The organism is Chryseobacterium sp. CS3K3.1, from assembly GCF_059515165.1.
The window spans coordinates 1-57671 of record NZ_JCAKRV010000017.1 but is presented as its reverse complement, the minus strand read 5'-3'; the positions used below and the strand labels follow the sequence as shown (position 1 = coordinate 57671).

Below are 57671 nucleotides of genomic sequence, written 5' to 3'. Positions count from 1 at the left end.
AAACCTAATTATAAAGGAAAATAAGAACTAATATAACAATGTACCAATGTAGCAGTTTATCAATGAGATGCTTCGACAAGCTCAGCATGACAATGATTGTTACATTGTTACATTGATACACTGTTACATTATGAAATATGTAGGAATTATCGGTGCCGGAACCATGGGAATCGGCATTGCACAAGTAGCCGCCACGAACGGATGCAAAGTATGGGTTTACGATGCCAATGCAAAACAAGTAGAAACGGCAACGGTAGGTTTGGAAAAGACCTTGACCAAATTGGTTGATAAACAAAAAATTTCGGCAGAGAAAATGACTGAAATTTTAGCTAATATTTCCATTGCTACAGAATTGAAAGATTTCAAAGATTGTGAGCTGATTATAGAAGCCATTATCGAAAACAAGGAAATCAAAACCAAGGTGTTTACAGAACTTGAAAATTATGTTTCAGAAAGCTGTATTCTTAGTTCCAATACCTCATCTATTTCTATCACCTCTCTTGGTGCAGAACTCAAGAAGCCGGAACGTTTCATCGGAATTCACTTTTTCAATCCGGCTCCATTGATGCCTTTAGTGGAAGTTATTCCATCCTTATTAACAGAAAAAACATTAGCAGAAAAAATCTACAACCTCATGAAAGAATGGGGGAAGACTCCTGTTATTGCCAAAGATATTCCCGGGTTTATCGTCAACAGAATTGCCAGACCTTACTATGGGGAAGCCCTTAGGATTGTTGAAGAAAATATCGCTACACCGGAACAGGTGGATGAGGCCATGAAAACGTTGGGGAATTTCAAAATGGGACCTTTCGAACTGATGGATCTTATCGGAGTTGATGTGAATTTTGCAGTAACAACTACTGTGTACAAAGATTATTTCTACGATCCGAAATACAAACCGTCTTTATTACAGCAAAGAATGTCTGAAGCCAAACTTCACGGCAGAAAAACAGGAAAAGGTTTCTACGATTACAGTGAAGGAGCAGAAAAACCTGTTGCTCAGAAAGACGATGCTTTATACCAGCAGATCTTTTTAAGAATCATTTCAATGCTGATCAATGAAGCTGTTGAAGCCAAAAGATTAGGAGTTGCCAATGACGAAGATATCGAACTGGCAATGCAAAAAGGCGTCAACTATCCGAAAGGTTTATTAAGCTGGGGTAAAGAAATCGGGTATGCAAAAATCTCCGAAACCCTTCAGAATCTTTACGAGGAATATCAGGAAGAAAGATACAGACAAAGCCCTTTACTTCGTAAATTATAAAATATACCAATGTATCAGTTTATCAATAGAACAATCATTTTATAAACATTGCTAAACTGATAGATTGTTAAATTGCTACATTTAAAAAAATAATGAATATAGATGAATTCAGGGCAGAGCTGGAAACCAGGCTTCTAATTGAGAAACAGTATTTAACTCAGGAAGCATCCTCTGTTGACGAGCAGGAAAGACTTGAGTTACTGGGAAAGTTTAATGAAAAATATAAAGAGCTGATCAAAAGATTAGCCAACGAAAATGGAATTGATTTAAACGCATCCTATCCCTCTGAAAATTCATCAGATTCAGAAAATCTTTCATACGGGCAGATCATTCTGGGTAAAACAATGAACGTTTATGACAGATTATCCGATGAGCTGTATGAGGAAATAACAAACATATAATTAATAGAAATGAATCCAAGACAAGTAGCAGATTATATGTTCAATCAGGATTATTTTTCCCAGTGGATGAATATCAAGATGATTGAAGTAAAAGAAAATTACTGTTTAATAGAAATGCCAATCAAGAAGGATATGCTGAACGGACTGAAAACAGTTCATGGGGGAGTTACCTTTGCTTTTGCAGACTCTGCGCTGGCATTTTCTTCCAACAATACCGGAGATGCTGCCGTAGCATTGAACTGTATCATCAATTTTACCAAAGCCGGAAAAGAAGGTGATGTTTTCAGAGCAGAAAGTATCTTGGTAAATGATACGAGAAAAACAGCTGTTTATGACATTCATATTACCAATCAAAACAAAGAACTGATTGCAAAATTTGTAGGAACAGTTTACAAAATAGGGAAAAAAGTAACAGAATTATAATAAGCAGTAAGCTTGGAGCAATAGGCAGTAAGCTTTTTTGAAGCTGACAGAGCCTACTGCATATAACTTAAAACCTAAAGCAAATAAAAATGAACAACGTATACATCATAGACTATGTCAGAACTCCCATCTCAAAACTACAGGGAGGATTATCAGAAGTAAGAGCCGATGACCTGGCTGCTATTGTTATTAAAGAAGTAGTAGCAAGAAACCCTGAAGTTCCTGTTGAGGAAATTGAAGATGTTATTTTCGGATGCGCCAATCAGGCGGGTGAGGATAATAGAAATGTTGCCAGAATGGGACTTTTACTGGCTGGCCTTCCTTATAAAATCGGTGGAGAAACTGTCAACAGACTATGTGCCTCAGGAATGTCTGCGGTAGCCAATGCATTCCGTTCCATTGCTGCTGGAGAAGGGGAAATTTATATTGCAGGAGGAGTAGAGCATATGACCCGTTCGCCTTACGTGATGTCAAAACCAAGTACTGCCTTCGGAAGAGACAGTCAGATGTTTGATACTACTTTCGGTTGGCGTTTCATCAATCCTAAAATGAAAGAAATGTACGGGGTTGACGGAATGGGGGAAACTGCAGAAAACTTAGCAGATATCCACAAGATCAACAGAGAAGATCAGGATAAATTTGCCCTTTGGTCTCAGCAGAAAGCGACAAAAGCTCAGGAAAGCGGAAGACTGGCAGAAGAAATTGTAAAAGTTGAAATTCCTCAGAGAAAAGGTGATCCAGTCGTTTTTGAAAAAGATGAATTTATTAAACCAACTTCATCGATGGAAGGATTGGCCAAACTTCGTCCCGCTTTCAGAAAAGAAGGAACGGTAACTGCCGGAAACGCCTCAGGAATGAATGACGGAGCCGCTGCTTTGATTTTAGCAAGTGAAGATGCGGTGAAAAAATATGGTTTAAAACCAAAGGCAAAAATTTTAGGATCTTCCGTAGCTGGTGTTGAGCCAAGAATTATGGGAATCGGACCTGTAGAAGCTACCCAAAAGTTATTGAAAAGATTAAACCTTTCCCTGGAAGATATGGATATCATCGAATTAAACGAAGCATTTGCAGCACAGGCATTGGCTGTAACCCGAAGCTTAGGGTTAAAAGATGATGATGCAAGAATAAACCCGAACGGAGGTGCTATTGCCCTCGGCCACCCACTTGGAGTTTCCGGGGCCAGAATCGTAGGTTCTGCAGCAATGGAACTTCAGAAGCAGGATAAAAAGTATGCATTGTGTACCCTTTGTATCGGTGTCGGACAAGGATATGCAATGGTCATTGAAAAAGTATAGCTTTTTAAATAATGTAACAATATAACAGTTATCAATGGTAACAATATTGAATCTATTGCTAGACTGTTATATTGCTAAATTGGTATATTAAATTAAAATTCTATGAACATCTACTCATACCACGGGATTCGTCCCATTATAAAGCCCTCTGCCTACATTCATCCGCAGGCAGTCATTATCGGGAATGTTGAAATAGGTGAGGAAGTATATATTGGTCCCAATGCGGTCATTCGCGGTGACTGGGGGAAAATTATTATTAAAGACGGAGCCAATGTACAGGAAAACTGTACCCTTCATGTTTTCCCGAATATAGAAACGATCCTGGAAGAATCAGCACATATCGGACATGGTGCAATTATTCACTCAGGACATATCGGAAAAAACTGTCTGATTGGAATGAATTCCGTTGTAATGGACAAAGCTTATATTGGTGATGAAAGTATTGTAGGAGCATTGGCTTTTGTACCGGCTAATTTCAGATGTGAACCAAGAAAACTGGTGGTAGGAAGTCCTGCAAAAATTATCCGTGATGTTTCTGATGAAATGATTCACTGGAAAACAGAAGGAACAAAATTATATCAGGAGCTGGCAAGAGAAGGAAAAGAAGCTATTCTTCCTTGCGAACCGTTTACAGAATATGTTCAGCAGATCCCAACCAAAGTTGTGGATTACAGTATCTGGGATGATATAAAATAAAAGTATAACTTATTTTGAATAATTGCTAATAATCAAACCTAACGGGTTTCTAAAACCCGTTAGGTTTAAAAATTTTAATACCAGATTTAAAAAGAATGATTAATACAGAAAATTTTGAATTTGAAGGCACCTATCACATTTTCTCTCATGTAAATGGGACTGAAGTTATTTTTCGTGAACCCTCAAATTATCAATTTTTTCTGGAAAAGATAGAAAAATATATTCTTCAGGTCGCTGATATTTATGCTTACTGTCTGTTACCTAATCATTTTCATTTGTTGTTAAGATTTAAGAATTTTGATGATGTGAATAGTGAAAATGAACATCAGTTTTTAATGAAGCATTTTGGTAATTTATTGAATGCTTATGCTAAAGCTTACAACAAAAAATATAATAGAAAAGGTGCTCTTTTTCTGAATGTGGTAAAACGAAAGAAAATATCTGATGAGAAATATTTATTGAAGGTTCTCCATTATATCCATAATAATCCGGTTAATCACGGATTTGTAAATAAAATTGATCAATGGAAGCATTCTTCGTATAATTCATATTTGAATCCTGAAAAAGAAAGTAAGTTGAATAGAAAGGAGATCATGCAGTATTTTGATTCGGTAGAAGTTTTTAGAGATTATCATAAGTCGACTATTGAATATAATTTTTTAAATTTTGAATAATTGCTAATAATCAAACCTAACGGGTTTCTAAAACCCGTTAGGTTTAACAAAAATAAATATGATTAAAAAAATTGCGTTTGCATGCAGCATAATGTTTGCGGTGGGGTGTACGTTATCAGCACAGACTGTTGCTACAAAACCGCTTACAATAGGAGAAGTAAGGACCATTAAGTCTAAAACCTTAAATGAAGACAGAACGCTGAATATTTATCTTCCACAGGGATATGATAAAACAAAATCATACCCGGTGATCTATTTATTGGATGGAAGTATGAACGAAGATTTTATTCACGTTACAGGACTAGTACAATTCTTTAATCAGATGTATTCCATGCCGGAAACCATTGTGGTGGGAGTTGCTAATGTAGACCGAAAAAGAGATTTTACCTTTCATACGGATTTAAAAGACTTACAGAAAGACTATCCTACAACAGGACATTCTGATAAGTTTATTGCATTCGTTGAAAAAGAATTAAAACCTTACGTGGAAAGCCAGTTCAAAACTACAGATAAATACCTTTTCGGTCAGTCTTTGGGAGGACTTTTGGCAACAGAAATCCTTTTAAAAAAGCCGGAAATGTTCAATAACTATTTTATCATCAGCCCAAGTTTGTGGTGGGATGACGAAAGTCTTTTAAAACAGGCTCCACAACTGCTTTCAAAATCTGCGGATACTAAAAAATTCGTTTATGTTTCTGTAGGGAAAGGTGAACATCCGGTGATGGTAAAAGACGCAGAAGCTTTCTATGATGTTTTGAAAAAAGCAGGAAAGAAAAACTGGACATTGGAATATAAAATGATGGAAACAGACAATCACGCAACCATTCTTCACAGAAGTTTATATGAAGGATTGGTGAAAATGTTTCCCTATCAGGAACCGAAATAAAAATAAATGTAACAATATACCACTGTAAAAATGTAACAATAAATCCACAGCAAACAATTATTGGTAAACTGTTACACTTCTACATTTATAAATTAAATATTTTATGGAAAAGTTAAAAAACTATATCTACGGACAATGGGTAGAAGGTACCGGAAACGGAATTCCTTTGTACAATGCCGTTACAGGAGAACAGGTAGCTGTTTCCGATACAGAAGGGCTTAATTTTGAACAGGCTCTTGACTACGGAAGAACCGTAGGATATAAAAACCTTTCTTCAATGACTTTCTACGACCGTGGAGAAATGTTGAAAAAAGTAGCACTTTACTTACTGGAAAGAAAGAAAAAATACTACGATTTATCATACAAAACAGGAGCTACCCACGTAGATTCCTGGGTAGATATTGAAGGAGGTTTCGGAACTTTCTTTACTTATTCCGGATTGGCAAAAAGAATGCTACCTAATACTTCATTTTGGGTAGATGGTGACACTCAGAAGATTTCTGCTAACGGAACTTTCTTAGGAACGCATATCTTAACACCAAGTGAAGGTGTTTCTGTACAGATAAATGCTTATAACTTTCCGGTGTGGGGTATGTTGGAAAAATTATCCACTTCCTTGCTGGCAGGTGTCCCTTCTATTGTAAAACCATCTTCTTTCGGATCTTACCTTACCAATGCAGTGTTCCAGGATATGATTGAAAGTGGAGTCTTGCCTGAAGGAGCTGTTCAGTTAGTATGTGGAGAGCCGGGAAATATTTTAGACTATGTTCAGGACGGAGATTCTGTATTGTTTACAGGTTCAGCAACTACAGGAAGAAAATTAAAATCACTTCCTTCTATCGCAGGAAATGCCGTTCGTTTCAACATGGAAGCAGATTCCCTGAACTGTTCAATTCTTGGATTGGAAGCAAAACCGGGAACACCTGAATTCGATCTGTTTATCAAAGAAGTTCGTAACGAAATGACGACAAAAGCAGGACAGAAATGTACTGCGATCAGAAGAATCATCGTTCCTGAGCATTTAATCGGTGATGTTCAGAATGCTTTGTCTAAAGCTTTAGATCAGACAAAAATCGGAAACCCATTAAGCAGAGAAACCAAAATGGGATCTTTGGTGGGAAGACAGCAGTATGAAGAAGTTCTGAGAAAAGTAAATCTATTAAAATCAGAAACAGAACTTGTCTATGACGGAAAACACGAACTGGTAGATGCTAATTATGAAAATGGAGCATTTATGAGTCCAAAACTATTCCTGAACGACAAACCTTTTGAAAAAAATATCTCTCACGATGTAGAAGCTTTCGGACCGGTATCTACATTAATGCCGTATAAAGATGCTGAAGAAGCTGCTGCACTGGCAAAAAGAGGAAAAGGAAGTCTGGTAGGATCTATCGTTTCTCATGACGAAAACTTTATCGCCGAAACTTCGTGGAAAATGGCCTCTCAGCACGGAAGAATCTTTGTATTGAACAGAGATAATGCTAAAGAAAGCACAGGTCATGGTTCTCCACTTCCGACACTGATGCACGGAGGTCCTGGTAGAGCGGGAGGTGGTGAAGAAATGGGCGGATTAAGTGGTCTTCATTTCTTCTTACAGAAAACAGCTATTCAGGGATCACCGGATGTTCTGAAAGCAATCACTAAGATTTATCAGCAGGGAGCAGAGAAAAAATTCTCAGACAAACATCCTTTCCAGAAATATTTTGAGGAAGTGGAAGTAGGAGACTCTTTGGAAACAGCAGGAAGAACTGTTACTGATGCCGATATCGTTAATTTCTCCAATGTTTCATGGGACCATTTCTATGCCCATACAGATGCAACAAGTTTAACAGGCACTATTTTCGATAAGACGGTTGCTCATGGATATTTTATCCTTTCAGCAGCAGCAGGATTATTTGTTTCAGGTAAAAAAGGACCTGTAATTGCTAATTACGGATTGGAAGACTGCAGCTTCTTCAAACCTGTATACGCCGGAGATACCATCACGGTTTATTTAACAGCAAAAGAAAAAATCAACAGAGGAGTAAAAGGAAGAAATATCCCTTCCGGTGTTGTAAAATGGCTGGTTGAGGTTGTAAACCAAAGAGATGAGATTGTATGTGTAGCAACGATCCTGACATTGGTAGCAAAACAATCTCCTTTCATCGATCTGAATGTAAAAAATATTCAGAAAATATTGAATGGATTAACGGAAAGTACTCCTGCGCTTTGGGGAAAAATGTCTCCGCAGCAGATGATTGAGCATTTAGAGCAAGCGGTATTGGTGAGTTTTGGAGAACCCGAAGCAGAAAAATGTTTCACTCCTGAAGAAAATCTTGAAAAATGGCAGGATTCTCTTTACAATCACAGAGCAATGCCGAAAGAATTCACAGCTCCATTCCTTCCTCAGGATGGCTCACTTCCGGAACCCAAACATAAAAATCTGGAAGCCGCAAAATTATCATTCATGGATAACCTGAAGAAATTTGTAATCTACTACAAGGAAAATCCACAGGCAGAGCACATGAATTACGTTTTCGGAAAACTGAATAAAGAAATGTGGGAACTGATGCACAAAAAGCATTTTACCCACCACTTCCAGCAATTTGGATTGATTTAATTCAGGAAAATATAAATTTGAAATCCCTTTCAGTAATTGAAAGGGATTTTTTAATGGACAATTACCCATGTCAACGTTTAAAACCTTGATAAGGATGTTGGTTGGCTGTAATGTATTTTATTTCAGTTGGTTATTTTGTTTTTGTTTGAAAAATTACTAATTTTAATAGGCGAAATCCGAAAAGCATACAGAGTAGGAGAGAACATCAAAACAAATCACTATGAAAAACTTAAAAAAACTTTCAAGACATGAGTTGAGATCTCTTAAAGGTTCCGGACCAAACTGGTCTTGTGTCCTTAATCCTTGTCCTCCCGGAAGCTGTTGTCTTCCTGGAAGATGGCCTGATATTGCTAGAGCATGTTATATATGTGCGGACTCTTAGACTTTTTTAACTTAAAACAATACACAAAGCTGCTACTCCTCGTGAATTGGCAGCTTTTTATATTTTTTTCTTAAGCTTAAAATATCCGTACATTAAAATGGGTAACGCGAATATCTGAAACAAAAAAACAAGCAGTGAGGGAATTCCTTCCAGATGATTTGCATTAACTTTTATAAGGAGCTGTTTGCCAAGCGGTCCGTTCGAGAATATCAGAATATTAAACAAATTCCAGCCCAGGTGAAGACCTATAGGAAGGTACAAAGATTTTGTCTTAGCAAAGGACACTGCGAGCATCCACCCAAAAATAGAGGTCATTACAAAAATAATTACCATTTGAAAAGGATTTCCGAATGCACTATAGGAAAACCAGTGGTAAACTCCAAAGCAGACGGCAGATAAAATGCAGGCTTTTGTTGTTCCCCATTTTTCAATAGCAAGATATAGCAAAGCCCCTCTGAAAAGTAATTCTTCAAACAATACAGACTTCAGAACCCACCATATACCCATCAATAAAACGGATAATGTAAGTTGCTTATTCAGAATCCAGCCATTATTGATGAATGCAGTTGTCATGATGTGATAAAGGCTGCAAATGGCAGCGGCCAAAAGAAGACCAATGCTCCAATGAACCAGCCTTGTTGGGGTAGGCTTAAATCCTAAAACAGAAAGATCCTTTTTTGCTATAAAATTAAGGAGAAGCCATGAAATGATAAGCTCAATGATAATTCCGATCATAGGTTAAAAGTTTTTGTTGGGTGAAGCTGCTATTTCATTGAAAACGAATTTAATAAAAAAAATAATATGAATTAAAACTTAGGAAGGGGATCATGAAATATGATAATTCAGTTTCTTTTTGATCGATAATTTATTTAAGTGAATGATTAAGTTTTAACATATTCTTAGTTTCAGCTTCTTCTTTCTCTTGTAAAAAAGTACTAATTTTAAAATTCAATCATAAAATCGAGAGCAATGAACGAAAGCTGGATGCAAAAATGGGAAGAAGTAAAAAATATTCTGGTTTGTCCTACAGATCTGGAAACATATTTTATTTCTGATGAAATTATGGGGCTGGAAATGGAGACCATGAAAATTGGAAATGTTTCTCTTCCTTCCGGAAAAGTGGTGGTAAGAGATCCGCTGGTGTCTCTGAATGCCAATCAATCGCCTTATTTTATTCAGGCTCCGAAAGGAAATTTTCCTGTAACTATTGCCGTAGTGAAATCTGAAGACTGGGGTAATAGATATGCTGTAGTAAAAGTTGAATTTACCAAAGAAAAGCCTGTTGTTTATAGAGAGGCCTTAGTTGGAATTGAAGAGTTAGAGGGAGTGACTGCAGACGATTTTTTTGGTTTCGGGGTTGATGCAGGTTTGGGTTGTATTACAGATAAAGAGGTGCTTCCTTTTGTAGACCAATTTGTAGATAAAATAGATGTCAATAATGTTTATGATGATTATTTCGCTGAGCTTTTCTCACAAAGCTATAAAGATTATCCCAACAATCAGAGAGAAGCAGGAGACTGGATCAACTGGACGGTTCCAGGTACCGACTATCAGATTCCGATGTTTGCAAGTGGTTTTGGCGATGGTACTTATCCTGTGTACTTTGCTTATGATACTAACGAGGAAGTTTGTGGTTTATACATTCAATTTATTGATATTGAATTGGCTTTAAGTGAAGAAGATGAAGATGAGGATATTGATGATGATGAGCCTGAAAATTTTATTTTTTCTAAAAACTAAATATGAATACAACTTTTGCAGAGCATGTTATTACGTTCAATGAAAACCTGAACTATACAGGGTATCTACCTGAAGGTTTTGATGTTCTGAATCCGTATCTGGAAAATCCTGAAACATTGGTGGTAATGCAGAAGTTTTATCATAAATATTATAATGATTCATCTCGGAGAAAATTTATCATTGGAATCAATCCAAGCCGTCATGGAGCTGGAGTAACAGGAGTCCCGTTTACCGATACCAAAAGATTGGAAAGTGTCTGCGGAATCAAAATGGGATCTGCCCATACTCATGAAGTTTCTTCTGTATTTATGTATGACATGATTGATGACTATGGCGGAGCTGATCTTTTCTATAAAGATATTTATATCAATTCTCCATTTCCGCTGGCTATTGTAAGAAAAACAAAAAACGGCTGGCTCAATGCCAACTATTATGATGATAAAGAACTCTTCAATTCAGTCAAAGATTTTATGATCGAATCTTTGAAGAAGCATATCAGCCTTAATCTGGATACCTCAGAAGTTTTTGTTCTGGGTAAAAAGAATGCCGAATTCATTTCAAAATTAAACAAAGAAACCCAACTCTTTGAGACGATGACCGTTCTGGAGCATCCAAGATATATCCAGCAGTACAAATCAAAAGAAAAACAGCTTTATATAGACAAATATATTTTAGCTCTGAAAAAATGACAAAATCCCTTCGTTAAAAGGGATTTGTCATTCATGAATTAGAATCTTTGTGAGATATGGAACTTATAAAATTTCCTGATATTAGTTTTTAATAACTTTGGTAGATTCTGTTGCTGTTTTAATAATATAAACCCCTTTTGGAAGCTCTGAAATATTAACCTCATTATTTCCTTTTTGAGTTTGAATAGTTTTCAGCATTTTACCATCCAGGTTGTAGATTTTAGCTTCACTTGCTTTTTCAGTTGTAATAGAAAGAGGTCCGTTGGTTGGATTAGGATAAACAGTCAGGTCTTTTTTGGTGCTTTTAGCTTCCGAAGTCCCCAGTACCAGATTGCTGTCTTTTACCGAGGTAAAAGCATCGAAGCCTACATATCGGAAGGCTCCGTTTGCTGTGATTTGTAACTCGTCAATCACAATATTTGAGTAATTCTGACCATTTAAGTTGGTAAGATCAATCAAAGTATATCCATTCGTGCTGCCTAAGCTTGTTGCAAATCCGGTTGTTTTTGTTTGGGTAAATTTTGTTACGCCACTTAGTTTTCCGGTTACAGTAAGTGTTCCTGCAACATTAAGATCCAGGTTCAATGCAGAAAGATACATCCAGAATCTGTTTACTTTAAACAGATTGGAAGTGGTTTTTATACTGAATGATGGCGGAGATTGAGTATTGTTAGAATTATCAATGTATCTGTTATCATTAGCTGTTCCACTCCAGCCGGTTCCCGGGAAATTCCCCTGAATATCAAAAACACTTACATGTGAAATGATATTAAAGATGACTCCATTATCGGTGAAGCTGGTACTTCCGTGCGATTCCGTTTCAAATTGTTCTGTACTGGTCTGCCCGAATGAAAAAACTGAAATGAGCAGACTACAGATTGCTAAAAAAGTAGTGCTTTTCATGATATTTGGTTTTAAATGTTAGGTTATGGTGTGGATATTAATCCCTTGGCGGATAAATACCTTCAACACAAATGATATAATTTAAGCCTAGGTAAGGAGGCATATTATTCAACGGTAAGCCTTGCCCTGTATAAGAAATACTTAACGGATTAATAGTTGTATCAGGGTTGGCATCATTCACAAAACTCGGTACTGCATTGAAATCTCTTCCCACTTGCGTTCCTGAAATGGCAATTGTTGAGGTAGCTGTAGGAGTAGATGAATTGGCATTTTTATTCGCTACTTTAAGCTGGAATCCGGCCCCTATGCTTGGGAGGTTCGATGATAAAAGAGTATTTTGTGTTGTACCGGATACGATTCCCAAAGGGTAACTTTCGCCGGAGTTTACATTCCCTGCTCCCAAAGCCATACGTCCTTTTAAGTTAGGCAGGGCAAAAGTAGTGATGCCGTCTCCACCGTAAGTTGTTCCTAAAATAGAAAATAAAGCAGAATTTCTTGAGATGCTTATTAAACTTCCATCACAAAACATCCAGCCTCTAGGTGCGAAATTTCCTGCAAATAATTTTACGATTCCAATGTACTCGTCCATGATAATATGTTTTTAGTTTTTAGATTTCTTACTCTTTTTACAGGCTTTTCAGATTCCGCCTTTTGGTTATTATTTCTTAGTTCAAAGGAACAATTAATAAAAGGCAGGTACTAGAGTAGAAAATACCAAATTAAAAACTCCGTATTTCTACGTAATAATGTCTTGAATTTTGCGGATTCGGAAAAGAAAATTTATCCTTTAAGTTTCTCTGAACGAGCTGTATTTCGTATTTTTGTAAGAATCCAATAAAAATAAAAATGAGCGAATTTGTAGCATCAGAAATTAAAAATAATATTGCCGAAATCAGTTTCGGAACACCTAAAAGTAATTCTCTTCCAGGAGCAATTTTGGAAAAACTGGCAGAAACTATCCTTGAAGAGGGGGCAAAAGAAGAAGTGAAAGCTATTTTAGTGAAAAGTGCAGGTGAGAAGGCTTTCTGTGCAGGAGCAAGCTTTGACGAGCTCTTAGCCATTGAGGAACTTGAAGCTTCAACACAATTTTTCGGAGGTTTTGCCAAAGTTTTAAATGCAATGAGAAACTGTGGGAAAATTGTTGTGGTAAGAGTACAGGGAAAAACTACCGGCGGAGGAGTAGGAATTGCCTGCGGGGCAGATTATTGTTTTGCTACTAAAGACTCGGCTCTGGCACTTACAGAAATCAATCTTGGAATCGGACCTTTTGTAATCGGCCCTTATGTTGAAAGAAAAATAGGTAAGTCACAATTCTCCGCAATGGCCATTGATGCAGATTTCAGATCTGCTGAATGGGCTGAGCAACATAATATTTACCATTCTGTTTCAGATACTATTGAAGAAATGGATGAAAAGCTGGAAAAATTTTTACAGACTTTAGCATCCAGAAGCAGTGATGCATTGGCATTAATTAAAAAAGTTTCATGGGAAGGAACAGATCATTTCAATGAATTGATGCCGGCAAGAATTCACATGAGCGCCAGTCTTATTCTTGAAGATTCTGCAAAGAAAAATATTGAGTCTATTAAAGAAAGGTTAAGAGTGAAGTAATTTTTTAATTGTTTTAAAAAAAAGTATTTTATCTAAATATGATCCGGGAAACATTGTTTTTACGGATTTTTTGTGTTCTATCTTAATCTTAGATTCTAATGTTTTTAATAGAAATCTAGCATTTTTCTTTGTGTTTTTTATATTATTCATATATTATTTTATCTAATTGTTTTTCTGTGCTAATAAAATGATAATTTTAGTATAATATTTTTATTGTTTTAACTAATTTTAAATAACTGTTTAATATTTTTAAAACTAAATTAACTCAATTTTAACTTATATTTTTAATTAATATTGATTAATTGATTAAAAGTATAAGTCATTTGTGGTTAATTTATTTAAATATCTTTTTTGTTGCCTTTTTATTAATTTTTGTTACATATATTTGCATTCATACTGTTAAAATATGTTAAATATGAAAATTAAGTTAATATTGAGTGCTGCTGTGCTGTTCTTCGTAGGAGGCCACATGGTAGAAGCCCAAAAGGCTAAGCGTGACACCATACCTCAGGATACTAAGATTGATGAAATTGTGGTGGTTGCCTATGGAAGCCAGAAAAGAGAAACAATGGTTGGCTCCAATACAGAAGTTAAAGCAAAACAATTTGCAGACCGTCCGATAACAAGTATCGGGCAGGCGCTGGACGGTGCCAGTGCCGGTGTTAAGGTAAGTACGGGTACAGGGCAGCCGGGAAGCTCGCCAAGTATTCAGATCCGTGGAATAGGTTCTTACGGAATTACAACAAATCCTTTATACGTAGTAGACGGGACTATATATACCGGTTCTCTTGCTGCTATCAATCCCAATGATATTGCATCTTACAATATTCTGAAAGATGCTGCTTCTACTTCTTTGTATGGTTCCGCAGCTGCTAATGGTGTTGTTTTGATTACCACAAAGTCAGGAAGAAAAGGAAAAGATGCATTCAACTTTAGTATGAGTACCGGAGCGGTAGGAAGATCAATCCCGGAATATGACAGAGTGAACGTTCATCAGTATTATCCTCTCATCTGGGAGTCAATAAGAAATGGTAGAATGACCTCAATACCCGGTACAACTTTAGCTGATGCCAATGCTTATGCTACAGCACAGTTGATTTCCGGAGTTTTAAAAACCAATGTTTTTAATGTTCCCGATAATCAGTTAGTTGTCAATGGTATTTTGAATCCAGATGCTAAACTTAAATATACAGATTTAGACTGGCAGAAACCTTTGATGAATACAGGTTTCAGACAGAATTATGAATTGAATTACAGTGGTGGAAGTAATACTACGACATATTTTTCTTCAGTAGGATATACCAATGAAACAGGATATCTTATCAAGTCAGATTTTGAAAGATTTACAGCAAGATTAAAAGTAGATTCTCAAGTAAAAAGCTGGTTAAAACTAGGAACAAGCATCAGTGGGGTATCTTCCAACGGAAACAATTCTGTTGAAGGTGTGGATAATAATTCTGCTTATATCAACCCATACAGATGGACAAGAACGATGGGGCCAATCTACAGCCCTTATGCTCATGATCCAAATACATTTGCTACACTGTATGATGCTGCAGGGAATATTGTGTATGATGCCGGAAGTGCCAGAGGTGCTGATGCAGCGGCGGGAAGAAATGTAATTCAGGAAACGCTTTTGAATAAAGATCTATCTAAAAACTACTATATTATTTCCAGAGCATATGCTGAGATCAAAGTAGATCCATATCTTACTTTGTCTACCAACGCAGGGTATGATATCAGAAATAACAGAAGAAGTACCTATGGAAATAAGATTATTGGTGATGCGGCTCCCGGAGGTTCAGCAGAAAAATTTAGTTTTACCGAACAAACCTTTACCTGGAATCAGCTCCTGAATTATAAAAGAAAATTTGGAGACCATAATTTTGAATTTCTTTTAGGGCATGAAAACTACAAATTCATGTATGAATACCTTTATGGATATAAAAAAGGTCAGATCGTAGATGATAATGACGAACTGGTTAACTTTGTTACTCCATCAACGCTTACCTCACGTACAGACAATTACAGAAAGGAAGGGGTCTTTTCTAGATTGAATTATGATTATAAATCAAAATATTTACTTTCAGGATCTATCCGCTGGGATGGTTCGTCCAGATTCGCCAAAGATGTAAGGTGGGATTCATTCTGGTCTCTTGGTGCAGGATGGAGACTGAAAGGAGAAGAGTTCTTAAGTAATTCTAATCTTATCAGTGAATTGAAATTAAGAGGATCATATGGTGAAGTAGGAAATGATAGAACAGATAGTTATTATATGTATAAAAGTACTTATACTTTAGGGTACAATAATGCTCAGGAACCTGGGATTTTATTCGGTTTTTTAGCAGATCCATCAATTACCTGGGAGACTAACAAACAAACCGATGTCGGGATTGATTTCGGATTCTTAAACAACAGAATTACAGGGTCGGTAGAATATTATAACAGAGTAACTGAAGATCTGATCTTCCCTGTCCCTCTTCCTGTTTCTGCAGGTGTTCCTGATAATACGATTAGCCGAAATGTTGGGACAATGTACAACCGTGGATTTGAATTCACTGTTAATGCTGATATTATTAAAAACCAAAATTTTACGTGGAATATTAATGCGAATGCATCAACACTAAAAAACCAGATTACAGAACTTTCCAATGGAATAACGGAAATTATTAACGGAACTAAAAAGATTTCTGTAGGACATTCAGTGTACGATTATTGGCTAAGACAGTGGTATGGTGTGGATCCTGCAGATGGTTCTCCTTTATTCCTTGTTGCTGACGCGTATGTAAATACAACAGCTGCTGATATAAGAACAGTGAATGGCCAAAAAGTCACCACTAATTTCAATAAAGCAAAATATGACTATTCTGGCACAGCGATTCCTGACTTGTTCGGAAGTTTTGGAACTACAATTACCTATAAACAATGGTCATTATCTGCAATGTTTACCTATCAGTTAGGTGGAAAAACGTACGATTCCAACTATGCTGCTTTGATGTCTAGTTACTCACAGGGAGGAGCTTTAAGTACCGATATTCTGGATAGATGGACAACTCCGGGACAAATCACAGATATTCCTGCATTGAACTCTTCAACGTATACGAGTTCGAATGCTGGTTCATCAAGGTGGTTGATAAGTTCAGATTTTCTTACATTCAGACAAGCTACTTTAAGTTATAGCTTTACTCCTGAAACTTTATCTCAGCTTGGGGTTTCAGGATTAAGAATCCTTATTTCCGGCGAAAACTTATGGAGTAAAACGGCAAGAAAAGGATTAGAACCTGCTCAGGCTTTTAATGGAACAACCACCAATAGATATACTCCGGCGAGAGTAGTGACTATTGGATTTAATGTATCTTTTTAAAAAATTTAATAATGAAAAATATCGTAAAACAATATATAAAATGGGCTGTTGTGCTTTCAGTCCTTACGGGAATGGCTTCATGCCAGAGTGATTATCTTGAGACAGATCCTACCACTGCAGCTTCAGAAGAAGCGGCTTATTCAAGTGCAGCCAATCTTATGGCTATTGTAAATGGTATGCATAGAGATATGTACTACAGACAAAGTGATCAAGGGCAGAATGGCCAGGGCGGAATCATGATTATAATGGATGCTTTAGCAGATGACCTTGTTTTTCCATCTACAGGAAATGGCTGGTATGTCTCAGCTGTAAGATGGCAGGATCAGGTAAATGATAATGCTTCCAATGATCTTTATCCTTACCAGTTTTATTATGCATTGATCAGAAACGCAAATATGGTTATTGCTAATGGTCCTTCAGTTCCTGCCCCTACTGCAGCTGATGCATCTACCATTAAAACAGCCATTGGTGAAGCATATGCATTCAGAGCGCTCTGTTATTATATGCTGGTTCAGATTTATGGAAAAAGATATGTTCCGGGTACGAACAATACTCAGCTTGGCGTTCCTATCAGATTGGTAGCTAGTGAAGTGCCTCTGGCAAGAAATACGGTAGAAGAAGTATATACTCAGATAAATAAAGACCTTGACGAGGCTGCAGCCAGACTTGGAAGTACAAGAGCTACGAAATCTCATTTTAACGATAAAGTGATTTTGGGACTCAGAGCCAGAATAGCATTAACGCAAGGGAATTATGCTGTAGCTATAACAGCGGCTCAATCCGCTCGTACAGGATTTCCATTGATGGATAATGCGACTTACACTGCAGGCTTTAATAATTTGGCAGGCAATGGTGAATGGATGTGGGGAGCTACAATCATAGCAGATCAGGGGGATACGTTTTCAAACTTTGGAGCGTATATGTCAAGAAACTTTAATTCTACGAATATTCGTCAGGCTCCAAAAGCGATTAACAGTAAATTATTCCTTTCATTCCCATCTACAGATGTAAGAACTAAGAATTTTGATCCAACAGGAGCGCATACAGCTCTGGCTTTACCTTCAACATATTCTAAATTCCCTTATACAGGTCAGAAATTCCTTGCAGCAAGTCAGGCAGACAGTAGAGTAGATGTTCCTTATATGCGGTCTGCAGAAATGTACCTTATTGAAGCAGAAGCTTTGGCTAGATCTGGAAACGAAGCTGGTTCTAAAGCTGTTTTTGATGTATTTGCAAAAAACAGAAATCCTTCTTATAGTGGTGCTACAACAACAGGAGCAGCTTATATCACTGAAATTCTTAACAGCAGAAGGCTTGAATTTTGGGGTGAAGGCTTCAGATTCTTGGATCTGAAAAGATTAAACCAAGGTTTAGATAGAACAGGAGCTAATCATTCTTCTGTAGTGACCAATAATTTAATGACAGTAGCTAATACAGACTTACGTTGGGAATTCCTGATACCAAGAGCTGAGATCAATGCTAATCCATTAATTGTTCAGAATCCATTATAACACGTACAAATTTTAATATATTATGGAGAACCTGGCTTTGGCTGGGTTCTCTTTTTTTTATTTCTACGTGTTGGCAAAAACGATGAGGTGTCCAGAAAAAATATTTCCAGAATTTTAAATAAAAACTTGGAAGATTGAAAATAAATTATAACTTTGTAATTCAAAGTTCTTTTTATGGATTCAAAAAACTATCACGAAGACTTATCCCATATCCGTTCTATGATGGAGCGGTCCTCCAGATTTATTTCTTTAAGTGGTTTATCCGGAGTTGTTGCGGGCTTAACGGCTATTATCGGTGCTGTATATGTGTACTGCGTTTTTCAGAGGGAAGGAATCAGTTATTTTGATGGAGACAGAAACATTCTTGGGCCTGCCATGGTGAAAGAACTTGTGATGATTGGGATTGCAATTTTGGTTGTAGCTGTCCTTAGTGGTTATATTTTTACCGCCCATAAAAGCAAAAAGAAAGGTTTGAAGATCTGGGATGCTACAACAAAGCGACTTTTGGTTACCTTTGCAGTGCCTTTGGCAGCAGGAGGAATCTTTTGTCTCGCGCTTCTTTATCATCATCTTTTTGTTTTCATTGCTCCGGCAACGCTTATTTTTTATGGATTGGCTCTGGTAGCCGCAGAACGATATACATTAACGGATGTAAAGTATTTAGGATATCTTGAGATTATTTTAGGACTTGTTTCTTTGTTCTTTTTAGGATGGGGATTACTGTTTTGGGCCATTGGTTTCGGTGTTCTGCATATTGTGTATGGATTGATCATGCATAAGAAGTATAAATAATGGGAATTGGTTTTGTCATATTAATACACCTTTTTGCTATCTCAGTTTTCGGTTTTATCTGTGCTTTTGTAGGTTGTTTATTTACTTATTTTATAAGCGGAAAAGAAAGAAGAAGGAATAAAATGATATTAGCATTTATAGGACCTTTTGTGGTATTTTATGCATTCTATATTGTAGGAATTATCAGCTTATCCATTGTGTCAGAAAATAAGAAAGTGGATGTTGGAATAGGTGATGCCTGGTATGTTCCTTTGAAAAATGCTCATCAGCTGTTATTTATTGATTTGCCTGAACAAGCGAGCATTAATACCGAAAATGGGCTGACATTGGTTTCACAAGTGGCCAAAATGGAAGAATTGGGTAATCAGGTTTTTGGAAAAACATTTGACAATCAGTATTTTGTCATTGATTTACAAACAAATGAAGTAAAAACTTTTCAAACAGAGAAAGAATTGAGTGTCTTACATGTAAATAAAAAACTCAATCTGGTAGACGCAACTGAGTTTTATTCAGAAAAGAAAAATGCTATTATGGGCTATTGGCCTTTGTTGATAATGTTGTTATCTCTTATTATCAGTATTGGAGCGGTGTACATATGGAAGTTAATATTAATTTTTTAATTGTAAAGTTGCTTCAGGCTGTATTAATAGAGAAGTAAAGAAAATGAAAGATAGTCAGATTTTGGCTATTTCAGAATAAATAAGATAAAGTAAAATGATCAAAATAAATCAGCTCAATAAAGAATTCGAAAGCCGTGTAAGACTGGGGATAATGTCCGTTCTTATGGTTAACGACTGGGTTGATTTTTCCGAAATGAAAAACCTGCTCGAAATAACCGATGGAAATTTGGCAAGCCACAGCAATGCACTGGAAAAAGCAGGCTATATCGAAGTAAAGAAGGAATTTGTCGGGAAGAAACCTAAAACGTCTTATCGTGTTACACAGAGCGGAAGGCAGGCGTTTAATGAGCATTTAGATGCACTTGAAAAATTATTGGGACGATAGTCCTATATTTTTTTGAAAATTAACTTTGAATTACAAAGTACTTTACAAAATTAAATAAAATGATAACACAAAAACAAAAAACAGTCGCAATTTATGCCCTTCCATTGGTTGTACTCAGTATTCCATTGGTTGGAAATCTAGTGTCTAAAGAAGTAAACTGGTCAGGATCCGATTTTCTGATTGCAGGAGCTTTGCTTTTTACAGCCGCTTTTCTCATCAATCTGGTTAGAAATAAAATCAAAAAGCAAAGCCAGAGAATGATAGTCTGCATTCTCATATTACTGGCTCTGGTACTTATTTGGGTCGAATTAGCCGTAGGAATCTTCGGAAGTCCGTTTGCTGGAAGCTGATCAACCTTTTTTATTTATTAAACCTTGAAATAATGAAAGATCAAAAAATTATATACTTCGGAAGATTCATATTCGGATTATTCTTTTTAGCCGGAAATACCTGTCTTTTCGGGTACATTCTAACAAAAGAATATTGGTTTGCAGACTCAGGATTTCTACTGATTACCTATGGAACTGTATTCAATATTATTGTCCTATCAATTTTGTTGATATATGCTGCTGCAGACCGGTCTGCAAGTAAAGCCTGTTTACAGTCGGCGGGGTTAATTCTGATCAATATACCCATAGCTATACTTTATACCATAATAGGATGCAATCTTGTTATTTTTAATTAATTCACTATGAAAAAAATACGTGTTCAGTTTCTGCTTTTTGTGTACGATAAAACTCAAAAGCTATACAGAAAATATTTCAAAAAGAAAAAAAGGCAGTGGCAGTTCAATGAAAAACAACTGTTGGAATTTCGGGAAGATTCTTTAGGCCGAAAACTGGGAGAATTTTATAGAAAACACGGTTTTTCGATGATCCCTAAAATGGAAAATCATGATGTTCACCACCTGATTACAGGTTGTGGAACCAACTTTGAAGATGAAATTGCCATGCAGTATCTGCTCCTTGGTAACGGTAAACTCAATGCACATCTACTGGCTGCAATCGTATTAGGAACAATTATCCTGCCGGAGTATGTAAAAATTTATATCAAAGCGTATAAAAAGGGACAAAATATGAGAACCTTTCATCACTGGGATTTTGAAGAATTGCTATGGCAGAATTATGAACATTTGAAAGATTTTATTCAACAGAAAGAAACGGTAGTTCTTCACTAAAAACTAAAGATGATGGGAAAAATAAAATTCAGTCCGTTGGGAAAAAAAACATTTTTAATCTCCTTTTTGCTGGGTACCTCTTTGCTGCTTTTATTTTGGATTACAAAAGCTGAATTTCTCGTGATACTCGGATTTTACTATGTGGTGATTGCGGCTGTAGTGAATCTGTTAATCACTTTATATGAGTTGATGGAATACCTGAGTGATGTTTCCGAAAAGAAATGGAAATTCTGTTCTTCTATTGCTGCTTAATATTCCTATTACTTTTCTCTATCTCACTCTATTCTTAATTTTTGATAATCTCAATACCTGGCCACATTAAATCTTTCAATTCTTTAAATTTTCAATCTTTAAATCATTAACCTCATGAAAACACATCATTATATATTTCTTACAGCCCTTCTCTTTGTCATCGTCTTTTATGATCAGGATGTTGGGCTGAATCTTGGAATTCTTGGAATTGTCTATGCCGTATTAACACTTTTTAAAACACCGGAAAAGAATAAAACAAGAACATTGCATGCACTTTTTGGAACAAGTATCCTGTCCAGTATTGCATTTGCCTGGTTCGGAGATTTTCCATCCTTTATTGCGGTGGTAAGCTCACTGCTTTTGCTGGGATATAAATCGAAGAACAAGAGGTTGAAGATTCTCTTTTTAATTCCGGTTTTTATCGTAAACTGCTGTACTTCATTCTGCCGTTTTTTCAGCTTTGATGAATGGCTGCCTAAGAAGAATATTCCAGGATTATGGCAAAATACATTGGCTTTCTTTTTGATTCCACTAGTGCTGGTTTCCGTTTTCTTTGGAATTTACTCTGCAGGAAGTGATCATTTTGCTGCTCTTTTTACAGATTATGAGCTGGATCTTAATATCTGGCAGGTATTCTGTCTCTCGGTTTTAGGGGTTTTTATCGCTTTTAATTACTGGAACTATGCGGTGGAAAAGCTCATCTACAAAAACAATCATGTCCTGGATAATGAGTTTGGTAAAGATTCCAGAATTCCCAAGGCTACTTATTCTTTTCTTGATCTTGATGCAGAGAGAATAAGCGGAATCATTTCTTTTGCCTTGCTAAATGTTTTACTGGTATTCTTTATTATTACCTATAATTATGAACAGTTTTATGAAGCTGTAAAAACACCTGTTCAGCTTTCAGAAGAAACCCATGAGAGAGTAAACGCCGTTATTATGTCTATTGTCATGGCAATTCTTGTGATTATGTTTTATTTTAAATCAGGATTTAATTTTGATCCAAAAGCAGGTTCACTGAAACTATTAGCCAAAATATGGATTTTCCTTAATGCTGTTCTTGTTATTTCCGCAGCCCTTAAAAACTATGAGTATATTGTTTATTATGCATTTACTTATAAAAGACTAGGTGTATTTGCTTTCCTGCTTTTATCACTGATCGGTCTTGTTCTGACTTATATTAAAATTCAAAAGCAGAAAAGAAATATTTTCCTTGTTAACACTATGATCTGGTATTTTTATGGAACTGTCCTTGTGTGCAGTTACTTCAACTGGGGTGGTTTTATTACTTCCCAGAACATGAAACGAAAGGATTTTGCGGTCAACTATCATGTAACTTCCATCAATTTCAGTGAAAAAGCACTTTTGAAATATGCGGATGAAAAAAATGATCAGAAACTTAAAAAGACCGTACAGGATAAGGTGAAAAACGAAACTTCTAAAACTTTCCTTTCAAAGATTTTGTATTATCAGACCCTAAAATAAAAGGTATGAAAAATTTTTTTGAATCCTCAAGACTTACAATTACTGTATTGTTGATACTAATGACTCTGTTCTGTTTCAGTCTTTCTGCTTTCAGATACTATATCAGTGATACAAAAGTGTTTTTGTTTCTCAACTGGAACCTCTTTTTGGCGTGGATTCCATTATTATTAAGTTCTCTTGTTCTTGCTTTTAATATCAGAAGTAAAATCTCGCTGGTCTTTATTATTATAATCTGGATTTTGTTCTTTCCCAATTCTCCCTACATTCTGACAGATCTTTTTCATCTCAGAGCAAGAAATTCAATTCCGATCTGGTATGATCTCATTGTGATTCTTTCTTATGCATGGACCGGACTGATCTGCGGATTTATTAGCCTTAATGATATTGAAAAACGACTTTCTGATTACGGGAAAAAAAATAGTATCAATGGAATTATTGTATTTTTTCTTTTCATGAGCAGCTTTGGAGTTTATCTTGGCCGTTTTCTGAGATGGAACAGCTGGGATGTACTTCATGATCCTTTCGGCCTGTTCTCTGATATTGTAGTGAGATTTATTTATCCGATGGAATATACCAAAACATGGGGTGTTACTCTTTTGATGGGAATTATGCTCAACTTGATGTACTTTACATTTAAATGGTCGGGCATCAGTGAAGAAAAAGAATTGCAGCTGGGAAGCAAATCATTAACCGGATTGGAACAGTTTTAGCATTTAAATGAGCTCAGCATAATAATGTTGATCCATTCTTAAAATAAATATTATGAAAAAAAGCTTATTGTTAATTCCTTTGATTATTGTTGCCTGTAAAAAAGAACCTGCTGTGACAAACGTTCCGGAGAAAGATTCTGCAGTGGTAACAGAAATGTCGGATTCTGTGGTAAAAACAGATTCTGCAGCATTAAGAAAGAAAGACTCCATTATTAACAATGCTCCGGCCACTAAGGAAGTTCTGCGAAAAGGGGTAATGAGAAATGAAAAAGACGGACAGATCATAAGAACGGCGGACGCTAATCAGCTACCTTTTACCATTGGAGAAGAATTTACAAAAGATGATCAGGATTTTATTTTAAAACTGACCCACTACGACCGCCCGACCATCAAAGCAAAAATTTCTACCAAAGAAAAGGACTTCAATATCCGGTTCAATCAGATCAGACTTCCAAACGGAAATTATGACGGGCCTTTCGGAAGAGAAATCACCTATGATACTCCCGGAAAAGGTGAAGTATGGCTGATTATCGGGAAAAGTAACATGGCTTCCGGAAATACAAAAGGAAGTTTTACGGTAGCGGTGGAATAAAATTCAATCAATTTGGTACAATTTCTGCAAACTAACCTTTAAGTTTAAAATTTAAAAATTATGAAAAATATAGTTCTAACAGCAATGGCCGCTTCAGCTGTACTCGTAAGTTGCGGAACCGTACAGTCGCTGGTTCAGAATACATTTCCATACACAACGAATGTTTTGGTGTCTACGGGAGTTCCTGCAGATAAAGAAGTTTCTTCCACTGCAACAGCTACCAATGTACAGACCTGGTTCGGAGGAAATAACAATGCAAAGATTAAAGACGTAAGAATTTCTGATGCGAAAATCTCTGTAGCTTCTCCTTCAGGAGGAAATCTGAGTGCTTTCAAAACTGTGAAAATATACGTTTCATCCAACGGAACAGGAGAAAGACTCATCGCTTCGCGCTCCAATATTTCCACCAATTCTTCCAGCTTAAATCTTGATCTTAATGATACCGGATTTCTGGATGAAATTGTAAAAAGTTCTGGTTTAACAGTAAGAACAGTGTACGAGCTGAAAAATCAGACCTCTTCAGATATGAACATCAAAGTAGCGCTGAATTTCAGCAGTGTTCCTGCCCAATAAGTGCATAAAAAATACTATCTAAAAACCCTCTTGCAGTATTCTGTAAGAGGGTTTAATGTGAAGTAAAATGTATATAAAATCTTATTTTAGAGTTTTGTTAATTTCTCAACAACCCTTCTCTGTCCTTCATTAATATTAATAATGTACTGACCTGTAGGCAATTGTGAAATATCAATTTTTTCATTTGGTAAAACTGAATTTTTGATAACCGTACGACCCTGAAGATTAATAATCTCTACATCCAGTTTTTTATTTTCCTTGCTTTGAATAGCGATAGAGCTGCTGGACGGGTTAGGGTAGATTTTAACTTCCAATGCCGGTAAAGCTGTAACAGGGGTTGCCAATTTACTTTCCAGCTGAAGAATCGCATTCTTCACATTGGGAAGAGGCCCGATCTTTTGGCCGGTCACAGTTCCTCCCTGAGGAATCCCCGTTGAAATTAAAAGGTTTTTCATCGCTGAAGGGGTTAAGTACTGACCTGTAGTCTGACGATAGTAAGACTGGATCAAAATTGCCGCAGAAGATACCACCGGCGTAGCAGAACTGGTACCGCTGAAATAATTATAGGTTCTGTTATTATCATTGTCATATTTCGCATAAGATCCATAACCTGCTGCCATCACACTGCTTCCCCAGCCCTGTACATCCACTCTGTTTCCATAAGTACTGAAACTTAATTTTGAATGGGTTGTATTGGGAGATCCTGCTCCTACAATGATAGCTCCGCTGTTTCCTCTTGCAAGATAGGTAGCATAAAAAGGGTCATCCAGGTTCTGATTCCCGTTACCTGCCGCTGCGATAATAATGATTCCTGAATCAGTAGCAGCTTTGGTAAGATCCCAGATTACTTTATCATATTCTGCAGGACAATATTGCCCGTCTTTTCCGCCAGTCTGCATTTCATATAAAATAATATCGCCCGCCTGAGAAGCATTGATGGATCTGCTGACGGCAGAAGCTCTGTTATAACCTACTGTTGTCCATTCCATATATCCTTTTATTTCAGAAGCATTGTAGGCTGCTCCCGTAAGACCAATATTATCTTTTACAGAACCTAAAATACTTACTACTGCCGTTCCGTGATCACGGTAATTATTATTGGCCAGCCCGGCATTCGGAGAATATCCCGGTTCCAGTTGTATGGAGTTTTGATTAGACAGCATCTCGTGAGTTTTATAGAAACCATATTCTACATCCCGCACACGGATATTCTGTCCTGTGATTCCTCGGGACCATGCATATTTGGCGTTGATTCCCGGATTGTCATTCAGGTAGGTCTGCAGGCTTTCCAGATCAGGGGTTGCCACAAAAGCATTTACCAAAGGTGGTTCGATAGGTTCGGCACTCATTACGGAAACATATTCTATTTCAGGAAATCTCTCCAGGGTATGGATGATTTTTTCTGAGGCTTCTTTATTTTGCAGAGGAATATCAGCCTTATAAATTCTTTTCAGTTTTTCCACAGATTCTGTGGAATTTCCGATGGCCCTGCTGTTCCTGGCCATTTCATCAAGTTTGCTGTCCGTGAAGTCCAGATCATACTTGAATGCGATGTGATTTTCTCTTGAAAATCTTTCCAGATCAGCGTTTCTGCTGAAGGCTGTTTTTTCTGAATTGATGCCTTTTGAAAAGCAAACATAAATAATTGAACTTTGTTCAGTAGCCATTTTGGGCTGGCTGTCCTGCCCGAATGACAGAGTAGAACAGAACGCAAACAATGTGAAAAGGTTGATTTTTGTTTTCATATAATTTTGTTAAATGGTTGTAAATCAGTTTTGATTTATACCAAAAATAATAATAAAATGAAAACAAATCACGTTTTTGTGAATTTATTTTTTGCATTTTGAGCCTTGCCTTTTGTATAAAGGATTTCTTTGCTTACAAAAAATAAACCTGCCATGTTTAAAAAGGACTATTGAGTACCCGTGTATCAAAAAAAAAATCCGTCTCAATGTATTGAAACGGATTGCGTTATATAGAACTTTGTCTTTTTCTGTTTAACTTTTAGTAATAGAATCCATTACAATGGTTACCGGCCCGTCATTGATCAGGGACACTTTCATATCGGCCCCAAAGATTCCGCTTTCGGTTTTTAATCCCGATTTAGCTATTTCTTCCTTAAAATAATCAAAAAGAGGTACAGCTTTATCCGGTTTTGCAGCCTTTATGAAAGAAGGTCTGTTGCCTTTTTTATAATCTGCAATTAATGTAAACTGGCTGATGCAAAGAATTTCTCCTGAAATATCCTTCACAGACAGATTAAGCTTGTCATCTTCATCACCAAAGATTCTAAGGTTTAAAACCTTCTGTACAAGCCAGTCTGCATCAGCTTTTTCATCATTTTCATCGATACCTGTCAGCAGCATCAGTCCTTTCCCGATTTCACCCACAATTTTTCCGTCTACTTGTACGCTGGCTTCGGAGACTCTTTGTATAACGATCTTCATCTTATAATTTTAATAATAAACATTTAAGGTTTTGCTTGCTGCATCGTAACTGTAAGGATAAGTTTTAGGCGGCAGAGATGTTTTTGCGCCTGATTCCGGCTGCCCGGTACTTAAAATCCATCTTGTATTATCCTCAGGACATATAATGGCAATATTATCCTTTACCTCAAGAGTTGTATTGTTACCAGGACATATATGCGGAGCATTTCTGTCATACACTTTAAATCCGTTGGCTGTCCGGACAATAATCAATCCTCTGGTTCCTGATTGCTGTTCGTTCACATAAATCCAGCCGTTGATATTGTTCAAAACGTAGTAAGCAGGCAGGTTTAAATTAAGCGATACATTGATAGGAACATTGGGAAAGCAGGTTACGGTATCTTCTCTGCTTCCACATGAGTTTATGGTTAAATTACTGAAAATCAACAAACTGAAAATAGATAAGATTGAAAAAGTTTTTTTCATTTCAATTTAAATTTTTATATATTTGTAAAAATTAAACGATTACAACACGAAAACATTGTCCGGCAAATGTCGGATTATTTTTTTATACTAAAACTAAATTTTGAAAATTATGGCAAGCTATGTAACTAAGGAGGGCCTAGAGAAAATGAAAGCTGAGCTGGAACAGTTGGAAACTGTAGAGAGACCAAAAATTACTCAGCAGATCGCAGAAGCAAGAGATAAAGGAGATTTATCGGAAAATGCAGAATATGATGCGGCTAAAGAGGCTCAGGGGATGCTTGAAATGAGAATTTCCAAGCTGAAAGATGTTATTTCTACTTCTAAAATTATAGACGAAAGCCAATTAGATACTTCAAAAGTTTCAATCTTAACAACAGTGAAACTTAAAAATAATGCTACCAAGCAGGAGCAGGTATTTACATTGGTACCAGATAATGAAAGCGACCTGAAGACAGGGAAGATTTCTGTGAACACCCCTATCGCAAAAGGTCTGTTGGGAAAAGCTATTGGTGAAACTGCTGAAATTACTTTACCTAACGGAAACAAACTGTCTTTCGAAGTATTAGACATTTCTTTATAGTCTGATATCCCTTTCTATTTCTAAACTTCTAATTATCTAACCCAAACTTCTGATAAAATGAGCACTATATTCACGAAAATCATTAATGGCGAAATTCCCTCTTATAAGATTGCAGAAAATGAAAACTTTATTGCATTCTTAGACGCAATGCCTTTGGTGAAGGGACATACTTTAGTTGTTCCTAAAAAAGAAGTGGATCTGATTTTTGATCTTGAAAGTGAAGAATACAAAAACCTTTGGGGATTTGCCCAAGAGGTAGCCAAGAAGATCAAAACTGCAGTTCCATGTGTGAGAGTAGGAGTAGCAGTGGTGGGACTTGAAGTTCCTCATGCACACATCCATCTGATTCCTTTAAATAAGATGGAAGACATGAATTTCAGAAATGAAAGATTAAAATTAACGAACGAAGAATATACAGAGATTCAACACTCAATTATTAATTCTTAACAACCAGAAAATCGTAAAAAAGTAATTTTTTACGATTTTCTTTAACATATACATATATATTATATCATATGAACTCAAACCAATGTTCTTTCTGCGGCAGAAAAAGAAATGAAGTACAGATGCTGATTTCCGGGCAGAATGGTTTTATTTGTGAAAATTGTATAGAGCAGGCACATGCAATTGTAAAAGATGGTGCATCCAAAACAGGATATTCACCTGCAGACAGCATGGATGAGCTTAAAAAACCAAAAGAGATCAAAGAATTCCTTGATCAGTATGTAATTGGACAGGATCAGGCAAAAAAGCAGCTTTCAATTGCTGTATATAATCATTATAAAAGGTTGCTTCACGCTCAGGACGAAAACAGGGAGGTGGAGCTTGAAAAATCAAACATTATCATGATAGGGGAAACCGGAACAGGTAAAACCCTTCTGGCAAAAACGATTGCCAGAGAACTTAATGTCCCTTTCTGTATCGTAGATGCTACCATTTTAACAGAAGCCGGATATGTAGGAGAAGATGTTGAAAGTATCCTTTCAAGACTTCTTATGGTGGCAGATTATGATGTGGAAAAGGCTGAAAAAGGAATCGTTTTCATTGATGAGATTGATAAAATTGCCAGAAAATCAGACAACCCAAGTATTACAAGAGACGTTTCCGGAGAAGGAGTACAGCAGGGATTGCTGAAACTGCTGGAAGGAAGTATTGTGAATGTTCCGCCGCAGGGAGGAAGAAAGCACCCGGATCAGAAATATATTCAGGTAAATACCCAGAACATCTTATTTATTGCAGGAGGAGCTTTTGACGGAATTAAAGAAATCATCGAAAGGAGAATGAACAAGCAGGCCATCGGGTTCAGCTCTGAAAAAATCAATAAAACTGACGAAGACGAATATATATTAACAAATATTAATGCAATTGATCTTCGTACTTTCGGATTAATTCCCGAACTTTTAGGAAGATTTCCAATCATCACTTACCTCGATAAACTCACCAAAGAGACTCTGGTAAGAATCATGAAGGAACCTAAAAACTCTATCGTGAATCAATTTGTGGAACTTTTTAAAATGGATGGCACAAATTTGGTTATTACAGACGGAGCCATTGAAAAAATAGTGGAAGAAACTATTGAAAAAGGGCTAGGTGCAAGAGGCCTTAGAGGGACCACCGAAAAAGTTCTAGAAGACTACATGTTTTCAATAGGAGAGGAGAAAGATATCATCTTAAATGAAGATAATGTTTTGATTAATAGATAAAAAATTTTTTTTTTAAGAAAAATAATAATACCTTTGCGGGTGAAGATTGTATTAACACACAAATAATTTATACAATGAGAAAAAGTTTATTTGCTATAGGTCTTTTAGCAATTAGTTATTCTGTTCAGGCGCAGATACTATGTCATGTTGACACTAATGCTAATATGTATGTGAGCGAAGGCACCCTAGTTTATAGCGGTGGAGGTGTACAAACAAAGGGTAATGGCCTTTTGGACGTGCATGGAAATATCATGGTTGTAGGATCTGGTACGGATCTCTTAAAAACAATTGATGCCAGCGGTGCTGATAAGACTGATGGCGGAAATATCATCTTAAGACTGAATACCCCTGCTTCTTTTGCTACTTCCACGTATGGCCAGCTGTACATCGATGGGCTATCCCAGTCCAACATTACGGGTATTGTAACCAAAGAGTACAGAACTACAAGTAATGGTAGTGGTAATTATTTCCAGCAAGTTGCTTTGCCTTTCTATGGTAAAGCTTTAAGCTCATTATCTACTGAAGTTGGTAAGACTTTCAATACGGGTAGATACAGCAATCCGATTCTTAAGTGGGACAACGCTAATGCAGTTTCTGCACATTTTACAAATTTAGCAACTACAACTACTGATGGTCCGGGATATTATATGCTGAAAGTGACCAATAATGATTGGAACCCAAGCGCACCTGCAACCGGAACAGTATTCAATATTAACGGGAAACCATATGCTCCGTTAGCTGGAACTGTAACATTGCAGAATGGAGGAAAATCTAATTTGGGACCTTCTAATGTCGTATTCGGAGTTGGTGGTAACGCTGTGAATTCTTACAACGAAAAATACAACACTTATTTAGATGACAGTTTTGAGTTTACTACAAGCGCATGGGCTGGAACATTTGGGCAAAACTGGTATCAGTTTGGTAATCCATTTCTTACCAATTTAGATTTATCTAATATCGGATATACTGAAAGTGTTACCGGATCAGACGGAAATGCTGTAAAAAATATCTGGGGTATTGAATATAACCCGGGTACTGTTGTTACACTTCCTGGTGGTTCTACTTATGCTACAGGTGCTCAGGTGGTTACTTTTGTTACTACAGGTGATGGTGTTGCTCCAGCTGTAGGAGATGTTGATAATGTAGTAATGAAACCTATGCAGTCATTTAAAATAAAGTTAAGAGATAATACAGCTCAGACTTTAGATTTTAATACACTGAGAAGATTCAAATCAACAGCAAGAGCAGCAGGTACTCCTAATGGTGTAAATGCAGCCAGAATGGCTGGTAAAGGTACAAACAGTACAGTGAAACAGCTTGGGGTAATTGGTCTTGATGCTAATGGAAAAGAGATTTCCAGAACATATTATGTGGTTTCTCCATCATTTACAACAGGACACCAGGTTTCTACATCAACAACAGTTCAGGCTTCAGCGGGTACCAGAATCATTGGTACTTATGAAGAAGCATTGAATGGTGGGTATGATAACAATTATACTAATTATTGGTTATATATTAACGAAGCTAATGAGAGTAACTTCCAAGGTAAAAATGTTAAGTTAGTTAACTATAAACTTGATCAGGTTAAATCTTATAAGTTCGAGATCAGAGAAAATGCAGAACTTATTCCTGTTGGAACACACCAGTTATCTTCAGGAATTGGTTTCTACTATAAAGCAGAAAATGGAAATTTAGTACAGGCTAAACAGGGAGATGTTGTAGCCGTAACAAATGAAGAAGCTAACTTGTATTATGGTGAGCCAAGTAATATTACTTTGGCTGTAGATAAAACAGCTCCTAGTGTTTCCAGAACACTTGTTGTTTACGATCCATCAGTTACAAATTACATTGTTAGATTTGATCCAAAATGGAAAAAAGCGGACATTCAAGTTTATGATATGAGCGGTAAACTGGTAATCTCTAAAAAAGCGGTTGAAACATCCAGAGATTTTGTAATCGAGCTTGATGGCTCAGTTAAAAATTCATATGTTGTAAAAATCGTTTCTGATAAGGGAGAAACTGTTAATACTAAAATCTTAAAATAAACCACATGAAAACTATTAATAAACTAGTTCTGGCGTTTTTCCTGTTTGCTGTATCTTTAGCAAATGCCGCTCCACCACAACCAGCAATCCCGGGAGGAGGAGGAAATGGAGGAAATGGTACCGGGTCACCTGCCTCACCAATTGACATGTATGTATATGTACTTGGTATCGTAGCAATTGGATTTATTGTTTACTTTACAAAAAAGTACAAGAGCGTAAAAGCATAAAATTTTATTAAAATAATATTAAACTCTCTGATTAATCAGGGAGTTTTTTTATTTTTACTATATGAAAAAAATTTATATGCTATCTGCAGTTTTAACTGCATTTGCTCTGCAGGCTCAATTTACTGTTACAATTCAGACTCCGGCAGATTTTAAAGATCAGGACGCTATTTTATATACATTAAACGGATCAAAAGACATTATTGTTACTAAAGAACAGAGTAAGAATAGTACGTGGACTTTTAAATATCCGGGCCATTATATGGGGATGATGAAAGTCTATTTCCCTGGCTCCAATAATACTGTAAGCTTTATTTCTGAAAATAAAAATGTCAACTTTAAACTGGATATTCAGAATAATAAAGTGAAGGATGTTATCTATCTGGATGAAGCCAATAATCTGATGAGTAAACAACAGGAGGGTTCACAAAAAAAAGAGCTTATCTTACCGGCTTTAGCGCAGATTAAAGAATACTATAAAGATAATACCGACTTTGGAAAAGCGTTGAAAACAGAAATTGACAGGCTTTCCGGTGCATCAAGCTCTATTGATGCAGCGCAACACCCGTTTATTGCTTATTACAATACGAATTACAGCAAGTTCCTTTCCAACTCTCCTGATTCCGTGAAAAAAGTAGATCAGGAAGAAATAATCAACTTTCTGGACAAATCCGGTGATATGCTTGAAAGCTCATCGTTATTAAGACCTTTGTTGGTCGCTTATCTGAATTCAGGAGGGAATACAAACGTTACGGCGTCTGTTGATAAGTTATTGGATCGTTTAAAAGTAGAAACTCCAAGAGGGCAGACTGTATTGTCAGAATTGATTGATATTTTTGATGTCTATCAGATGGATGAATATAAGAGTAAATATCTGTCTCTTGCCAAAAATCTTAAGTGTACCATTAACGATAGACTTGCTTCTACGTTGAAATCGAACGCCAATATTGAAATGGGGGCGGTTTTCCCTAATTATAAGTTCCAGTCACCTGTTAATACCACTGCCAAATCATTACATGATATTAAAGCAGATAAAAAGGTCGTTGTCTTCTGGTCGTCCACATGTTCACACTGTGAAAGTGAACTTCCGAAACTTCTGGAAAAATACAATGACCTGAAATCAAAAAATATCCAGATTGTAGGACTGTCTTTGGATGTGGATAAGAATTCATATACCAAAAAAATCGCTGCATTTCCCTGGGTGAATGATTCAGAATTGAGAGGATGGAACAGCAGTTACACAGATTTGTATAATATTCATGCAACTCCGACGTATTTTATTTTGGACGCTAACAATAAGATAATCAGCAAACCAGATCATGTTGGAGATGTTTTAGAATATTTTAAGGTAAAATAATTTTGGAGGTAAAGAAATATTTTCTATATTTGCACCACCAAAACGGCGAGGTAGCTCAGTTGGTTAGAGCGCAGGATTCATAACCCTGAGGTCACGGGTTCAATTCCCGTCTTCGCTACAATAAACCGCAATCATTACACCAATGATTGCGGTTTTTACTTTTAAAAGAATTAATACTTTACTCTTTAATTCTTTCAACTAAATTTTATTTTTAATAATTTAGGTCTTCTGATGGAGTATTAAGGGAATAATTATACTTTTCAGCGTTAGTACTCAGATCATTTATTCGTCTTACGTCATTATCTCTTTTATATTCATGTTTTTGCTGTCCTTTTTTGATGATCTTACTGTCAGTAATAGGAAATCCTTTGTTTCGCTGAATTATGGCTGTAATGGCCTGTATAAAAGGAAAAGTATATTGCGTTTCCGGAAAATAGGATTATAGAAGTGGCCATCTTAAAAATAAAGAATAAAAAACCGTCTTACGCATCTGTAAAACGGTTTTAATGTTTTTTAAAAGCTTATCAAACCTGATATCCGAGCAGCTTTCTGATCTGATAGAAGAATCTTTCAATCAGTCGCAGATCCTGTGTGACAATCTCTGCACTGCCTCTAAGCTCTTTATCGAATGTAAGTGTTTTATTGTAGCTTGTTTTTAATCCTTTTGGCAAAATCACATCTACATAGTAGTTTCCTTTATCATCAGGAATCAGGGAGATGTTCTGTACTTTTCCTTCGATGATACCGTACTCCTGGAATCTGTAGTTATCCAGTTTAATCAGAACTTTTTCACCCGGAGTTATTTTTCCTGAGTTTGTTGTAGGTACGGACATTCTGCCCACCAACTGCTCTTTATTTTTAGGAAGAATAGAAAGGATAGGTTCTCCTACCTTTACGAATTGATTCTCGCCAAAAAACTGCTGAAAACTGGCAACGCCGTCTGTGGATGAGATCACCAGATAGTTCAGCTCCCACTGTTTCAAAGATTTTCGCAGCTGTTCAAGAAGCTGTAGGGTTTGTGATGAGTAGGTAATTCTGTCTTTTTCTGTGTTAATGGCAGTTCCGCTTTTGGTTTTATTCAGGTTGGAGATCCCTTCATCCATTTGTGATATGGAAATTTTAATATTCTCAAGATTTTGCTGAGCCTGAAGATATTTGATTTTTTCGTTTTCAAGTTCCATAGCAGAGATAACACCCTGATTAAATAGTTCCTGAGATCTGTTGAAATTTTTCTTAGTCAGATCATACTTTATAGACTCCAGGTTTTTCTGCTGTTTTAACGTGGCAATTCTTACTTTATATTCTGAAATACTCTGATTGGCCGCCAGATTTTCGGGAGCGTATGGCTGTAATCTTGTAAAAAGGGCTTCGTCCTGAAACGCTTTTGCAAAACTGTTGTACTCACCCTGTAATTCCCCAAGCTTAAATCTTGAAGCCTGAGCAATAGGGAAGGAGTATAATTGATCGGGGGTAATGGAGTCTACCAGTTTTTTAAGCTCTAAAATATCCTTATAGTTGGCTGCAGACTGCATTACCATCAGGACATCATTCTTTTTAACTTCCTGGTGGTCTTTTATGAATATTTTTTCAATTTTAGAGCTGGTTCGTGCTTCTATTTTCTCCGGAGGGTTCTGAGAAGTCACAATAATAGGAGCCGGCACAAATTCCGGATATTTTATAATGTAGCTCATTAAGAGAATCAACAGCAGGATAATAAATATCACCGTATTTCCCCAGCGGATCATCCAATGCGGCGGCTGGGTAAGAATATCCTGTACGCTTTCTGAGCGGAGTTCAATATTGTCTAAAACGTCTTCTTTCATTGTTATGTAGTAAAATTTCCCCCAATATTTCAGGGGGAATATAATTTAAATAATTGGGCAGTTCCCGTCATACCATGATGGTGGCGAAGTGTCTGCATCCGGCGGGCATTCAAAGTGCTTTATGCGGCATGGTACCCAGCTGCCAAGACACCAGGATCCACAGCAGTTGTTGTCCGGAATAATAACACCTCCGCTGACAAATGTCAAATCTTTTCTCGAAAGTTTTTTAAGATTTTTCATGATTACTATTAGTTTTTATTTTTCCTACTCTGTAAGCTTTTCGGATTCCGCTATATGGTGGCTTTATCTTGGTTAATTTCCTAATTCAAGCTGATTTCTTACCAATCTGTAATATTCTCCTCTTAAGTCTACCAGCTCAGCATGGCTTCCTTCTTCTACCACTCTTCCCTGATCCAGTACAATGATTTTGTCTGCATGTCTTACTGTGGAAAGTCTATGGGCAATCACCACTGCTGTTTTGCCTTTGAAGAACTGCTCAAGGTTTTCCATGATCACTTTTTCATTATTGGCATCCAGTGCAGAGGTAGCTTCATCAAATAAAATATATTCAGGAGCTTTATAAACAGCTCTTGCAATGAAAAGTCTCTGTTTCTGGCCACCACTTACTCCAACGCCCTCATTTCCGATTTTGGTGTTATAACTTAATGGAAGACTTTCAATAAAATCTTTGATATTGGCTATTTCTACAGCACGTCTCAGCTTTTGTTTATCTATATGATCTTCCCCAACAGCAATATTGTTGGCAATGGTGTCATTGAATACATATCCTTCCTGCATGACAACACCGCAATGATCTCTCCAGTATCTTGGAGAAATATTTTTCATATTGGTATTTCCGATTCTGATTTCACCCTGATCAGGATCATAAAACTTCATCAGCAGTTTCAATAAAGTTGTCTTTCCACTTCCACTGGCCCCTACAATTGCTGTCGTTTGCTGATAAGGTATTGTAAGGCTGAGATTTTCAAAAACCGGAACATCGGAACCAATATACCTGAACGACATATCTTTGATTTCAATATCTTGTTTCGGAACATCGGTAACGTATTGCTCATTCTTATCTTCTTCATCATCTTTATCGTGGATTTCTCCCAATCTTTCAAGAGAGATTTTAGCATCCTGTGTCTGCTTGATAAAGTCGATAAGCTGAAGAAGCGGGCTGTTCAGCTGTCCGATGATATACTGAACAGAAAGCATCATCCCCAAAGTAAGGTTTCCGCTTAAAACAAGTTTGGCAGAAAGAAAACTCACCAGAATATCTTTCATCTGATTGATAAAATTACCTCCCACAGACTGCCATTGTTCTAAGGATAGAGATTTTATCCTGATTTTAAATAGTTTTACCTGAAGAAATTCCCAGTCCCATCGTTTTTGTTTTTCAGCATTATGCATTTTGATTTCCTGCATTCCGTTGATAAGTTCGATGACTTTACTCTGCTCCTGAGATACCTGAGAGAATCTCTTGTAATCAAGTTCTTTTCTTTTTTTCAGGAAGAAACTGATCCATCCGATATATAATACTGCTCCAACAAGATAAACAAGGAAAAGCCTGTAATCATAAAACAGTAAGACAATACTGAAAATGATAAGGTTCACCAGTGAGAATAATGTATTCAATGAAGAACTTGTAAGGAGCTGTTCAATTCTGTGATGGTCATTAATTCTCTGCATGATATCTCCTGTCATCCTGGTATCAAAGAAACTTATCGGAAGTTTCATCAATTTAATAAAGAAATCGGAGATGATCGAAATGTTAATTCTTGCTGAAAGGTGGAGAAGAATCCAGCTTCTTATGGTTTCAATTCCCATTCTTCCCAGGAATAACATAATCTGTGCAAGCAAAACTACATAGATAAAATTAATATCCTGGTTCTGGATGCCGACGTCTACAATACTTTGGGTAAGAAAAGGAAATATCAGGGAAAGTAAACTTCCTCCTAAAAGCCCAATCGCAAGCTGTATAACAAGTGTTTTGTACTTTAGAAGATATTTGGAAAGGAATGTAAAACTTGCCTTACTTTCTTCTGCATCAAATTCTGTTTGAAAGAATGCAGGAGTGGTTTCAAGGATCAGGACAATTCCCTCTTCTGTATTTTCGTTGGCATTTTCTCCGATCCAGGACTTGATAAATTCTTCTCTGGTATAAGTGATCAGTCCATAGCTGGGATCTGAAATATATACCTTGTTATTTTTGTCAATTTTGTATACAACAACAAAGTGATTTTTATTCCAGTGTGCCACACATGGAAAAGGTACTTCTTCTTTGAGGGTATTGAAATCGATCTGAACTCCCATTGACCGGAATCCCAGATTTTCTGCGGCATCACTCAGCCCAAGAAGGCTGCTTCCTTCACGGGTGGTTTCGGAAAGGTTACGGATCTGCTGCAGGGATATACTTTTACCATAATACTTACTTACGATCCTGAGACATGTAGGACCGCAGTCTTTAGTATCTGGTTGCTTATAAAAAGGAAATTTTTTTTTCAAAACTACTACTCATTATAAAATGCCGCCAAATTATGGCGACATTTTTGCTTTAATTCAATTATAATTCAATGAAATGGTAAACTGGAAATAGTCCCATTGATCACCGTTTTTCTACTCTTTTACATCTTTTCAGATGGTTATTTTGTTTTTCCTAAGATAGTGAAATTTTTAAATGAAGAAGATTTATTTGCTAAATCTCATCATCCTCGATTAATTCATCAATAAAGAAGGTGATATCTTCGCGATCATACTTATCCGGGAACTGATATCCGTTGATGATAAAGATAGGCGTAAAGCTTAATCCTGCATTACTGTTTTCTTTAGACATCTCTATCAGCGGATCCAGATTTTCTGAATTTACTTTTCCTCCGGAAAGTGCATTGATTTTGTCTTCATCCTTGGTTTCAAACCATTCTTCAACAGCGTGTAAAAACTCTTTTTCAGGTTTGTTATGATAAATATGAGTTAAATCTGAAATAAGCTGTGTATATTTTTCTGGAGCTCTGTCCGGGCTGTAATTGAATCTCATCTGCAATGAAATATCATCGGGGTATTTCTCCAAAAGTCCTTCCACCAACTTATGCGCATCTTTACAGAAACCACAGTACGGGTTGGAAACGATAGAAATGCGAAGCTTGGCATCCCTTTTTCCAACAGCAAAAGTTTCAGTATCCTGAAATTCTATTTTTGGATTTTGTTCCATCTGATTTTTGAAAAGCTCATAGTTTCTTTTGAATCTGAGATTTTTTGCATTCGATTTCTGCAGTGTTTCTTTTTGCTCAAGAAGAGTATTGAAATAAATAACCGCAGAAAATACAAGAGCCCACAGAATGACAGTCAATAAAAGAGTTCCCACACTGAATGACAGGTTCTCAAAAAATAAACTGCTTACTACGATCTGGCCTACAAGAATTGAAATGATCAAAAGACATACTCTGCAGAATGTTTTTTCTACAAATGCCTGAATGTACAGAGAGTACCCGATGGCAAGTACAGAAACGAATGTAAATCCTTTTACAATATAAGCCGTAGCTGGTAAGAACAGACCTAATACAGCGAGTCCTGTAAAATAAATCAGAGAAAAATCTGCAAATTTTAAACCCAGAATACTGGTTTTATCCTGTTTTATAATTTTATCACAGGAATTGGCTGTCGGGCTTGCTGCTGCACCTCCGCCTCCGCATATACTTCCGATAACCGTAGAGGTGTTTCCGAATTTCTGGTTGAAAATTTCCAGAGAAATATAAACTCCTGCTAACGAAAGAAGATTGAATATAGCTTCATAGATGGTTTGGCTTATCAAAGAATAAGCAAGAACGGCAGCAAAAATAATATAAAGGACCGGCTTGAAATTGAATGTCAGTTTGCTTTCTGCATTTTCTGTTTTTTCAAACAATAGTACAAAGTCCGTTGATTTATTATAAAGCTCCTCTTTACCGAAAGTTTTTGCTTTTTCCGAATATACTGAATAATTGCTTCCTGACTTTTTTACAAGAGAGAATGAATTCTCAACAATGGCAATAAATTCCTCCGGAAGTTCGTCCCAATATTCTTTGTCAAGTTCATAAGCGTCATTTTTTACCCCCATAAAGTTGAGTGTGTCACTGAATGCCAGTGCAGATGGGTAATTGGGATGAGAGTTGAACTGGAAAATAAATTCCTGTTTATCTAGTTTTAGATGGTTGATTAGTTTGTCAAAAATCATATTAATATTTTTATCTAAAATACACAGATGTTTTAAATATACAAAAAAAAATCTCCTTTATTAGTGAGATATAAACGGATGTTGGTAGATTTTATTTGATCTTCAGTATTTTATTTCTTGAATCCGGATACGGAAAGCAGTTCTTGGAATATGCCTTTTGTATTATTCTTTGAGTAATTGATGTTTTACTATTTTAAGTGGAATCATTTTAAGAAGGAAAGATCCATTTCCCACAGGCAGGTATTCTAAAGTTTTCATGGTTAAGCGTACATTAAATGTTGCCTGTGGGAAGTAAAAGGATCTTATTAGAAAAAGTATTTCGTGTTTTTACCTGAGACAAAGATGCGTTCATAACTCTGGGAATGCAAGAAAAGCATGCCGGAATTGATCAATTTTGGATAATTTATTATCCGTTCCTGATAGGATTGCATTGTTGGGATGAATTAAGAAAATAAAAAAGTGTAACATTATGCCTTTACAAGAGTACGTACGCAGGGTTCTTTGGTATTTCGATTGATTTTTATGGAAATGTAACAATTGACAATCTTTGCGGACTTTAATTCAACCTGGATTATTTGGCAATAGGGCTGATGCTAAAGAGCCTTTGGCGATCAAATGGTATAATGACAGTTATGTGGAAATTCCTATTTTGAGACAATAAACAGAATCGATATAAAAATGAATGGATTTTTATATCAGAATATCCTGTGATTTTGAAGTTCAGATTTTTAGAAATATCATATAAAATACTGAAGATAACTCCAACTTTAAAACATAAGAAATAATGCTTAGAAGTAATGTTTTTTATGTAAACAAATGTTTTATTTTGTGGTTATTTTATAACTCATATAGTGTTTTATGCCTGTTTTGTTTATTGAATGTCGATGTTTTGTGTAATTTGTAACAAACAGAAATGAACTCAAAAAAACTTAAAAAATCATAAAGTTTTCATAAAGTTTTAAAAAAGGATAGAAATGTTTTTGTATTTATAAAATATGTCGTACTTTTACATCGCCTTGAATGAGGGAACAAGTCAAGGTAATAAATTTTTTTTCATCATTTGTGTTTTTAGAATCGTATCGCCTGATACGATTCTTTTTTTATGTTTTCTCATAGTTCAAGAGAAGATCAATAAAGTAAGAATAGGTAACAGAACCTTCCTGCTGATTACTTTTCAGAAACAGGTTGTTAGTAAATCCAAAGAATTCGTCAAGCCATCCCTGATGCTGAAAAATAAAACTTTTTTCATAAGCACGATCCCTTTTCATAGCCGGGGAATATTGGTGAAGAATATTCTTTACAAACCCAGGATCCTCTTCCACAATATATCTTAAAAGACTTTTTAAAGTGAAAAATTCAGTACTGTATCTCAACTCAGGATTACCGGAGTGAATGCCTATTAAGTACCCTACAAAATTAGCTTCCTGTTCTCTGGCAAAGCCAAGCTGATGTGAACTTTCGTGCGCTGTGGTGAAAGGGATTAAAGTATGAGGCAGCTCAGCATTATACTGGGCTTCAGCTGTAAAAGGATTATAATAGCCTAGAATTCCTGTAAAGCTCATTACATTTTTGAATAAACTAGGCTTGATGTCCAGTATCTCCGGAGCTTTTTTATCGGAAATATAAGAAGGCAGCTTTGTCTGCTGATTCAGGATTTCCTTTTGAATAGATGTAAGGTTAGTGATTATAAATACTCCGTTGCTGTCCTCCTGTACATACTGTCGTGTTGCCTTACATTTTTCAAGGTAAACAAGAGCCAGTTTTTTTGCTTTTCCTATATCCGGCTCATCCTGGCTGGAAAGTTTTTTAATAATCGGGATCTGGAAATACAGCATTCCCCAAAAGATCTGATAAATAAAATAAAAGACATTCATGACGATAAGAATTTTTATCATCGAATCATTCCTTTGATGCTTTTTGAATAAAGTGATGAAACAGTATAAAAGAAAAGCTCCCAGCGCAATATAGATCAAATCCCCGACAGAAAATGGAACCCGGCTGAACATTACCTGATGAACTTCTTTCTGAAATTCAAAAAAGCGTTCAAAAAAAGAAATCATTATTTTGGATTTTGAAAATCCATAAAACAAAAGAAATTGGGCAAGTAATACACCTGCCCAAAATCTCTTTTTCTTATATATATTTGTTGTTATATTAATGACCACTGCCTTTAGATATTTTATCAAGATCAATGCCCTGGGCTTTCAGAATCCCACTTACACGGATCGCATAGAATGCAAGATAAGCAAAACAAATAACCCCTACGATATAACTGAAATGAATATTGGTAATATCTGCAACATATCCCTGTATAACGCTTACAATACCTCCTCCCATAATCATCATGATAAGGTATCCTGAACCCTGGTTCGTATGTTTTCCAAGCCCGTTGATAGCCAATGCGAAGATACACGGCCATAGCGTAGAGCAGAAAAGACCTACACTGGTAAATGCATATACAGATACCATTCCTGTAGTGAACATCCCTATAAGTAGAGCGGTGATCCCTGCCAGAGAGAAGATCAGAAGCATTCTTGCCGGGTTTCCTTTGCTTAAAATATCACAGATAATCATTGCGATAATGATAAACCCATATACATAGAACGGAGAAAGATCATGATCGGCAATAGCGTTTACCAGTAAAAATACACCGAATGCAAGATAAGGAGCTAAGAATCTTAGGATCTTTTTGAATCCTGCATTTACGTCAAATGCTTCTACAGCACCTGTCCAACGGCCAATCATTAATGATGCCCAGTATAAAGAGATGTAAGGTGCTACCTCTTTCGTTTCAAACCCTAAGCTTTTTTCCATATACGCCGGAAGGTTACTGGCTGTGGAAACTTCTACCCCTACATAGACAAAAATAGCGATCATTCCCATCACCAGCTGAGGATACTGGAATGCTGACTTTCTATGTTCTCCCGGAGTTGCATCATCGGTGTCCTCAGTGTTTGTTGGAGTCACCGCAGGAAGAGAAGAGAATTTAAGCATTAAAGCTACCAGAGCAAAAGCTGCTCCTAATATCAGATAAGGTGTTTTTACGCTTTCTATACTTGCTTCCGTGTTGGCAGCACTTGCAGATCCAAAAATAGCAAATGCAACGATAAGCGGTCCAATAGTAGTTCCTAAGTTATTAATCCCTCCTGCCATTGTTAGCCTCTGAGATCCCGTTTCTGTAGGGCCTACTTCAATAGCAAGCGGATTAGCAACAATCTGCTGAAGAGAGAATCCTAAACCTACAATAAATAATCCTGAGATCATTAAAGGGAAAGAATGCATATTGGCAGCCGGGTAGAACAATAAGGTTCCCAATGCGGAGATCAGAAGCCCCACAATAAGACCATTCTTATATCCGATTTTATTGATCAAATCCTGTTTAAGGCTCTTTGATACAAGCATATAAATTAAAGAACCTACAGTATACGCTACATAAAAGCATATCTGTACAAGCATACTTTCAGTTTGGGATAGATTGAAGGCTTTTTGAAAAACAGGGATCAGAATATCATTACTGGCTGCTACAAATCCCCAAAAGAAGAATACAGTAACCAACGGAATGAATTGGGCCCAATTGGTTTGTTTAGAATAATTTGACATATTTATTATAGATTTCACAAACAAATATAACTATTTCCTTTCAACGGAATACCTGATTAAGGTTTTTTTTATTGTCTCATAAGCCTCTGCTTTTGAGTCTTTTGGCGAATCTGAAGGCTGAATGATGCCATTGAAATATACCTTTACCCTTCCGGGAAAGCCCTTTGAGTTTTCAAAAGGGAACATTTCTTTAAGTCCCACAAAGGTATAAACAGCGATAGGAGAGTGATGTTTTGAAGACAGTATAAACGCACCGTCCTTAAAATCATCCAGGATAATAGAAGTGTCGTCCGGCACACCGCCTTCAGGAAAAATCGCGATACTGTTGCCTTCTTCCATCTTCTCTGCACATCTTCGGTAAACATCTGCACGGCTTTTTGCACTCGCTCTGTCTACCATTACACATATCCTTTTATATATAGTTCCGAAAATAGGAATCTTAACCAGTTCTTTTTTTCCTACAAAACAGATCGGATGATCAGGAAACAGAATACATACAAGCATGATATCCATAATAGATGTATGGTTGGAGATAAAGACATAAGGGATATTTTTATCTTTTTCCTGTTCCGAAAGTTTAATCAGGTCATATCTGAAACCCATTCCGTAGAACATTCCGAAACACCATAGCCTGACCAGTTTATAGCCGTATTTATAATGTTTTTTATTAAAGGATAAAATATAGACCGGGATCCCAATAATAACTGTCAGAAAAAATGCCAACAGCAGCAACCAGAATCTCCAGAGATAATTTAAAATTTTTGTCACAGCCTAACCGTTAAAAATTACTTTCTTTTTTATCGAATAATTCAGAATGGAAACCAGCAATATTGCTGCAATTTTACTGATCATTTCCGGGCTCAAGGTATAAAAAAATAAATTGATATTATCTTTAAATACGAAATTGTAAAATATCTGGAAAAAACCTAAGCTGAGTAATGTTGAAAAAAAAGATACCACCATAAAATAAGCAAATTCTTTTCTCTTCGAATGTTTTCCCCTTTCAAACACAAACCAGATGCTCAGAAAATAATTGGTAATAATCCCGCAGCTCGTGGAAAAAATGTTGCTTAAAGGATAGTGTACTCCGTAGAAATTGGTTTCCTTTACAAAGAAGTGCGGAAGATAGGTGCTGAAAATTTTAAAGCTTCCTATTTCTACAATGGCACTCAGTCCTCCGGCAATGATGAAGAACAAAACCTGTTTCTGGCGTAAGAGTATTTCTTTCATTTAATAAGTATAAAACTAAACATCTTTGTACATATCAGGCAGCCAGCCGGGTAGATCTATCTCTCATCATATAAACACCTTAGAAAATTTCTTCTGTTTATAACGGTTTTGAAATCCCAGCAGTTATATCGCTTCACAATATGAATATGCAAATTTATAACTATATGTTAAACACTGAAAAAAGTTGTTAAAATATTTTTTTTAATAAAAATTATTTCTAATTTTAATATTCAGAATGATGTAATAAAGACCTGATAATAAATTCATTTTCAACTCCTTGTGTTGATGGTTTTTTCTATCTTGTAGTGCACGGTTAAGAGCATATACTCCAACTTTTTTATGACCCAATTATTAATAATATTTGTATGAAACGTCAAAACAAATACAGAAAATTCCAGCTTCAACAGAAAAATATTGAGGCTCTTGAGAAAGAAAATTCCCGCTTCAAAAGAGTGTATTCAGAGTATGAAAATATGTCAAACGAATTGTGGAATCTTGAAAACTCCACTGGCGAGCCGGTGCCTGATGATTTTATCAATGCAATGGAACTACAGACTTCCTATCTTGAAGATGAAATAGAAGATTGGCTTTTACAATTCAACGAAAAAAAAACACAAATCAAACATTAATGATTTTAGACAGCTTCCAGGTTGTTTTTAAATGCTAATTGAAGATAAATTCATAATTTAGCACCCTTAAATTAAAATCTAAAATATGGTTGCTATTGTAGATAGTGGTTCTACTAAAACGGATTGGGTAATTCTTGATGACTTTAAAAAAGTTTTTCTGAAAACAGAAACCATCGGTTTCAATCCGAATTTTATCAACAGAGAACTTATCGCTCCTGAAATACAGAAAAATAGCAATCTGATATCGGTTAAAAATTCAATTACCAAAGTCTTTTTTTATGGTTCCGGATGCGGAGTGAAAAAAAACTGCGAAACCATAGAAGAAGAGTTGACAAAAGTTTTTGGAAAAGCAGAGATTATTGTGAAGGAAGATCTGATGGCTGCAGCCTATGCCGCATACAGTGGAAAACCTGCAATCGTGTGCATTCTCGGCACAGGATCTAATTCCTGTTTTTTTGACGGTAAAAATGTGAAGATAGAATTGCCTTCGCTGGGATTCCTGATCGGGGACGAAGGAAGCGGCAGTGCTATCGGAAAGCAGCTGGTACGCAGATACTTTATGAAAAAACTGCCTGCGGATCTTCATAAAGAATTTGAAGCAGATTATCAGCTTACCGTAGAAGATGCATTGAAAAATATGTATCATACTCCAAGACCCAATGCATATCTGGCGAATTTTACCAAATTTGTAATCGAAAGAAAAGATCATCCTTATTTCAAAGACATGGTCTTTGAAGAAATGAAAAGTTTCTTTGAATACCAGGTTCTTCCTTATGAGGAGGCGCATGATGCCGAGATCAATTTTATTGGCTCTATCGCTTATTATTATGAAAATATACTACGTTCTGTAGCTGCAGAACTTAATTTAAATGTGGGACATGTTGTGCAGAAACCAATTGAAAGCTTAGTAGATTACCACATTAAATATATACTTTAACAAAAAACAAAATTTTATGTCAAGTAACAACAATCGTGACGAAAAGAACTTTAGCCAGGCAGCGCTAGATTATCATAAAGCAGAACCCAAAGGAAAAATTGAAGTTATCCCATCAAAGCCACACTCTTCCCAAAGAGATTTATCATTGGCTTACTCTCCGGGAGTAGCGGTTCCTTGTATGGAAATTCATGATAAGCCGGAAACTGTATATGATTATACAGGAAAAGGAAACCTGGTAGCAGTAATTTCTAACGGTACTGCCGTACTTGGACTGGGAGACATCGGTGCTGAGGCTTCAAAACCGGTAATGGAAGGGAAAGGACTATTATTCAAGATCTTTGCAGATATCAACGTTTTTGATATTGAGATCGATGAAAAAGATCCGGATAAATTTATTGAAATCGTAAAAGGAATTGCTCCTACTTTCGGAGGAATCAATCTTGAAGATATTAAAGCTCCTGAAGCTTTTTATATAGAACAGAGACTGAAAGAGGAGTTGAATATTCCTTTGATGCACGATGACCAGCACGGAACAGCCATTATCTCAGCAGCTGCATTGATCAACTCTCTGCAGATTGCCAATAAAGATATTGATAAAGTAAAAATGGTGGTGAATGGAGCTGGTGCTGCAGCTATTGCATGTACCAAACTTTATATTTCTTTAGGACTGAAAAAAGAAAATGTCCTGATGTGTGACAGTAAAGGCGTAATCAATCATAAAAGAGAAAACCTTACTCCTGAAAAATTAGATTTCATCGCTCAGACAGATATTGAAACATTGGAAGATGCTGTAAAAGGATCTGATGTTTTTGTCGGATTGTCAAAAGGAAATGTAATGACTCCTGAGATGTTAATGAGCATGAATGAAAATCCAATTGTATTTGCTCTTGCCAACCCTGATCCGGAAATTGCTTATGACCTTGCGCTGGAAACCCGTAAAGATGTGATCATGGCAACAGGAAGAAGTGATTATCCTAACCAGGTAAACAACGTATTGGGATTCCCTTATATCTTCCGTGGAGCATTGGATGTACAGGCTACAGGAATTAATGAAGCCATGAAACTGGCTGCTGTACACGCTATTGCTGATCTTGCAAAAGAACCGGTGCCGGAAGCTGTAATTTTGGCATACAATGTTCAGAACCTTCAGTTTGGAAGAGAATACTTCATTCCAAAACCATTTGATAACAGACTGATCACAAAAGTATCAAGCGCTGTGGCAAAAGCAGCTATTGAAAGTGGTGTTGCCAGAAAAACCATAACGGATTTTGATGAATATGAGCACCAGCTTTTAGACAGAATGGGCAGAGATGAAAGATTGGTAAGAATGATGCAGAGCCGTGCAAAATCCAATCCGAAAAGAATTACCCTTGGAAATGCTGAAGAATATAATGTATTGAAAGCTGCCCAGATTCTTTATGAAGAAGGAATTGCTTACCCAAGCCTTTTAGGAGATAAAAAATACATCAAGGAGCAGATGGAGCGTTACGGAATTACTCTGGATGTTCCTATCATTGATCCAAGTGATGACGATCAGAAAGAAAACAGAAAAAAATACAGAGAAACCCTTTGGAAACTTCGTCAGAGAAAAGGAATGAACGAGTACAAAGCGAAAAGATACGTACGCCAGAGAGACTATTTCGGGCCTTTGATGCTGAAACATGGAGATACAGACGGACTTATCGTAGGATTCTCTAAAAACTATACTTCTGTTTTACGTCCTGTTTTAGAAGTGATCGAAAAAGATAAAGGAGTAGATAAAGTAGCGGCCATGATGATGATCTTGTCTGAAAAGAAACCTATTTTCTTCGCAGATACTTCGATCAACCAAAACCCTACAGCAGAAGATCTTGTGAATATTGCTAAAATGGCAGAATTTACAGTAAAATCTTTTGCGATTGAACCAAGAATTGCAATGCTTGGATTTGAAAACTTTGCTGCGATTTCTGAAACTTCCAAGAAAGTAGCGAAAGCAGTAGGAATCCTTCATGAAAAATATCCGAAAATGGTTGTGGATGGTGAAATTCAGCCGGATTTTGCAATGAATGCAGACCACCTGAGCGATTATCCATTCTCAAAATTAGGAACTACACCTGCCAACACATTCATCTTCCCGAATCTGGAAAGTGCAAACCTTTCCTATAAAATCCTGAGAGGAATGAAAGTAGCCCAGGTAATCGGACCTATCCTAATGGGATTAAAACAGCCGGTACATGTGCTTCAGATGCGTTCAAGCGTTGATGAGATCGTAAACCTTGCTACCATTGCTGTTCTTGATGCTCAAAGAAGAGAGAAGAAATAATACAGAACAGATGGCATCACTGGAAAGCAATAATCCATCTTTCTTATTTCAAAATTGACACTTTAAACCGTGTACAGATAGTAAAAAGACTCCATATTTTGGAGTCTTTTGTTTTTCTGTTAATTCCTTGAATTCTTATTTAAAATTTAAGTTAAAAATCATTCGTACATCAAATGAAAACATTAATTAGTTTAAATTGCTATATTTGGGAGTTTTAAAAATTAATAATGATATTTTCTTTACAAGGCACTGTTCAAGAACTTACGCCTACTTACGCTGTCATCAATGTTCAAGGAGTTGGTTACTACGTGGGAATCAGTCTGATGACCTCACAGACGCTGGTTTTGAATCAGCAGACCTTTTTATTTATTCAGCAGATCATTCGTGAAGATGCTCATCTTCTCTTTGGATTTAACACACGTTCAGAAAAAGAAATGTTCAATCTGTTAATAAGCGTTAATGGAGTAGGAGCTGTTTCAGCATTGATTCTGTTGTCAACATTGAGCCTTGATGAGATTGCTTCGGCGATACTTTCCGGAAACAGTGCATTGATCCAAAAAGCAAAAGGAATTGGTGCAAAAACTGCCGAAAGGATTATCGTCGATCTTAAAGATAAAGTACAGAAATACAGCGATCCAAACGCGAACATTTCTGTGATGGTGGATAATAAAATTAAGGAAGAATCGTTATCTGCATTAGAAGTTTTAGGAATTCCTAAACGAACAAGCGAGAAGATTGCGGATAAAATTATCAAACAAAATCCAAACATCTCGGTAGAAGAATTGGTTAAACAAATCTTAAAAAACATTTAACATTTGGTGGCGAATATTAAGCATCTTAACATATTTTTGTTCCTGTCGTTCCTGTGTATGTCTGTAAATGCCTTTGGGCAGGCACAGAAAGATACAGCGATCATAAGAAAACAATATGAAGTGGCCGACCCTACGAGGTATGAAGCCTATTACGACATAAAAACCGGGATGTACTATGTATATCCAAAAATCGGAAATACCATTACAGGTCCTCCTACAGCCATGTCTCCGGAAGAGTATAAAGAATATATGCTTGCCAGCCAGACAAAAGCCTATTACAAGGAGAAATCCGATAAATATAATCTTCTCTTCAGAAGAGACAGATCTGATGCCAGAAAGAAAGGGCTTATTCCTTCATTACAGATCAACAACAAGCTTTTTGAAACCATTTTTGGTGGTAATAAAATTGAAATCATCCCTTCAGGATACGCATCCCTGGACTTTGCAGGACTTTACCAGAAAATAGATAACCCAATGATCCTGCCTCAGAACAGGACCAGTTTTACCTTTGATATCGATCAGAGAATTCAGTTGGGATTATTGGGAAAAGTAGGGGAAAACTTACAGTTAAAGGCTAATTATGATACCCAGAGTGGTTTTGCTTTTGAAAACAGGATGAATCTTGTATGGCAGGCAAAAGGAAGCTGGAAAGATCTTCAGAGTAAAGGTCTTGGGAATGTAGATAAACCGAATGAAGGAGGAGAAGATAAAATCATCAAAAGAGTTGAATTTGGTAACGTAAACATGCCGCTTTCAACCAGTCTTATCCGAGGTTCCCAATCACTGTTCGGGGTGAAAACAGAATTCCAGTTAGGAAAAACATTTGGAACCGTAGTTCTTTCCCAGCAACAGGGAGAGGCTCGTAATATTGTAGTACAGGGAGGTGGTGTGATGAACAATTTTAAAGTCAATGCCATTGACTATGAAGAAAACCAGCACTTCTTTATAGGACATTATTTCCTGAACAAATATGATGATGCCTTACTTAATTATCCGCAGATCAACTCAACCATCAACATTACCAGAATGGAAGTCTGGGTATTGGATCAGAGTAACAGTAATCTGGCTTACCAGAAAAGTATCATCGGGATCAGGGATCTGGGCGAAGGCCCCGGCGGAGTAACGCTGCCGGATAACTCGTTGAACGGATTGTATGATGAAGTATCACAAGTAGCCGGAACAAGAGAAGCTGGGAAAAATTACAATGCTCTTTTTCAGGGGCATGTCTTCCCGGGAACACCTACTCCCTACAATAACGGAGAAGAATTTGTTCTTGCTACAAAAGCGAGAAAACTGAATGCCAATGAATTTATCTTCCAGCCACAGCTTGGTTATATTTCATTAAATCAAAAACTGAATGACCAGCAGCTTTTAGCCGTTTCGTACTCTTATACTGTTAATGGAAGTAATAAAGTATACAAAGTAGGGGAATTTTCTGAAGAAAGTCCTGTGTTGATCACTAAAGTTTTAAGAGCAAATAACAAGGTGAACACTCAATCTCCGATGTGGGATCTGATGATGAAGAATGTCTATTCTATGGATGCAGGACAGGTATCTCCGGATGGCTTTATCCTTAATGTATATTACAGAGATCCAAAAACCGGAGGTAAAGTAAACTATCTTCCGGATACTCCTGTAAAAGATCAGAATTTATTGAAGTTATTTAACTGGGACCGTCTCAATATGAACGGCGATATCCAGAACAATAAAGACGGAAGCAAAGGTGATGGTATTTTCGACTTTGTGAATGGGATTACCATAAGGCCGGAAACCGGAAGGGTTATCTTTACCAAAGTGCAGCCTTTCGGTAAGTATCTGGAATCAAAATTGGGTACAAGTGATCCTCAATACGTTTTTCAGGATCTTTATACCAAACAAAAGCTGCAGGCATCCGCCAGTAATCTTGCACAAAGGTATACCATGGAAGGGCGTTACAAAGGTGTTCAGGGACAAGGTATTTCTTTAGGAGCTGTAAACGTTCCTCAAGGATCAGTAAAAGTAGCAGCGAACGGAGTACAGCTTACGGAAGGTGTAGACTATACGGTAGATTATATGCTCGGTACGGTTACGATCATTAATGAAAATGTAAAACAGTCCGGACAGGCCATCAATATTTCACTGGAAAACCAGTTGACCTTTAATACCCAAAGAAAAAGATTCTTAGGATTAAACTTAGAAAGAAGATTCAGTGAAAACTTTATCTTGGGAGGAACGGTGATCAATTACTCAGAATCTCCATTGACTCAAAAAGTAAACTTCGGGCAGGAAGCGGTAAACAATACCATGGCAGGGATCAACCTGATGTACAACAATCAGGCTCCTTATCTGACAAGACTTACCAATAAACTTCCGATGGTAAAAACTGAAGCTCCATCCAACTTAAACTTTAAGATGGAAGCAGCTTACTTATTACCTGGATTGAATAAAGGAACAAACAACCAGTCTTACATTGACGATTTTGAACAAACAACCTCTAAAATATCATTAAAAGAGCCGGCAGCATGGAGCCTTGCTTCAAAACCGGAAAAAAATACTTTACCGCCATTTAATACGGTACCGGGAAATGATGATATAACAAGCGGATATGGAAGAGGACTTTTAACATGGTATAATATCGACCCTAGATTCTGGGGAGTCGGAGGAAAAGCTCCTGCAGGAATTACACCACAGTCTGTATCCAATCATGCTTCCAGAAGAGTACAATATTCGGAGATTTATAATAACAGAGATTTCGTAGCAGGAGAACAAACCTTTACGAATACTTTTGATATCTCTTATTTCCCGAAAGAAAAAGGACCGTACAATGTAAACCCATTGACAGAACAACCACAAAGCAGATGGGCAGGGATTATGAGATCCATCAGTGTTCCCAACTTTGTTACTTCAAACATTGAATACGTTGAATTCTGGATGATGGATCCTTACGCAGATGGTAAAACACTGGGTACTGATCCAAAACTATTACTTCATTTAGGAAACGTTTCAGAAGATGTATTGAAAGATGGAAAAATGCAGTATGAAAACGGATTGCCAACTCCAGGTACACCATCTTCTACGACGAATTCAAATTGGGGAGTACAACCAAAACAGCCGCCAATCTTATATGCATTCTCTACAGAAGGAGAGGATAGGAAAGTACAGGATGCCGGATATGATGGTCTTACTTCTGATCAGGAAGCGATGAGATTCGGAAATACATTTGTAAACCCGGTAACCAATATTGCTGACCCTGCAGTGGATGACTTCGTATTCTATCTTTCTGATAAATTTACAGGAAGCCAGGCTGCTTCAGTGGTGGAACGATACAAATATTTCAGAAACCCTGAGGGGAACTCAGAAGCAAACTCTCTGAATGTAGCTTCGCAAACTCCGGATGCTGAAGATATCAACAAAGATTACAACCTGGATCAGACTGAAAATTATAACCAATATGTTATAAAGCTTGATCAGCCAAGTTTGTCACTGGGAACGAATAATATAGTAGATGTAAAAACAGTAAAAGCAACATTCCAGAACGGACAGTCTTCAGATGTTAAATGGTACTTGTTTAGAATTCCTGTAGCAAATTATGATAAAGCTGAAGGAACACACGAAGATGAAGTATTAAATAACGTAAGATTTGCAAGATTGATGCTTGCAGGATTTGATCAGACATCTACTTTAAGATTCGGAACAATGGATCTTGTAAGATCAGACTGGAGAAAATATACCAGTAACATTGCCAGCACAAATATCCCAGGTTCAGGAGAGGGTGTAGGCGTTGTTACAGACCCGAATTTTGAGGTAGGAAGTGTGAACATTGAAGAGAATGCATTGAATCAACCTCCATATGTATTGCCTCCGGGAATTGACAGACAAGTGTTAAGTGGAAATGCGGGTGCTCAAAGACAGAATGAAGCTTCACTTTACATGAAAGTAAAAGATCTTAAGACGGAAGCAAGAGGAGTATTCAAAAATACAACGTTGGATATGAGAAGATACAAAAAACTTAAGCTTTTTGTACATGCTCACGACCCATCCAATGTTATTACTGGAATTGATGAGAAAACAAAATTCTTTATTCGTTTCGGAAGCGATGCTACAGATAACTATTATGAGTATGAATCATCTTTAAAAATGACTCCTACTACTGCCACTGCTCCTATGGAAATCTGGCCAATGGAAAATGAAGTTGATTTTGATGTTCAGAACTTTGTAGATGCTAAAATCAGAAGAGACAAATCAGGGGTTGCTATTACAAATAGAACCGTTGACACAGGATATCAGGAACCTTATAAAAATATTTATATCAAAGGTAGACCAAGTTTAGGTAATATTACCACCATTATGATTGGGGTGAGAAATTCTGACACAAGAGGTGGATCTGCTATAACAAGAGTTCTATGGGTAAACGAAATCCGTCTTTCTGAAATAGAAAATGATGGAGGGTATGCAGGAAATGCCAGCTTAAACTTCAATATGGGAGACCTGGCAACAGTGAATGCCAATGCTTCTTATACATCGGTTGGTTTCGGGAATATAGACTCAAAACCTGCGGAAAGAACTCAGTCTACTCAATCAGCATTCAGCATCAATACGGCGATCAATGTAGATAAATTCCTTCCGGAAAAAACAGGGGTGAAAATTCCTTTAAACTATTCTTACTCACAGACTATTGAAGATCCAAAGTACAATCCTCTGGATACCGACGTGGAATTCAATAAGGCTCCGAACAAGGATCAGTTGAAAAAAGTAGCGAGAACCTATACTCAACAGAGAAGTATTGGAGTCGTTAACATGCATAAGGAAAGGGTAAATCCAAATAAAAAGCCTAAATTTTATGATATTGAAAACGTATCAGTAACTGCTGTTTATAACGATGACTATTTCAGAGATATCTATACCAAGAGAAATTACAGACAGTATCTGAGAGGGTATATTGATTATAACTACACCTTTAAACCGTGGGTACTTAAGCCTTTCAATAAGATGATCAGTGATACGGCAAAATCGACAAAGTATCTGAGATGGGTAAAAGAATTCAATATTAACCCTATTCCTACAAGAATCTCTTTCAGAACTGAAATCGACAGAAACTACAACGAGCTTGAGTTCAGAAATGTGGAAGCAATTCTTAATGGTGATATGAACAGTAATTTCGATGCCATCAGAAACAGAAACTTCTTCTTTGGATGGCAGTATGGATTAGGATTCAATTTTACAAAATCATTAAAACTGGAAATCAATTCCGCAACCAGAACATTAAATGACAATCTGGATGTAAATTCGATGGACAGCAAATCGATTTTCGGAAATATATTCAGAGCAGGAAGGCCGGTATTGTATAATCACAGAGCACAGTTAAACTATAAGCTACCATTCCAATATTTGCCTTATCTGGATTTCATTGATGCAGAAGTAGGATATGGATTTACTTATAACTGGGCGGCGAGGTCTACTTCATTGCTTGGATTTACTGATCCTAATACAAATCAGACCGCAAGTCTAGGATCTGTTGGGCAGAATACCAATGTGATTCAGGCAACAGCTTCTGCGGATCTTCCGAAGTTCTTTGGACAGTTTAACTATTTCAAAAATATTAATGCCAAACTTCAGAAACGCAGACAGGAGATGGACTCTCTGAATAATGTGTATGCGAAACAATGGGAGAAAAACAGATACAGATATAAGAAATATAAATTTAAGAATAAGCTTACGCCACTTCAAAGTGCTGCATTCTTCTTAACTTCTTTCAAACAGCTAAACGTAAGTTATAACGAAACGAATGGTACCGTACTTCCGGGATTAATATCAGCACCAAACTGGTATGGATACGGACAGACATTGGGAGGTCCGACACTGGGATTCCTTTTAGGATCACAGGCAGATATCAGAAGAACAGTAATGGAAAACGGATGGGTAAGTAATTCAAATTATATGACAGATCCGTATGTAAGAATGTCGACCAAAGAGTTGAGAGCAGACCTACAGGTGATGCCTATGAATGACCTGAGAGTAGATCTTAATGTGTTGCATACCTTCAACAGTAACTTCTCGCATACAGGATTTAACTATACCAATGGTGGTGTTCCTGATACGGATTTTACATTTGCCAGCGAAATGATAACGTATTCCAATACTACGTCGCTTCTCAGCACATCATTTAAAGATGGGCAAGCAATTTACCAGGCGATCAGAGAAAACGCAAGAGCGCTTTCTCAACAATTGGGAGGTCCTGGGGCAGTATTGGATAATAACGGATTTGCAAAGCATTATAGCATTGGAAATGCCTATGTATTAATCCCAGCCTTTAGAGCAGCGATGGAAGGAAAATCTGTGTCACCTATGGGCAACCCTAAAAAGGCAGGATTCCCATTGCCAAACTGGAGAATTACCTATTCTGGATTAAAAAATATCCCTATCATCAGCGGGCAGTTCACAAAGTTCGATATCTCACATGCCTATACTGCTACGTATACAGCAACAGGTATTCAAAGTAACGTAGATTATCATGGTAACCCGAACGGATCTTATCAGACGGTGGATGATGCCGGTAATGTGAAAAAAAATGATGGAGATAAGATTAACCCATATACATTCGCACAGGTGGGATATGTAGAATCTTTCTCACCGCTTATAGGAGTAGATGTTACTATGAGAAACAATATGCAGTTTGGAATACAGTATAACAGAACCAGAATGATGGTACTGGGATTAGTCAACCAGACACTTACCGAAGATGCGAATACAGAATATGTAGTAAGACTTGGTTATATTGTCAGAAACTTCAGACTAGGAACAGCCAACATCAGAGGAAGAGGAACAAGAGGAAAAGGAAGTGATCTTAACATCAGAGGAGATATTTCATTAAGAGACAGTAAAACATCCATTATGAATATCCTGTTGAATGATGCTCAGGTTACCGGAGGACAAAGATTGATGAACATCAAACTTTCAGCAGACTACAATGTCTCCGAGAATCTGAACCTGAGAGTATTCTACGAACAGATGACCTCAAAATATAAGATCTCCACAGCATTCCCGCTGTCTACGGTCAGAGCAGGTATCTCAGCCACATTTACATTCGGAGATTCGGGTGGTGGATTCTAAAAATAATACAAACATAAAAGTCCTTCAGTTTTGAGGGACTTTTTTTATATCCAATATTTGAAACTACTATATTTTTGAATACATTTGTACAAAATAAAAATTTAAAAATGAACACACCATCAGAATTAAAGTACACGAAAGATCACGAATGGATCAAGATCGAAGGTAACGTTGCTACAATCGGTATTACAGACTTCGCACAAGGAGAACTTGGAGATATCGTTTACGTTGATGTAGATACTGTAGATGATGATCTTAATGGAGGAGACGTTTTCGGAAGTGTAGAAGCAGTAAAAACTGTTTCAGACCTGTTCTTACCTATCTCAGGAAAGGTTATTGAATTTAATTCAGAATTAGAAGATCAGCCTGAACTGTTAAATACAGATCCTTATGGAGACGGATGGATCATCAAATTGGAAATTGCTGATGGGGCAGATCAGTCAGAGTTACTTTCTGCAGATGATTATAAAGCGATCATTGGATAAGATTTCAAAAATATTTAGTAAGATACTGCCCATTTATTGGGCATTTCTTACTTATATGCTTCTCAAGCCGGGAGAAGAAAACCATGAATATTGGTTCATGTTCAGCGGTATCGACAAGGTTTTGCATGTAAGCATATTCGCAGCATTGGGTTTCTCTTTCATTGCTGCATTTCCCAAAATAAAATTCTCATACTTTGTCCAGATCATCCTTCTTTATGCTTTCCTCACCGAAATCCTGCAGGAAGAAATGGGATTGGGAAGATCGATGGAAACTTTAGATATCGTAGCTGATACCATTGGATGCTTATTAGGATACTATACCTATAAGCTATTAATTAAGCGTTTCTTTTAACACGCCTTTCAAATCATCACGATTTTATATCCATTTTTTATTCTCTCTTCACCAGTATATTTAAACTTTTTCACTCTCCAACGCTCCAACTCTCCAACCCTCCAACTCTCGAACTTTATTAGGAGCTATTTCCTGCTATCCATTCATACTCCTCGCGCCCTCGCACTCCCACGCTCTCACCCTGAGCAAAGCCGAAGGGCCTCCACACCTAAAACCTACCCTCCGACGCAAGCTGCGGGGTAACCATTACTATCAGGGCTAGGATAGGAGTCGTTAATGATGAGTGATGAGTTTCGGGTTTCGGGTTATTGAGTTGCGAGTTTCGGGTGTTTAGGTAGAAAAGGAACATTGGTA

At 36.8% G+C, this 57671-nt stretch carries 52 protein-coding genes and 1 tRNA gene (1 of these 53 running past the window's edge); 40 read left to right on the top strand and 13 right to left on the bottom strand.

Features of this window, described 5'->3' with window-relative positions; genetic code table 11:
* The 10 genes from AC5YGI_RS15955 to AC5YGI_RS15910 form a co-directional block, all read left to right on the top strand.
* A protein-coding gene (locus AC5YGI_RS15955) for an enoyl-CoA hydratase/isomerase family protein (RefSeq protein ID WP_496168981.1) crosses the window boundary here: on the top strand, positions 1–24 show its end. The gene continues 777 nt to the left of window position 1, outside the view; 24 of the gene's 801 nt are visible here — the last part of the coding sequence; its start codon lies off the left edge, out of view; the stop codon is at positions 22–24.
* A 106-nt stretch (positions 25–130) separates the two neighbouring features.
* On the top strand, positions 131–1264 hold the full coding sequence (locus AC5YGI_RS15950) for a 3-hydroxyacyl-CoA dehydrogenase NAD-binding domain-containing protein (RefSeq protein ID WP_496168980.1): 1134 nt from the start codon (positions 131–133) through the stop codon (positions 1262–1264).
* Positions 1265–1356: 92 nt separating this feature from the next.
* The gene (locus AC5YGI_RS15945; RefSeq protein WP_330745198.1) at positions 1357–1665 is read left to right on the top strand and encodes a hypothetical protein; all 309 of its coding nucleotides are present in this window, start codon (positions 1357–1359) and stop codon (positions 1663–1665) included.
* 9 nt (positions 1666–1674) lie between these two features.
* A complete protein-coding gene (locus tag AC5YGI_RS15940) occupies positions 1675–2088 on the top strand; it encodes a PaaI family thioesterase (protein ID WP_496168979.1) in 414 nt (137 codons plus the stop codon).
* 89 nt (positions 2089–2177) lie between these two features.
* Positions 2178–3383: a 3-oxoadipyl-CoA thiolase gene (pcaF, locus tag AC5YGI_RS15935; protein ID WP_496168978.1), complete on the top strand. Its 1206-nt coding sequence runs from the start codon at positions 2178–2180 to the stop codon at positions 3381–3383.
* A 102-nt stretch (positions 3384–3485) separates the two neighbouring features.
* Complete coding sequence (locus AC5YGI_RS15930) at positions 3486–4079, top strand: acyltransferase (RefSeq protein WP_227943485.1); 594 nt, start codon at positions 3486–3488, stop codon at positions 4077–4079.
* Between the two features lie 95 nt (positions 4080–4174).
* Complete coding sequence (locus AC5YGI_RS15925; RefSeq protein ID WP_330745200.1) at positions 4175–4753, top strand: transposase; 579 nt, start codon at positions 4175–4177, stop codon at positions 4751–4753.
* Positions 4754–4811: 58 nt separating this feature from the next.
* On the top strand, positions 4812–5639 hold the full coding sequence (locus AC5YGI_RS15920; RefSeq protein ID WP_496168977.1) for an alpha/beta hydrolase: 828 nt from the start codon (positions 4812–4814) through the stop codon (positions 5637–5639).
* Positions 5640–5742: 103 nt separating this feature from the next.
* On the top strand, positions 5743–8238 hold the full coding sequence (gene paaZ, locus AC5YGI_RS15915) for a phenylacetic acid degradation bifunctional protein PaaZ (protein WP_496168976.1): 2496 nt from the start codon (positions 5743–5745) through the stop codon (positions 8236–8238).
* A gap of 220 nt (positions 8239–8458) precedes the next feature.
* Positions 8459–8620, top strand: coding sequence for a bacteriocin-like protein (locus tag AC5YGI_RS15910; protein ID WP_156118866.1), 162 nt, complete (start codon positions 8459–8461; stop codon positions 8618–8620).
* Positions 8621–8677: 57 nt separating this feature from the next.
* Here the strand turns inward: AC5YGI_RS15910 and AC5YGI_RS15905 are convergent, their stop codons facing one another.
* Positions 8678–9355, bottom strand: a complete 678-nt coding sequence (locus AC5YGI_RS15905) for a CPBP family intramembrane glutamic endopeptidase (RefSeq protein ID WP_496168974.1) — start codon at positions 9353–9355, stop codon at positions 8678–8680.
* 234 nt (positions 9356–9589) lie between these two features.
* Here AC5YGI_RS15905 and AC5YGI_RS15900 point away from each other — a divergent pair, with 234 nt between their 5' ends.
* Together AC5YGI_RS15900 and AC5YGI_RS15895 are read left to right on the top strand one after the other, a co-directional pair.
* Positions 9590–10360: a DUF4241 domain-containing protein gene (locus tag AC5YGI_RS15900; protein ID WP_496168973.1), complete on the top strand. Its 771-nt coding sequence runs from the start codon at positions 9590–9592 to the stop codon at positions 10358–10360.
* Positions 10361–10362: 2 nt separating this feature from the next.
* The gene (locus AC5YGI_RS15895; protein ID WP_496168972.1) at positions 10363–11049 is read left to right on the top strand and encodes an SMUG2 DNA glycosylase family protein; all 687 of its coding nucleotides are present in this window, start codon (positions 10363–10365) and stop codon (positions 11047–11049) included.
* An 81-nt stretch (positions 11050–11130) separates the two neighbouring features.
* Here the strand turns inward: AC5YGI_RS15895 and AC5YGI_RS15890 are convergent, their stop codons facing one another.
* A complete protein-coding gene (locus AC5YGI_RS15890; RefSeq protein ID WP_496168971.1) occupies positions 11131–11952 on the bottom strand; it encodes a T9SS type A sorting domain-containing protein in 822 nt (273 codons plus the stop codon).
* Between the two features lie 37 nt (positions 11953–11989).
* Positions 11990–12541 carry a phage tail protein gene (locus AC5YGI_RS15885; protein ID WP_110010685.1) on the bottom strand — a complete coding sequence of 184 codons (552 nt, stop codon included), beginning with the start codon at positions 12539–12541 and terminating at the stop codon, positions 11990–11992.
* A 257-nt stretch (positions 12542–12798) separates the two neighbouring features.
* Between AC5YGI_RS15885 and AC5YGI_RS15880 the strand changes: the two genes are divergently transcribed.
* From AC5YGI_RS15880 to AC5YGI_RS15815, 14 genes are all read left to right on the top strand, one after another.
* Positions 12799–13563, top strand: a complete 765-nt coding sequence (locus tag AC5YGI_RS15880; protein WP_330745207.1) for an enoyl-CoA hydratase/isomerase family protein — start codon at positions 12799–12801, stop codon at positions 13561–13563.
* 415 nt (positions 13564–13978) lie between these two features.
* Positions 13979–16927 carry a SusC/RagA family TonB-linked outer membrane protein gene (locus AC5YGI_RS15875; RefSeq protein ID WP_330745208.1) on the top strand — a complete coding sequence of 983 codons (2949 nt, stop codon included), beginning with the start codon at positions 13979–13981 and terminating at the stop codon, positions 16925–16927.
* Between the two features lie 11 nt (positions 16928–16938).
* A complete protein-coding gene (locus AC5YGI_RS15870; protein ID WP_496168970.1) occupies positions 16939–18438 on the top strand; it encodes a RagB/SusD family nutrient uptake outer membrane protein in 1500 nt (499 codons plus the stop codon).
* Positions 18439–18612: 174 nt separating this feature from the next.
* Positions 18613–19230 carry a hypothetical protein gene (locus AC5YGI_RS15865; protein ID WP_330745210.1) on the top strand — a complete coding sequence of 206 codons (618 nt, stop codon included), beginning with the start codon at positions 18613–18615 and terminating at the stop codon, positions 19228–19230.
* Entirely contained in the window at positions 19230–19850 is a 621-nt protein-coding gene (locus tag AC5YGI_RS15860; RefSeq protein ID WP_496168968.1) for a hypothetical protein, read from the top strand. The genes AC5YGI_RS15865 and AC5YGI_RS15860 overlap by 1 nt, the downstream gene beginning before the upstream one ends.
* A 94-nt stretch (positions 19851–19944) precedes the next feature.
* On the top strand, positions 19945–20235 hold the full coding sequence (locus AC5YGI_RS15855) for a winged helix-turn-helix domain-containing protein (protein WP_496168967.1): 291 nt from the start codon (positions 19945–19947) through the stop codon (positions 20233–20235).
* A gap of 59 nt (positions 20236–20294) precedes the next feature.
* On the top strand, positions 20295–20585 hold the full coding sequence (locus AC5YGI_RS15850) for a hypothetical protein (RefSeq protein ID WP_446106805.1): 291 nt from the start codon (positions 20295–20297) through the stop codon (positions 20583–20585).
* A gap of 32 nt (positions 20586–20617) precedes the next feature.
* Complete coding sequence (locus AC5YGI_RS15845; protein ID WP_330745214.1) at positions 20618–20920, top strand: hypothetical protein; 303 nt, start codon at positions 20618–20620, stop codon at positions 20918–20920.
* Between the two features lie 6 nt (positions 20921–20926).
* Entirely contained in the window at positions 20927–21412 is a 486-nt protein-coding gene (locus AC5YGI_RS15840; RefSeq protein ID WP_330745215.1) for a Coq4 family protein, read from the top strand.
* A gap of 9 nt (positions 21413–21421) precedes the next feature.
* Positions 21422–21664 carry a hypothetical protein gene (locus AC5YGI_RS15835; protein ID WP_330745216.1) on the top strand — a complete coding sequence of 81 codons (243 nt, stop codon included), beginning with the start codon at positions 21422–21424 and terminating at the stop codon, positions 21662–21664.
* Positions 21665–21778: 114 nt separating this feature from the next.
* A complete protein-coding gene (locus AC5YGI_RS15830; protein WP_330745217.1) occupies positions 21779–23149 on the top strand; it encodes a DUF4153 domain-containing protein in 1371 nt (456 codons plus the stop codon).
* A gap of 5 nt (positions 23150–23154) precedes the next feature.
* Positions 23155–23859, top strand: a complete 705-nt coding sequence (locus AC5YGI_RS15825; RefSeq protein WP_330745218.1) for a DUF1361 domain-containing protein — start codon at positions 23155–23157, stop codon at positions 23857–23859.
* Positions 23860–23911: 52 nt separating this feature from the next.
* Positions 23912–24451: a hypothetical protein gene (locus tag AC5YGI_RS15820; RefSeq protein ID WP_330745219.1), complete on the top strand. Its 540-nt coding sequence runs from the start codon at positions 23912–23914 to the stop codon at positions 24449–24451.
* 60 nt (positions 24452–24511) lie between these two features.
* Positions 24512–25024, top strand: a complete 513-nt coding sequence (locus tag AC5YGI_RS15815) for a hypothetical protein (RefSeq protein WP_137905297.1) — start codon at positions 24512–24514, stop codon at positions 25022–25024.
* An 86-nt stretch (positions 25025–25110) separates the two neighbouring features.
* Here the strand turns inward: AC5YGI_RS15815 and AC5YGI_RS15810 are convergent, their stop codons facing one another.
* The 3 genes from AC5YGI_RS15810 to AC5YGI_RS15800 form a co-directional block, all read right to left on the bottom strand.
* Positions 25111–26769 (bottom strand): S8/S53 family peptidase, encoded by a 1659-nt coding sequence (locus AC5YGI_RS15810; RefSeq protein WP_330745220.1) that lies wholly within the window; start codon positions 26767–26769, stop codon positions 25111–25113.
* Positions 26770–27021: 252 nt separating this feature from the next.
* Positions 27022–27471 (bottom strand): D-aminoacyl-tRNA deacylase, encoded by a 450-nt coding sequence (gene dtd / locus AC5YGI_RS15805; RefSeq protein ID WP_202840527.1) that lies wholly within the window; start codon positions 27469–27471, stop codon positions 27022–27024.
* A gap of 9 nt (positions 27472–27480) precedes the next feature.
* On the bottom strand, positions 27481–27936 hold the full coding sequence (locus AC5YGI_RS15800; RefSeq protein ID WP_330745221.1) for a hypothetical protein: 456 nt from the start codon (positions 27934–27936) through the stop codon (positions 27481–27483).
* Between the two features lie 109 nt (positions 27937–28045).
* Here AC5YGI_RS15800 and greA point away from each other — a divergent pair, with 109 nt between their 5' ends.
* The 7 genes from greA to AC5YGI_RS15765 all read left to right on the top strand — a co-directional run bounded on the left by greA (position 28046) and on the right by AC5YGI_RS15765 (position 33963).
* Positions 28046–28516, top strand: coding sequence for a transcription elongation factor GreA (greA, locus tag AC5YGI_RS15795; protein WP_002981731.1), 471 nt, complete (start codon positions 28046–28048; stop codon positions 28514–28516).
* Between the two features lie 57 nt (positions 28517–28573).
* A complete protein-coding gene (locus AC5YGI_RS15790) occupies positions 28574–28963 on the top strand; it encodes an HIT family protein (protein WP_047429226.1) in 390 nt (129 codons plus the stop codon).
* A 68-nt stretch (positions 28964–29031) separates the two neighbouring features.
* On the top strand, positions 29032–30219 hold the full coding sequence (gene clpX, locus AC5YGI_RS15785) for an ATP-dependent Clp protease ATP-binding subunit ClpX (RefSeq protein ID WP_110010700.1): 1188 nt from the start codon (positions 29032–29034) through the stop codon (positions 30217–30219).
* 74 nt (positions 30220–30293) lie between these two features.
* Complete coding sequence (locus AC5YGI_RS15780) at positions 30294–32264, top strand: T9SS type A sorting domain-containing protein (protein WP_330745222.1); 1971 nt, start codon at positions 30294–30296, stop codon at positions 32262–32264.
* A gap of 5 nt (positions 32265–32269) precedes the next feature.
* Positions 32270–32491, top strand: a complete 222-nt coding sequence (locus AC5YGI_RS15775; RefSeq protein WP_110010702.1) for a signal peptidase — start codon at positions 32270–32272, stop codon at positions 32489–32491.
* A 61-nt stretch (positions 32492–32552) separates the two neighbouring features.
* Positions 32553–33845: a TlpA family protein disulfide reductase gene (locus AC5YGI_RS15770; RefSeq protein WP_330745223.1), complete on the top strand. Its 1293-nt coding sequence runs from the start codon at positions 32553–32555 to the stop codon at positions 33843–33845.
* Between the two features lie 44 nt (positions 33846–33889).
* Positions 33890–33963 (top strand) — tRNA-Met (locus AC5YGI_RS15765).
* A 406-nt stretch (positions 33964–34369) separates the two neighbouring features.
* Here the strand turns inward: AC5YGI_RS15765 and AC5YGI_RS15760 are convergent.
* From AC5YGI_RS15760 to AC5YGI_RS15730, 7 genes are all read right to left on the bottom strand, one after another.
* Positions 34370–35668, bottom strand: a complete 1299-nt coding sequence (locus AC5YGI_RS15760) for an HlyD family secretion protein (RefSeq protein ID WP_181397983.1) — start codon at positions 35666–35668, stop codon at positions 34370–34372.
* A 312-nt stretch (positions 35669–35980) separates the two neighbouring features.
* The gene (locus AC5YGI_RS15755; RefSeq protein WP_110010705.1) at positions 35981–38176 is read right to left on the bottom strand and encodes a peptidase domain-containing ABC transporter; all 2196 of its coding nucleotides are present in this window, start codon (positions 38174–38176) and stop codon (positions 35981–35983) included.
* 190 nt (positions 38177–38366) lie between these two features.
* Positions 38367–39881, bottom strand: coding sequence for a thioredoxin domain-containing protein (locus AC5YGI_RS15750; RefSeq protein ID WP_330745224.1), 1515 nt, complete (start codon positions 39879–39881; stop codon positions 38367–38369).
* A gap of 1100 nt (positions 39882–40981) precedes the next feature.
* Positions 40982–41941 carry a DUF3810 domain-containing protein gene (locus AC5YGI_RS15745; RefSeq protein ID WP_330745225.1) on the bottom strand — a complete coding sequence of 320 codons (960 nt, stop codon included), beginning with the start codon at positions 41939–41941 and terminating at the stop codon, positions 40982–40984.
* A gap of 94 nt (positions 41942–42035) precedes the next feature.
* A complete protein-coding gene (locus tag AC5YGI_RS15740) occupies positions 42036–43481 on the bottom strand; it encodes an MFS transporter (RefSeq protein WP_110010708.1) in 1446 nt (481 codons plus the stop codon).
* Between the two features lie 30 nt (positions 43482–43511).
* A complete protein-coding gene (locus AC5YGI_RS15735) occupies positions 43512–44249 on the bottom strand; it encodes a lysophospholipid acyltransferase family protein (RefSeq protein WP_330745226.1) in 738 nt (245 codons plus the stop codon).
* Positions 44250–44252: 3 nt separating this feature from the next.
* Positions 44253–44711 carry a GtrA family protein gene (locus AC5YGI_RS15730; protein WP_496168963.1) on the bottom strand — a complete coding sequence of 153 codons (459 nt, stop codon included), beginning with the start codon at positions 44709–44711 and terminating at the stop codon, positions 44253–44255.
* Positions 44712–45076: 365 nt separating this feature from the next.
* Here AC5YGI_RS15730 and AC5YGI_RS15725 point away from each other — a divergent pair, with 365 nt between their 5' ends.
* From AC5YGI_RS15725 to AC5YGI_RS15695, 7 genes are all read left to right on the top strand, one after another.
* Entirely contained in the window at positions 45077–45340 is a 264-nt protein-coding gene (locus tag AC5YGI_RS15725) for a hypothetical protein (RefSeq protein WP_002981716.1), read from the top strand.
* Between the two features lie 85 nt (positions 45341–45425).
* Positions 45426–46277: a BadF/BadG/BcrA/BcrD ATPase family protein gene (locus AC5YGI_RS15720; protein WP_330745228.1), complete on the top strand. Its 852-nt coding sequence runs from the start codon at positions 45426–45428 to the stop codon at positions 46275–46277.
* Positions 46278–46293: 16 nt separating this feature from the next.
* Positions 46294–48579 carry an NADP-dependent malic enzyme gene (locus tag AC5YGI_RS15715; RefSeq protein ID WP_411414628.1) on the top strand — a complete coding sequence of 762 codons (2286 nt, stop codon included), beginning with the start codon at positions 46294–46296 and terminating at the stop codon, positions 48577–48579.
* A gap of 227 nt (positions 48580–48806) precedes the next feature.
* Positions 48807–49391, top strand: coding sequence for a Holliday junction branch migration protein RuvA (ruvA, locus tag AC5YGI_RS15710; protein WP_110010714.1), 585 nt, complete (start codon positions 48807–48809; stop codon positions 49389–49391).
* 57 nt (positions 49392–49448) lie between these two features.
* The gene (gene sov, locus AC5YGI_RS15705) at positions 49449–56480 is read left to right on the top strand and encodes a T9SS outer membrane translocon Sov/SprA (RefSeq protein ID WP_496168996.1); all 7032 of its coding nucleotides are present in this window, start codon (positions 49449–49451) and stop codon (positions 56478–56480) included.
* Positions 56481–56587: 107 nt separating this feature from the next.
* On the top strand, positions 56588–56965 hold the full coding sequence (gcvH, locus tag AC5YGI_RS15700) for a glycine cleavage system protein GcvH (protein ID WP_047098621.1): 378 nt from the start codon (positions 56588–56590) through the stop codon (positions 56963–56965).
* A 25-nt stretch (positions 56966–56990) separates the two neighbouring features.
* Positions 56991–57317 carry a VanZ family protein gene (locus AC5YGI_RS15695; protein ID WP_317047533.1) on the top strand — a complete coding sequence of 109 codons (327 nt, stop codon included), beginning with the start codon at positions 56991–56993 and terminating at the stop codon, positions 57315–57317.
* The last annotated feature ends 354 nt before the right edge of the window (positions 57318–57671 follow it).

Excerpts from the sequence above, each read along its gene's own strand:
- AC5YGI_RS15850 (WP_446106805.1), top strand. The coding sequence starts at position 20,295 with ATGATAACACAAAAACAAAAAACAGTCGCAATTTATGCCCTTCCATTG.
- AC5YGI_RS15815 (WP_137905297.1), top strand. The coding sequence starts at position 24,512 with ATGAAAAATATAGTTCTAACAGCAATGGCCGCTTCAGCTGTACTCGTA.
- clpX (WP_110010700.1), top strand. The coding sequence starts at position 29,032 with ATGAACTCAAACCAATGTTCTTTCTGCGGCAGAAAAAGAAATGAAGTA.
- AC5YGI_RS15930 (WP_227943485.1), top strand. The coding sequence starts at position 3,486 with ATGAACATCTACTCATACCACGGGATTCGTCCCATTATAAAGCCCTCT.
- AC5YGI_RS15740 (WP_110010708.1), bottom strand. The coding sequence starts at position 43,481 with ATGTCAAATTATTCTAAACAAACCAATTGGGCCCAATTCATTCCGTTG.
- AC5YGI_RS15715 (WP_411414628.1), top strand. The coding sequence starts at position 46,294 with ATGTCAAGTAACAACAATCGTGACGAAAAGAACTTTAGCCAGGCAGCG.
- gcvH (WP_047098621.1), top strand. The coding sequence starts at position 56,588 with ATGAACACACCATCAGAATTAAAGTACACGAAAGATCACGAATGGATC.
- AC5YGI_RS15905 (WP_496168974.1), bottom strand. The coding sequence starts at position 9,355 with ATGATCGGAATTATCATTGAGCTTATCATTTCATGGCTTCTCCTTAAT.
- AC5YGI_RS15825 (WP_330745218.1), top strand. The coding sequence starts at position 23,155 with ATGAAAAATTTTTTTGAATCCTCAAGACTTACAATTACTGTATTGTTG.
- AC5YGI_RS15720 (WP_330745228.1), top strand. The coding sequence starts at position 45,426 with ATGGTTGCTATTGTAGATAGTGGTTCTACTAAAACGGATTGGGTAATT.
- AC5YGI_RS15780 (WP_330745222.1), top strand. The coding sequence starts at position 30,294 with ATGAGAAAAAGTTTATTTGCTATAGGTCTTTTAGCAATTAGTTATTCT.
- AC5YGI_RS15895 (WP_496168972.1), top strand. The coding sequence starts at position 10,363 with ATGAATACAACTTTTGCAGAGCATGTTATTACGTTCAATGAAAACCTG.
- AC5YGI_RS15865 (WP_330745210.1), top strand. The coding sequence starts at position 18,613 with ATGGATTCAAAAAACTATCACGAAGACTTATCCCATATCCGTTCTATG.
- AC5YGI_RS15730 (WP_496168963.1), bottom strand. The coding sequence starts at position 44,711 with ATGAAAGAAATACTCTTACGCCAGAAACAGGTTTTGTTCTTCATCATT.
- AC5YGI_RS15910 (WP_156118866.1), top strand. The coding sequence starts at position 8,459 with ATGAAAAACTTAAAAAAACTTTCAAGACATGAGTTGAGATCTCTTAAA.
- AC5YGI_RS15830 (WP_330745217.1), top strand. The coding sequence starts at position 21,779 with ATGAAAACACATCATTATATATTTCTTACAGCCCTTCTCTTTGTCATC.
- AC5YGI_RS15940 (WP_496168979.1), top strand. The coding sequence starts at position 1,675 with ATGAATCCAAGACAAGTAGCAGATTATATGTTCAATCAGGATTATTTT.
- AC5YGI_RS15950 (WP_496168980.1), top strand. The coding sequence starts at position 131 with ATGAAATATGTAGGAATTATCGGTGCCGGAACCATGGGAATCGGCATT.
- pcaF (WP_496168978.1), top strand. The coding sequence starts at position 2,178 with ATGAACAACGTATACATCATAGACTATGTCAGAACTCCCATCTCAAAA.
- dtd (WP_202840527.1), bottom strand. The coding sequence starts at position 27,471 with ATGAAGATCGTTATACAAAGAGTCTCCGAAGCCAGCGTACAAGTAGAC.
- AC5YGI_RS15745 (WP_330745225.1), bottom strand. The coding sequence starts at position 41,941 with ATGATTTCTTTTTTTGAACGCTTTTTTGAATTTCAGAAAGAAGTTCAT.
- AC5YGI_RS15835 (WP_330745216.1), top strand. The coding sequence starts at position 21,422 with ATGATGGGAAAAATAAAATTCAGTCCGTTGGGAAAAAAAACATTTTTA.
- AC5YGI_RS15845 (WP_330745214.1), top strand. The coding sequence starts at position 20,618 with ATGAAAGATCAAAAAATTATATACTTCGGAAGATTCATATTCGGATTA.
- AC5YGI_RS15750 (WP_330745224.1), bottom strand. The coding sequence starts at position 39,881 with ATGATTTTTGACAAACTAATCAACCATCTAAAACTAGATAAACAGGAA.
- AC5YGI_RS15800 (WP_330745221.1), bottom strand. The coding sequence starts at position 27,936 with ATGAAAAAAACTTTTTCAATCTTATCTATTTTCAGTTTGTTGATTTTC.
- AC5YGI_RS15925 (WP_330745200.1), top strand. The coding sequence starts at position 4,175 with ATGATTAATACAGAAAATTTTGAATTTGAAGGCACCTATCACATTTTC.
- AC5YGI_RS15790 (WP_047429226.1), top strand. The coding sequence starts at position 28,574 with ATGAGCACTATATTCACGAAAATCATTAATGGCGAAATTCCCTCTTAT.
- AC5YGI_RS15890 (WP_496168971.1), bottom strand. The coding sequence starts at position 11,952 with ATGAAAAGCACTACTTTTTTAGCAATCTGTAGTCTGCTCATTTCAGTT.
- AC5YGI_RS15885 (WP_110010685.1), bottom strand. The coding sequence starts at position 12,541 with ATGGACGAGTACATTGGAATCGTAAAATTATTTGCAGGAAATTTCGCA.
- paaZ (WP_496168976.1), top strand. The coding sequence starts at position 5,743 with ATGGAAAAGTTAAAAAACTATATCTACGGACAATGGGTAGAAGGTACC.
- AC5YGI_RS15945 (WP_330745198.1), top strand. The coding sequence starts at position 1,357 with ATGAATATAGATGAATTCAGGGCAGAGCTGGAAACCAGGCTTCTAATT.
- AC5YGI_RS15860 (WP_496168968.1), top strand. The coding sequence starts at position 19,230 with ATGGGAATTGGTTTTGTCATATTAATACACCTTTTTGCTATCTCAGTT.
- sov (WP_496168996.1), top strand. The coding sequence starts at position 49,449 with ATGTCTGTAAATGCCTTTGGGCAGGCACAGAAAGATACAGCGATCATA.
- AC5YGI_RS15810 (WP_330745220.1), bottom strand. The coding sequence starts at position 26,769 with ATGAAAACAAAAATCAACCTTTTCACATTGTTTGCGTTCTGTTCTACT.
- AC5YGI_RS15760 (WP_181397983.1), bottom strand. The coding sequence starts at position 35,668 with ATGAAAGAAGACGTTTTAGACAATATTGAACTCCGCTCAGAAAGCGTA.
- AC5YGI_RS15855 (WP_496168967.1), top strand. The coding sequence starts at position 19,945 with ATGATCAAAATAAATCAGCTCAATAAAGAATTCGAAAGCCGTGTAAGA.
- greA (WP_002981731.1), top strand. The coding sequence starts at position 28,046 with ATGGCAAGCTATGTAACTAAGGAGGGCCTAGAGAAAATGAAAGCTGAG.
- AC5YGI_RS15880 (WP_330745207.1), top strand. The coding sequence starts at position 12,799 with ATGAGCGAATTTGTAGCATCAGAAATTAAAAATAATATTGCCGAAATC.
- AC5YGI_RS15820 (WP_330745219.1), top strand. The coding sequence starts at position 23,912 with ATGAAAAAAAGCTTATTGTTAATTCCTTTGATTATTGTTGCCTGTAAA.
- AC5YGI_RS15840 (WP_330745215.1), top strand. The coding sequence starts at position 20,927 with ATGAAAAAAATACGTGTTCAGTTTCTGCTTTTTGTGTACGATAAAACT.
- ruvA (WP_110010714.1), top strand. The coding sequence starts at position 48,807 with ATGATATTTTCTTTACAAGGCACTGTTCAAGAACTTACGCCTACTTAC.
- AC5YGI_RS15870 (WP_496168970.1), top strand. The coding sequence starts at position 16,939 with ATGAAAAATATCGTAAAACAATATATAAAATGGGCTGTTGTGCTTTCA.
- AC5YGI_RS15900 (WP_496168973.1), top strand. The coding sequence starts at position 9,590 with ATGAACGAAAGCTGGATGCAAAAATGGGAAGAAGTAAAAAATATTCTG.
- AC5YGI_RS15770 (WP_330745223.1), top strand. The coding sequence starts at position 32,553 with ATGAAAAAAATTTATATGCTATCTGCAGTTTTAACTGCATTTGCTCTG.
- AC5YGI_RS15775 (WP_110010702.1), top strand. The coding sequence starts at position 32,270 with ATGAAAACTATTAATAAACTAGTTCTGGCGTTTTTCCTGTTTGCTGTA.
- AC5YGI_RS15920 (WP_496168977.1), top strand. The coding sequence starts at position 4,812 with ATGATTAAAAAAATTGCGTTTGCATGCAGCATAATGTTTGCGGTGGGG.
- AC5YGI_RS15875 (WP_330745208.1), top strand. The coding sequence starts at position 13,979 with ATGAAAATTAAGTTAATATTGAGTGCTGCTGTGCTGTTCTTCGTAGGA.
- AC5YGI_RS15725 (WP_002981716.1), top strand. The coding sequence starts at position 45,077 with ATGAAACGTCAAAACAAATACAGAAAATTCCAGCTTCAACAGAAAAAT.